General features: G+C 47.9%; 57 protein-coding genes and 2 tRNA genes (1 of these 59 cut by a window edge). 21 read left to right on the plus strand and 38 right to left on the minus strand.

Features of this window, described 5'->3' with window-relative positions; translation table 11 throughout:
- From nusA to scpB, 4 genes are all read right to left on the minus strand, one after another.
- Positions 1–567, minus strand: the 5' portion of a protein-coding gene (nusA, locus tag AOC06_RS06020) for a transcription termination factor NusA (protein ID WP_215335870.1). It extends 915 nt beyond the left edge of the window; only the first 567 of its 1,482 coding nucleotides appear in the window; it begins with the start codon at positions 565–567; its stop codon lies beyond the left edge, outside the window.
- Positions 564–1,055 (minus strand): ribosome maturation factor RimP, encoded by a 492-nt coding sequence (rimP, locus tag AOC06_RS06025; protein WP_215379450.1) that lies wholly within the window; start codon positions 1,053–1,055, stop codon positions 564–566. Before rimP ends, nusA begins: the two co-directional genes overlap by 4 nt.
- Before the next feature lie 190 nt (positions 1,056–1,245).
- Complete coding sequence (gene rluB, locus AOC06_RS06030; protein WP_215379453.1) at positions 1,246–2,967, minus strand: 23S rRNA pseudouridine(2605) synthase RluB; 1,722 nt, start codon at positions 2,965–2,967, stop codon at positions 1,246–1,248.
- A 6-nt stretch (positions 2,968–2,973) separates the two neighbouring features.
- Positions 2,974–3,654 (minus strand): SMC-Scp complex subunit ScpB, encoded by a 681-nt coding sequence (gene scpB / locus AOC06_RS06035; RefSeq protein ID WP_215379456.1) that lies wholly within the window; start codon positions 3,652–3,654, stop codon positions 2,974–2,976.
- A 197-nt stretch (positions 3,655–3,851) separates the two neighbouring features.
- Here scpB and AOC06_RS06040 point away from each other — a divergent pair, with 197 nt between their 5' ends.
- The gene (locus tag AOC06_RS06040; RefSeq protein WP_215379458.1) at positions 3,852–4,745 is read left to right on the plus strand and encodes a patatin-like phospholipase family protein; all 894 of its coding nucleotides are present in this window, start codon (positions 3,852–3,854) and stop codon (positions 4,743–4,745) included.
- Between the two features lie 15 nt (positions 4,746–4,760).
- On the opposite strand, the gene AOC06_RS06045 is transcribed toward AOC06_RS06040, so the two are convergent.
- From AOC06_RS06045 to AOC06_RS06065, 5 genes are all read right to left on the minus strand, one after another.
- Entirely contained in the window at positions 4,761–5,405 is a 645-nt protein-coding gene (locus tag AOC06_RS06045) for a C40 family peptidase (protein ID WP_215379460.1), read from the minus strand.
- Between the two features lie 127 nt (positions 5,406–5,532).
- Positions 5,533–7,191 (minus strand): ABC transporter ATP-binding protein, encoded by a 1,659-nt coding sequence (locus AOC06_RS06050; protein ID WP_215379462.1) that lies wholly within the window; start codon positions 7,189–7,191, stop codon positions 5,533–5,535.
- A complete protein-coding gene (locus AOC06_RS06055) occupies positions 7,188–8,213 on the minus strand; it encodes an ABC transporter permease (RefSeq protein WP_215379463.1) in 1,026 nt (341 codons plus the stop codon). The genes AOC06_RS06050 and AOC06_RS06055 overlap by 4 nt, the downstream gene beginning before the upstream one ends.
- Complete coding sequence (locus AOC06_RS06060; RefSeq protein WP_215381864.1) at positions 8,210–9,274, minus strand: microcin C ABC transporter permease YejB; 1,065 nt, start codon at positions 9,272–9,274, stop codon at positions 8,210–8,212. Before AOC06_RS06060 ends, AOC06_RS06055 begins: the two co-directional genes overlap by 4 nt.
- 11 nt (positions 9,275–9,285) lie before the next feature.
- Entirely contained in the window at positions 9,286–11,163 is a 1,878-nt protein-coding gene (locus AOC06_RS06065; protein ID WP_215379465.1) for an extracellular solute-binding protein, read from the minus strand.
- A gap of 50 nt (positions 11,164–11,213) precedes the next feature.
- Between AOC06_RS06065 and fabI the strand changes: the two genes are divergently transcribed.
- The 3 genes from fabI to AOC06_RS06080 all read left to right on the plus strand — a co-directional run bounded on the left by fabI (position 11,214) and on the right by AOC06_RS06080 (position 14,389).
- Positions 11,214–11,999: an enoyl-ACP reductase FabI gene (gene fabI / locus AOC06_RS06070; RefSeq protein WP_215379467.1), complete on the plus strand. Its 786-nt coding sequence runs from the start codon at positions 11,214–11,216 to the stop codon at positions 11,997–11,999.
- Complete coding sequence (gene chrA, locus AOC06_RS06075) at positions 11,996–13,315, plus strand: chromate efflux transporter (RefSeq protein ID WP_215379469.1); 1,320 nt, start codon at positions 11,996–11,998, stop codon at positions 13,313–13,315. The genes fabI and chrA overlap by 4 nt, the downstream gene beginning before the upstream one ends.
- Before the next feature lie 81 nt (positions 13,316–13,396).
- Positions 13,397–14,389: a tripartite tricarboxylate transporter substrate-binding protein gene (locus AOC06_RS06080; RefSeq protein ID WP_215379471.1), complete on the plus strand. Its 993-nt coding sequence runs from the start codon at positions 13,397–13,399 to the stop codon at positions 14,387–14,389.
- A 66-nt stretch (positions 14,390–14,455) separates the two neighbouring features.
- On the opposite strand, the gene AOC06_RS06085 is transcribed toward AOC06_RS06080, so the two are convergent.
- From AOC06_RS06085 to AOC06_RS06095, 3 genes are read right to left on the minus strand one after another with little or no spacing between them, the layout of a single operon-like run.
- Positions 14,456–15,100, minus strand: coding sequence for a hypothetical protein (locus tag AOC06_RS06085; RefSeq protein WP_215379473.1), 645 nt, complete (start codon positions 15,098–15,100; stop codon positions 14,456–14,458).
- Entirely contained in the window at positions 15,100–16,305 is a 1,206-nt protein-coding gene (locus tag AOC06_RS06090; RefSeq protein WP_215379474.1) for a sialidase family protein, read from the minus strand. The genes AOC06_RS06085 and AOC06_RS06090 overlap by 1 nt, the downstream gene beginning before the upstream one ends.
- A complete protein-coding gene (locus AOC06_RS06095) occupies positions 16,302–18,044 on the minus strand; it encodes an ArnT family glycosyltransferase (protein WP_215379476.1) in 1,743 nt (580 codons plus the stop codon). The genes AOC06_RS06090 and AOC06_RS06095 overlap by 4 nt, the downstream gene beginning before the upstream one ends.
- Positions 18,045–18,108: 64 nt before the next feature.
- Here AOC06_RS06095 and AOC06_RS06100 point away from each other — a divergent pair, with 64 nt between their 5' ends.
- From AOC06_RS06100 to AOC06_RS06115, 4 genes are all read left to right on the plus strand, one after another.
- Positions 18,109–18,423, plus strand: coding sequence for a c-type cytochrome (locus tag AOC06_RS06100; protein WP_215379478.1), 315 nt, complete (start codon positions 18,109–18,111; stop codon positions 18,421–18,423).
- 4 nt (positions 18,424–18,427) lie between these two features.
- Complete coding sequence (locus tag AOC06_RS06105; protein WP_215379481.1) at positions 18,428–19,708, plus strand: NAD(P)/FAD-dependent oxidoreductase; 1,281 nt, start codon at positions 18,428–18,430, stop codon at positions 19,706–19,708.
- Between the two features lie 67 nt (positions 19,709–19,775).
- Positions 19,776–20,753, plus strand: a complete 978-nt coding sequence (locus AOC06_RS06110) for a DnaJ C-terminal domain-containing protein (protein ID WP_215351228.1) — start codon at positions 19,776–19,778, stop codon at positions 20,751–20,753.
- 3 nt (positions 20,754–20,756) lie between these two features.
- Positions 20,757–21,077, plus strand: coding sequence for a chaperone modulator CbpM (locus AOC06_RS06115; RefSeq protein WP_215351231.1), 321 nt, complete (start codon positions 20,757–20,759; stop codon positions 21,075–21,077).
- On the opposite strand, the gene AOC06_RS06120 is transcribed toward AOC06_RS06115, so the two are convergent.
- The 7 genes from AOC06_RS06120 to AOC06_RS06150 are packed head-to-tail and all read right to left on the minus strand — an operon-like array spanning position 21,074 to position 29,024.
- On the minus strand, positions 21,074–22,981 hold the full coding sequence (locus tag AOC06_RS06120) for an ATP-binding cassette domain-containing protein (RefSeq protein ID WP_215379484.1): 1,908 nt from the start codon (positions 22,979–22,981) through the stop codon (positions 21,074–21,076). The two genes, AOC06_RS06115 and AOC06_RS06120, sit on opposite strands and share 4 nt — an antisense overlap.
- 47 nt (positions 22,982–23,028) lie before the next feature.
- A complete protein-coding gene (moaE, locus tag AOC06_RS06125; RefSeq protein ID WP_215379487.1) occupies positions 23,029–23,484 on the minus strand; it encodes a molybdopterin synthase catalytic subunit MoaE in 456 nt (151 codons plus the stop codon).
- Positions 23,485–23,742 (minus strand): molybdopterin converting factor subunit 1, encoded by a 258-nt coding sequence (moaD, locus tag AOC06_RS06130; protein ID WP_215335891.1) that lies wholly within the window; start codon positions 23,740–23,742, stop codon positions 23,485–23,487.
- Positions 23,743–23,745: 3 nt separating this feature from the next.
- Positions 23,746–24,987: a molybdopterin molybdotransferase MoeA gene (locus tag AOC06_RS06135; RefSeq protein ID WP_215379489.1), complete on the minus strand. Its 1,242-nt coding sequence runs from the start codon at positions 24,985–24,987 to the stop codon at positions 23,746–23,748.
- A gap of 18 nt (positions 24,988–25,005) precedes the next feature.
- Positions 25,006–26,448, minus strand: coding sequence for a threonine synthase (gene thrC, locus AOC06_RS06140; RefSeq protein WP_215379492.1), 1,443 nt, complete (start codon positions 26,446–26,448; stop codon positions 25,006–25,008).
- Between the two features lie 9 nt (positions 26,449–26,457).
- Positions 26,458–27,768, minus strand: a complete 1,311-nt coding sequence (locus AOC06_RS06145) for a homoserine dehydrogenase (protein WP_215379495.1) — start codon at positions 27,766–27,768, stop codon at positions 26,458–26,460.
- Positions 27,765–29,024 (minus strand): pyridoxal phosphate-dependent aminotransferase, encoded by a 1,260-nt coding sequence (locus tag AOC06_RS06150; protein WP_215379498.1) that lies wholly within the window; start codon positions 29,022–29,024, stop codon positions 27,765–27,767. The genes AOC06_RS06145 and AOC06_RS06150 overlap by 4 nt, the downstream gene beginning before the upstream one ends.
- Before the next feature lie 78 nt (positions 29,025–29,102).
- On the opposite strand from AOC06_RS06150, the gene AOC06_RS06155 reads away from it, so the two are divergent.
- From AOC06_RS06155 to AOC06_RS06200, 10 genes are all read left to right on the plus strand, one after another.
- On the plus strand, positions 29,103–29,483 hold the full coding sequence (locus AOC06_RS06155; protein ID WP_215379501.1) for an Mth938-like domain-containing protein: 381 nt from the start codon (positions 29,103–29,105) through the stop codon (positions 29,481–29,483).
- Positions 29,480–31,174: a glycosyltransferase family 39 protein gene (locus tag AOC06_RS06160; protein WP_215379504.1), complete on the plus strand. Its 1,695-nt coding sequence runs from the start codon at positions 29,480–29,482 to the stop codon at positions 31,172–31,174. Before AOC06_RS06155 ends, AOC06_RS06160 begins: the two co-directional genes overlap by 4 nt.
- 6 nt (positions 31,175–31,180) lie before the next feature.
- Positions 31,181–32,338: a DegT/DnrJ/EryC1/StrS family aminotransferase gene (locus AOC06_RS06165; RefSeq protein ID WP_215379507.1), complete on the plus strand. Its 1,158-nt coding sequence runs from the start codon at positions 31,181–31,183 to the stop codon at positions 32,336–32,338.
- Between the two features lie 63 nt (positions 32,339–32,401).
- Positions 32,402–33,373: a glycosyltransferase gene (locus tag AOC06_RS06170; RefSeq protein ID WP_215379510.1), complete on the plus strand. Its 972-nt coding sequence runs from the start codon at positions 32,402–32,404 to the stop codon at positions 33,371–33,373.
- Positions 33,374–34,249 (plus strand): formyltransferase, encoded by an 876-nt coding sequence (locus AOC06_RS06175; protein ID WP_215379512.1) that lies wholly within the window; start codon positions 33,374–33,376, stop codon positions 34,247–34,249.
- 18 nt (positions 34,250–34,267) lie between these two features.
- Positions 34,268–35,314, plus strand: coding sequence for a bifunctional UDP-4-keto-pentose/UDP-xylose synthase (locus AOC06_RS06180; protein ID WP_215379514.1), 1,047 nt, complete (start codon positions 34,268–34,270; stop codon positions 35,312–35,314).
- A 12-nt stretch (positions 35,315–35,326) separates the two neighbouring features.
- Positions 35,327–36,244 carry a polysaccharide deacetylase family protein gene (locus AOC06_RS06185; protein WP_215379516.1) on the plus strand — a complete coding sequence of 306 codons (918 nt, stop codon included), beginning with the start codon at positions 35,327–35,329 and terminating at the stop codon, positions 36,242–36,244.
- Positions 36,245–36,262: 18 nt separating this feature from the next.
- Entirely contained in the window at positions 36,263–36,730 is a 468-nt protein-coding gene (locus AOC06_RS06190) for a peroxiredoxin (RefSeq protein WP_215351403.1), read from the plus strand.
- Between the two features lie 208 nt (positions 36,731–36,938).
- On the plus strand, positions 36,939–38,603 hold the full coding sequence (locus tag AOC06_RS06195; RefSeq protein WP_215379519.1) for a PhoH family protein: 1,665 nt from the start codon (positions 36,939–36,941) through the stop codon (positions 38,601–38,603).
- Positions 38,584–39,147 (plus strand): C40 family peptidase, encoded by a 564-nt coding sequence (locus AOC06_RS06200; RefSeq protein ID WP_215379520.1) that lies wholly within the window; start codon positions 38,584–38,586, stop codon positions 39,145–39,147. The genes AOC06_RS06195 and AOC06_RS06200 overlap by 20 nt, the downstream gene beginning before the upstream one ends.
- On the opposite strand, the gene dnaB is transcribed toward AOC06_RS06200, so the two are convergent.
- From dnaB to AOC06_RS06230, 6 genes are all read right to left on the minus strand, one after another.
- Positions 39,144–41,648 carry a replicative DNA helicase gene (gene dnaB, locus AOC06_RS06205; protein ID WP_439650655.1) on the minus strand — a complete coding sequence of 835 codons (2,505 nt, stop codon included), beginning with the start codon at positions 41,646–41,648 and terminating at the stop codon, positions 39,144–39,146. The genes AOC06_RS06200 and dnaB overlap by 4 nt on opposite strands.
- Before the next feature lie 24 nt (positions 41,649–41,672).
- Positions 41,673–42,125, minus strand: a complete 453-nt coding sequence (gene rplI / locus AOC06_RS06210) for a 50S ribosomal protein L9 (RefSeq protein ID WP_215335906.1) — start codon at positions 42,123–42,125, stop codon at positions 41,673–41,675.
- A gap of 13 nt (positions 42,126–42,138) precedes the next feature.
- On the minus strand, positions 42,139–42,411 hold the full coding sequence (gene rpsR, locus AOC06_RS06215) for a 30S ribosomal protein S18 (protein ID WP_112204645.1): 273 nt from the start codon (positions 42,409–42,411) through the stop codon (positions 42,139–42,141).
- A 12-nt stretch (positions 42,412–42,423) separates the two neighbouring features.
- A complete protein-coding gene (gene priB / locus AOC06_RS06220; RefSeq protein ID WP_215379521.1) occupies positions 42,424–42,717 on the minus strand; it encodes a primosomal replication protein N in 294 nt (97 codons plus the stop codon).
- A gap of 59 nt (positions 42,718–42,776) precedes the next feature.
- Entirely contained in the window at positions 42,777–43,151 is a 375-nt protein-coding gene (rpsF, locus tag AOC06_RS06225) for a 30S ribosomal protein S6 (RefSeq protein ID WP_215335908.1), read from the minus strand.
- 113 nt (positions 43,152–43,264) lie between these two features.
- Positions 43,265–44,341 (minus strand): asparaginase, encoded by a 1,077-nt coding sequence (locus tag AOC06_RS06230; RefSeq protein ID WP_215379522.1) that lies wholly within the window; start codon positions 44,339–44,341, stop codon positions 43,265–43,267.
- Positions 44,342–44,404: 63 nt separating this feature from the next.
- Between AOC06_RS06230 and lexA the strand changes: the two genes are divergently transcribed.
- Entirely contained in the window at positions 44,405–45,124 is a 720-nt protein-coding gene (gene lexA / locus AOC06_RS06235) for a transcriptional repressor LexA (protein WP_215379524.1), read from the plus strand.
- A gap of 67 nt (positions 45,125–45,191) precedes the next feature.
- On the opposite strand, the gene AOC06_RS06240 is transcribed toward lexA, so the two are convergent.
- The 5 genes from AOC06_RS06240 to uvrC all read right to left on the minus strand — a co-directional run bounded on the left by AOC06_RS06240 (position 45,192) and on the right by uvrC (position 48,556).
- Positions 45,192–45,647: a hypothetical protein gene (locus tag AOC06_RS06240; RefSeq protein ID WP_215379526.1), complete on the minus strand. Its 456-nt coding sequence runs from the start codon at positions 45,645–45,647 to the stop codon at positions 45,192–45,194.
- A 95-nt stretch (positions 45,648–45,742) separates the two neighbouring features.
- Positions 45,743–45,816, minus strand: a tRNA-Cys gene (locus AOC06_RS06245).
- Positions 45,817–45,863: 47 nt separating this feature from the next.
- Positions 45,864–45,939, minus strand: a tRNA-Gly gene (locus AOC06_RS06250).
- Positions 45,940–46,012: 73 nt separating this feature from the next.
- Positions 46,013–46,588, minus strand: a complete 576-nt coding sequence (gene pgsA / locus AOC06_RS06255) for a CDP-diacylglycerol--glycerol-3-phosphate 3-phosphatidyltransferase (RefSeq protein WP_215379528.1) — start codon at positions 46,586–46,588, stop codon at positions 46,013–46,015.
- 48 nt (positions 46,589–46,636) lie between these two features.
- The gene (uvrC, locus tag AOC06_RS06260; protein ID WP_215379530.1) at positions 46,637–48,556 is read right to left on the minus strand and encodes an excinuclease ABC subunit UvrC; all 1,920 of its coding nucleotides are present in this window, start codon (positions 48,554–48,556) and stop codon (positions 46,637–46,639) included.
- Between uvrC and earP the strand changes: the two genes are divergently transcribed.
- Both earP and efp read left to right on the plus strand, forming a co-directional pair.
- Positions 48,555–49,625, plus strand: coding sequence for an elongation factor P maturation arginine rhamnosyltransferase EarP (gene earP, locus AOC06_RS06265; protein WP_215379531.1), 1,071 nt, complete (start codon positions 48,555–48,557; stop codon positions 49,623–49,625). The two genes, uvrC and earP, sit on opposite strands and share 2 nt — an antisense overlap.
- An 86-nt stretch (positions 49,626–49,711) precedes the next feature.
- Positions 49,712–50,272: an elongation factor P gene (gene efp, locus AOC06_RS06270; RefSeq protein WP_215379534.1), complete on the plus strand. Its 561-nt coding sequence runs from the start codon at positions 49,712–49,714 to the stop codon at positions 50,270–50,272.
- Positions 50,273–50,316: 44 nt separating this feature from the next.
- Here the strand turns inward: efp and nagZ are convergent, their stop codons facing one another.
- Genes nagZ through lepA form a run of 8 tightly spaced genes read right to left on the minus strand, consistent with a single transcriptional unit; the run spans position 50,317 to position 57,664 of the window.
- The gene (gene nagZ, locus AOC06_RS06275) at positions 50,317–51,399 is read right to left on the minus strand and encodes a beta-N-acetylhexosaminidase (protein WP_215379536.1); all 1,083 of its coding nucleotides are present in this window, start codon (positions 51,397–51,399) and stop codon (positions 50,317–50,319) included.
- 13 nt (positions 51,400–51,412) lie between these two features.
- Positions 51,413–51,808, minus strand: a complete 396-nt coding sequence (gene acpS / locus AOC06_RS06280) for a holo-ACP synthase (RefSeq protein WP_215379538.1) — start codon at positions 51,806–51,808, stop codon at positions 51,413–51,415.
- Positions 51,805–52,551, minus strand: coding sequence for a pyridoxine 5'-phosphate synthase (pdxJ, locus tag AOC06_RS06285; protein ID WP_215379540.1), 747 nt, complete (start codon positions 52,549–52,551; stop codon positions 51,805–51,807). Before pdxJ ends, acpS begins: the two co-directional genes overlap by 4 nt.
- Positions 52,552–52,581: 30 nt before the next feature.
- Positions 52,582–53,316 (minus strand): DNA repair protein RecO, encoded by a 735-nt coding sequence (gene recO, locus AOC06_RS06290; protein ID WP_215379541.1) that lies wholly within the window; start codon positions 53,314–53,316, stop codon positions 52,582–52,584.
- Positions 53,317–54,213: a GTPase Era gene (gene era / locus AOC06_RS06295; RefSeq protein ID WP_439650699.1), complete on the minus strand. Its 897-nt coding sequence runs from the start codon at positions 54,211–54,213 to the stop codon at positions 53,317–53,319.
- Between the two features lie 44 nt (positions 54,214–54,257).
- Entirely contained in the window at positions 54,258–55,049 is a 792-nt protein-coding gene (gene rnc / locus AOC06_RS06300; RefSeq protein ID WP_371818423.1) for a ribonuclease III, read from the minus strand.
- A gap of 3 nt (positions 55,050–55,052) precedes the next feature.
- On the minus strand, positions 55,053–55,859 hold the full coding sequence (gene lepB, locus AOC06_RS06305; protein ID WP_215379544.1) for a signal peptidase I: 807 nt from the start codon (positions 55,857–55,859) through the stop codon (positions 55,053–55,055).
- Positions 55,859–57,664, minus strand: coding sequence for a translation elongation factor 4 (lepA, locus tag AOC06_RS06310; protein WP_215351439.1), 1,806 nt, complete (start codon positions 57,662–57,664; stop codon positions 55,859–55,861). Before lepA ends, lepB begins: the two co-directional genes overlap by 1 nt.
- Between the last annotated feature and the right edge of the window lie 7 nt (positions 57,665–57,671).

Below are 57,671 nucleotides of genomic sequence, written 5' to 3' on the forward strand. Positions count from 1 at the left end.
TACTTTAAGGATGTAGGCGCGTACACGGTCGCCAGAGCGCAAGTTCTCTTTCGGAATCATTTGATCGCGACGCAGCAATGCTTCTACTCGACCAGATTCAATGATTAAGCCATTCTTATCAGCACGCTTAACGGTACCGGTCATGACTTTTTCGCCACGCTCAAGGTAGTCGTTCAGAATCTGCTCACGCTCAGCATCACGAATACGCTGCAGAATGACCTGCTTAGCGGCTTGCGCGCCAATACGACCGAAGGCCAAGGATTCAATTTGCTCTTCGATGTAATCGCCGACTTCCATGTCAGCTAGTTGTTCTTGAGCCTCAAATTGCAGAATCTCTTTATCTGGCTCTTGCAGGCCAGCTTCATTAGGTACGACCAACCAACGACGGAAGGTTTCGTATTCACCAGACTCACGGTCGATGGAAACACGAATATCCACATCCTCGTTTGGATAGCGCTTCTTAGTGGCCGATGCTAACGCCATTTCTAGCGCCTCGAACACAATAGCTTGATCAACATTCTTTTCACGCGCTAGGGCGTCTGCCAACATGAGAACTTCTCGGCTCATGACTTTCTTCCTTTGAAATCAATAACAGGGACCAACCGAGTCTTATCGACCTCGGCTAATGAAAACTCCAATTGAGACTCAGCACCATCGGTGCCTTCAAACAGCAAACCAAATTTAGCATCGGGCGCATGAATATCGCCACTCAGCAAACCTTGCAACACACCACGAAAATTCTTGCGACTACCTACTGCAACACGTAACTTCACATCCACTTCCATGCCAGCAAAGCGAACAAAATCTTCTGCCGATTTGACCGGGCGATCCAAGCCTGGAGAAGAAATCTCCAGACGCTCATAAGGAATATTCTCTACTGGCAATGCATAGCTCAGTTGATGGCTTACCTTCTCGCAATCCTCGACCGTAATCAAACGTTCGTAATCTGGGTTTTCAATTGTGACGCGTAGCAAACCACCGGCTTCACGCTCGATATCGACTAGCGCGTAACCCAAGTTTTCTAACTCCGCAGAAATAATCTGCTGATCTCTCACATCAACCCCTCATACCGAAACGGCAAAAAAAAATGGGCTTCAAAGCCCATATTCTCGAATTCAGAACAGGCCGGCTTACGTTGATCGCAACATCAGCCGGGAAATACGTACCCCATCGCTACTAACTAAAACAGCGGTAATCCGCTGTAAGAAGGAAATTATAGCCGAATTAACAGAAAATCGATAGAAATCAGAAGCTTTCGCTCGGATTACGGGGCTTTCTAGGGCCCTTATTGAAGGGCTTGCGGCCTTTGGGTGCGCCGCGTTTAGGGCCATTACCCGGACTCTGGGGATTACCAGTCACAAAAGCAGACTGACCGTGATGGACTTTTTTGGCTTTATTGCGATTTTGTCCCTGAGCACCTTGACCACCCTGCCCGCCTTGGCCTGGTCTGCCGCCTTGGGTTCGACCACGGAAAGGGCCACGACCTTCGCTGCCGCCACTCGGCTGACCACCTCTGCCTTGGTGAGTTAAACCATTGTGCCCGCTCGCCAGCGTCAGAGCGTCGCGCGAACCCCAATAAGATACTGAGGTTTGCATTGGATCGGGCTGGTGATCACCGCCCGCTTGAGGATTGCGGTGATGATGATTACCATTCCCGTTCATATTACGACTCTTATCTTGAGCTTGAGGAACTTTGAGTCCAGCGGAGCGCATGAGTGCAGCAACGCCTTCAGCAGGAACTTCCTCCCACTTACCGCGTCTTAATCTTGGGGGTAATAAGAACATGCCATAGCGGGTTCGAAGCAAGCGGGATACGGTATGGCCAACTGCCTCAAACATGCGACGCACTTCACGATTACGGCCTTCGGTTAAGGCAACGTGATACCAGCGATTAGCGCCATCACCACCACCCATGGTTAAGCGTAAGAAACGGGCTTGACCATCATCGAGCTGAATGCCACTCTTTAATTGCGCCATCGACTCTTGTCCTAGCTCACCCAAAATACGTACAGCGTACTCACGCTCAATCCCATAGCGTGGATGCATTAAACGATTGGCTAATTCACCAGAAGTCGTGAAGAGTAAAAGTCCTTCAGTATTGAAGTCTAAGCGTCCGACCGCAATCCAGCGGCCTTGACGTGGCTTTGGTAGGCGATCAAATACAGTTGGGCGCCCCTCTGGATCAGATTGACTGACGATTTCGCCAGAAGGCTTATGATACAAAATCACGCGTGGTGGCTTAGTTTGTATCTTGCGATGGACTTGTTTGCCGTTAATTCGAACCTGATCGGTTGGACCAATGCGCTGACCAATATGGGCAGGCAAACCATTTACCGAGACACGACCCTGAATAATCAAATCCTCCATGTCGCGGCGTGAGCCCATACCAACATCAGCCAACACTTTGTGTAACTTGACGGTATCTTCATCATCCGCTTCGTCGTCAAGACCATCGAGATCAGACCAGACCTCATCTCGCAAACTTAAAGGCAATTCATCCACGTTTGCAAACTGCAAACTGCTCATCTCTTCTTCAGAAGGCGCATCCGCATCTTCATCATGACGCACGCGCTGTGCACGGCGCTCTGCACCTGTCTGATGTGAGATGTCGTTCTCATTAAAACCTTCAGGATGTTTTACATCCTCCACTTCGGGGGCATCTAAGGCAGCATCAAATTCACCAGAAACTACTGCAGCGAATAAGGCTTCACTCTCAGCAGGATTGGGTGCTGATTTAGCTGGCAGCCCGCCACCCTCACGAGGCCCCCTTGATTCGCCGCCTTCTCTGCGCGGCTTCTCTTTATTGAAGGGTCGCTTCTTATTAAAGGGGTGCTTGCCAGGTCTACGCGGCCGACGCTCTGCGCCCTCATGGCCTTCGGTAGGAGCACCCTCCGCTGGGGATGGGGCTGCGCCAGACTGAGGTGAATGCACTACTGGTGGTGAATCGTTTTCGATGGAACTAGTCATTAATAATTATTTTTGCTCGTCAGGATTGTCTGACGCATCGCTTTCTTCGGTAATTTCGATAGTGATTTCTTCCACCGTTTCAATCGTGGCTTCTTCTGTCACGATCTCGGTGATCGTTTCGGTAGCTGTATCAACATCAAACTGAATGACAGCCTGTCCCACGTCTTCTGCAGCAGGCGCAACATCTTCTAACATCGGCAGACTTTGTAAATTCGTCAAACTCAGATCATCTAAGAACTGCTTGGTTGTGGCATACAAACCTGGGCGGCCAATGGTTTCTTTGTGGCCAATCACTTCTACCCAACCGCGGTCTTCTAGCTGCTTCATCACATTACTACTCACAGCAACGCCACGAATCTCTTCAATCTCACCGCGGGTTACAGGCTGACGATAAGCAATGATCGCCAAGGTTTCCATCACAGCGCGGGAATACTTAGGTGGCTTCTCAGGAGTGAGGCGATCCAAATACTCGCGCATTGCTAAGCGACTCTGAAAACGCCAACCGGTTGCGATGTGCACCAACTCCATGCCTTTGTCATGCCATTCGGTTTGAATGACATCCAAGACGTCTTTAATTTCTGTAGCGGATATCTCTTCTACAAACAAGCGAGTGAGGTCAGCAGCACTCAGCGGCTCCTGCGCGCACAAGAGTGCAGTTTCAATTACGCGTTTATTGTGATCGTCCATAAAGTCGGGCTACCAGGCATAACCTGAGTAGGCTTAAAAAAGTATTTCAGTAATGGGTTTGAGATATTTCTCGGTATAACAGGCAATCAATCTCTGGATTTCTCATTAGAAGCGACGCCGGAGCTACAACAAAGCAAATTTGAGTATCCTTCGTCAGCAGTCAGACCATTATAAGGTAGGCTCAATACAATAGCCATATGCCTAAATCTTTCCACCAATTTACCCTCTCCGCCCCCCGCCGCCAGTTTTTAGGCTGGGGACTGGGTCTGGCTGGCGGTCTAAGCCTAGGAGCCTGCAGCCTCAGTCCGCCACGAAAACCGGTCCTAGGCTTGGTCTTAGGTGCAGGCGCAGCAAGGGGGTTTGCCCACATCGGCGTCATTAAGGCCCTAGAGTCTCAGGGTATCCGCCCCGATTTGGTGGTTGGAAGCAGTGCCGGGAGTGTGATTGCCGCTCTGCTGGCATCTGGCGCCACTGGCAATGAGCTCAATCGATTGGCACTTAATTTGGATGAAGCCACGATTGCCGATTGGGGTCTTCCATTTGCCGGTCGCTTTGGAGGCCTTATCAAAGGGGAAGCCCTGCAAGCGATGGTGAATCGAGAAGTGCGCAACAAAACCATTGAGCAAATGAATCTGCCGCTCGGCATTGTCGCAACCGAATTACAAACCGGCAAAGGTGTGCTCTTTCGCTCTGGCAATACGGGCTTAGCAGTGAGAGCATCCTGTAGTGTGCCTGGCGTATTTCAACCAGCAAGCATTAATGGCAAGGAATATGTGGATGGTGGTTTAGTAGCCCCCGTACCGGTGAGCTATGCCAGACAGATGGGCGCAACTGTTGTGATCGCAGTCAACATTTCTTCTGAGCCCTTACATCAAGATGCCAGTGGTACCTTCGGTGTTCTACAACAAACCATTTCCATCATGCAGAACAGCATCAATCAATATGAACTGAAAAGTGCTGACATTGCAATCCAACCGCAACTCAAACAAATGAGTGGAAGTGATTTCAAGGCCAGAAATGCAGCCATCTTGGCTGGCGAGGTTGCCACTCAAGAACAAATGGCGCTCATTAAAGACAAGCTCAAACTGTAATCACTTGAGTTTGAACTAGAGGCTTTGGGGCTTACGCTTGATATTGTTGATTTGATCGAGCAGCTCGCGACGCTCAGCACCGCCCAATGCATCTCCACTATCTAAACGACGCGCACCGTCAAAACGACGATCCCAATACACGCTACTCAGATCATCGACTCGCACGCTGGCACCCTTAGAAGGTGAATGAATAAATTTGTTGTCGCCAACATAAATACCCACGTGTGAAAAAGTTAAACGCATGGTGTTAAAAAATACCAAGTCGCCAGGCTGCAGATCATCGCGAGTAATGGGTTTACCAACCTGACTCATTTGGGTTGACTTATTGGGAAGCAAAAATCCCAACTTGTCTTTAAAGACATAGGCAACAAAACTACTACCATCCAAGCCAGATTGAGGCAGCTCAGCATTCCAGCGATAACGCACCCCAATGACTGACATCGCTTGATTAATCAAAGACTCAGATTTTTCTGAGACAGAATCAACCAGACGATCCGATGCGCGAGAGAAATAGGATTTCCCGGCCTGGAACATGCTTTCTTTTGGAGCATCAACCACCTCCTCGGCATGGGCAAATCCAGCGCAGGCAAGAAATGCGGCAAGGCCCAAAGACATTAGGATGCCTTTGAGGGTCTGAGGGGCTGCTTTGTTAAATGACATCAGGCGAGTGTAACAAAGAAGCTTGACGTTACCAAGACTTGCGGATATCAATAAGTATCTGTTTATAAACAGTTTTTTTGATATTTATGGTAAAAATGCACCAATTTTGCCCATTCAATCAAGGGGCCTAGGTAATTTCGGCGGCCTCAAATAGCTCTTTGGTATAGCTTTGCTTGGGGTGCTTAATTAGGGTTTCGGTCTCACCAAACTCCACCATCTTGCCACCTTTGAGCACCATAATCTCATGCGACATGGCTCTAATTACTGCCAAGTCATGACTAATCATCAAATAAGCTAAATTGTATTTTTTCTGCAATTCGGTCAGTAAAGCCAGTATTTGCTTCTGAATCGAGACATCTAAGGCCGACGTTGGCTCATCCAGCACCAGAATCTGGGGTCGCAAAATCAGTGCCCGGGCGATTGCGATGCGCTGTCGCTGTCCGCCAGAAAATTCATGTGGATAACGCGTTAGTGCAGAGCGATCAATACCAACCTCTCGCAAAATATCTAGCACCCTCTGCTCTCTTTCGGCGCTACTCAATTTTGGGAAATGAATATCCAAACCTTCGGCAATGATTTGCATTACCGTCATCCGTGGCGAGAGAGAGCCAAAGGGATCCTGGAAAATGACCTGCAAGCTCGAGCGCAATGCTCTTCTTTGAGCAGACTTCAGAGTTTTCCAATCATTTCCGAGCACATCCACCTCACCAGTCACTTCAGCAGCTGAATCACTCAAGAGACCGAGCACCGCCATCCCTAATGTTGTTTTACCAGAGCCGGACTCTCCGATCACACCGATGGTTTGCCCTTGTTTCAGGCCGAAGCCAATCTTTTTTAATACCGAATGTCTTGGCGCCTTCTTAAGCCACGATCCTGAATCTAGACTGGGATAGGAGACTGACAAATGATTAGTTTGCAACAAGACTGGAGCAAGCGGCATCACAGGGGCTAAGTTTCGCAAGGGCTCGCTATTGACCAAAGTTTGGGTATATGGATTTTCTGGATGTTCAAAGACTTGCTTGGTCACGCCGAACTCAACTAAATTACCCTGGTTCAACACTGCCACACGATGGGCAAAGTGCTTCACGAGATTGAGGTCATGCGTAATCAACAGAATGCCCATGCCGCCGTGATCTTTAGATTCCTCTTGAAGCTCTTTTAGTAAATCCAGAATCTGTAAACGCAAACTCACATCGAGTGCAGTCGTGGGCTCATCCGCAATGAGCAAACGGGGTTTACACGCCAGAGCCATCGCAATCATCGCGCGCTGTCTTTGTCCGCCAGATAGCTGGTGCGGGTAAGAATGAAAGCGTTTTTCAGGCTCAGGGATTCCGGTCTTACGCAAGAGATCCACCGCTGCTGCAAAGGCATCTGCTTTAGAGATGAAGGGCTCATCAATCTGGACTGCTTCAATAATCTGATCACCAATAGTAAATAAGGGATTCAGAGCTGTCATCGGCTCCTGAAATACCATAGCGATTTCTCGTCCGCGGATCTGACGAATCTTTTCAATTGGCAGAGACAGTAAATCGACTGGCTTGGTAGCGGCTTGCCGTTGTGCATTCTCTTTGCCACTCCACCAAATCCGACCGGTCATCTTGGCGCCTTCGGGCTCAAGTCTCAAAGGAGCTAGCGCGCTTAAGGTTTTTCCAGAGCCGGACTCGCCAACCAAAGCAACTCGCTCACCAACCCCGATTTCTAAATCAAGATGGCTCAGTGCAAACTTCTCGCGACGCCCTGTTCCAAAAGAAATACTTACATCTTCGAAGCGCAATAAGGTATTCACGAGCGCACCCCGCTGACCGAGCCTGATTGACGAGAATCAAACGCGTTGCGCAGGGCCTCCCCCATAAAGGTCAGAAGAAGCAGTGTTGCTACTAGGACCACAAAGGTGGAGAGGGAGATCCACCACGCATCTAAATTCCCTTTGCCTTGTGAGAGCAGCTCACCAAGACTTGGCGTACCTGGTGGAACACCCAAACCCAAGAAGTCCAAACTGGTGAGGGACAAAATGGCAGCACTCATTCGGAATGGTAGAAAGGTAATCACTGGTGTCAAACTATTTGGCAGTATGTGGCGCAGCATGATCTGAAAATTGGTAAGCCCTAAAGCTTTAGCCGCACGAACATACTCAAGGGCACGATTACGATAAAACTCCGCACGGACATAATCAGACAAACCCATCCAACCAAAAGCCGCCAGCAACACAATTAATAGTAAGACGCTAGGATTAAAGATCGAGGCAAAGATAATCAGTAGATAGAGTTCAGGCATTGAGCCCCAGATTTCAATCAGGCGCTGAGAGATCAAGTCAAACTTACCACCAAAGAAACCCATCAAAGAGCCTGTGATGATGCCCACACCAACCCCCACAATGGTGAGTGCAAGGCCAAAAAGAATGGATAAACGAAAGCCGTAAATCAAACGCGATAAGACATCGCGCCCACGATCGTCAGTGCCAAACCAATTTTCCGCGGATGGTGGGGCGGGATTGGGGACCTGTGAAAAGTAATTGAGGGTTTCGTAGCTATAAGGAATCAGTGGGTAGATCGCCCAATTGCCATCATTGGTAATGTTGTGACGAATATCGGGATCCAGAAAATCTGTCGGCGTAGCAAAGTCTCCACCAAAAACCGTCTCGGCTTGATTGTGCACAATCGGAAAATAGAAGTGCCCGTTGTAACGAACAATCAGCGGCTTGTCATTGGCAATGAAATCGGCGCACATACTAAAGCCAAACAACAACAGAAAAATCCACAGACTCACATAGCCTGTGCGATTGCGCTTAAATCGTTGCCAGCGACTCACGAGCCCCCTCCTGCGCCAAACTGAATACGAGGATCAATGTAGACATAACAGAGATCCGAGATCAATTTGGTAAATAGACCAATCAGGGTGAACAAATACAAAGTACCAAACACTACCGGGTAATCGCGTCGCATGACAGACTCATACGAGAGGAGACCAAGGCCATCTAGAGAGAACAAGGTCTCAATCAAAAGAGAGCCTGTAAAGAAGGCGCCAATGAAAGCGGCAGGAAATCCTGTCACTAAGGGCAAAAGCGCATTACGAAAGACATGCTTCCATAGGACTTGTTGCTCGCTTAAGCCCTTGGCTCTTGCTGTCAACACATACTGCTTGCGAATTTCCTCTAAAAAAGAGTTCTTGGTCAGCATCGTGACCACTGCGAAACTGCCTAGCACCATTGCAGTAATGGGCAAGACCAAATGCCAGAGGTAATCCAGAATCTTGCCAATCAAACTGAGGTCTGACCAATTATCAGAAGTTAAACCACGCAAGGGGAATAGCTGTAAGAAGCTACCCCCTCCAAAGAGCACGAGCAACAAGACTCCCAACACAAACCCTGGAATGGCATAACCCACCAAGATAATGGTACTCGTCACCGTATCAAAGCGAGAACCTTCTCGCACTGCTTTAGCAATACCCAAGGGAATCGAAATTAAATAGGTGATAAAGAAAGTCCACAAACCAATGCTGATTGACACGGGTAATTTGGAAACCACCAAATGCCACACGCTTTGGTGTTGGTAATAGCTTTGACCTAAATCAAATCTAGCAAAGCGTCCCAACATCATGAAGTAGCGCTCTACTGGTGGCTTATCAAAACCATATAGAGCCTTGACCTCAGCTAGACGCTGCTCATCAATTCCTTGGCGCCCCCGATAAGTCGCACCAGCGCCAGAAGACTCAGAACCCCCTACCGAGCCATTACCCTTGCCCTTTAGCTCCAGCACCATTTGTTCTACTGGACCGCCAGGAACAAATTGCACTACTGCAAAAGTGAGGGTCAAGACACCCAATAGCGTCGGGATCATCAACAACAAACGCTTTGCAATGTAAGAACGCATCTGTACTTGCATCAGGGCGCCTCTGCTTTCCACCAGTTCTGCAGGATCCAAGTTTCAGCCATGTAATACGACGGGGGTTCTGGATAGCGCATTTCTTTTCTGAAGGCGATTCGATGTGTTGGGTTATACCATTGGGGTACGACAAGATAACTATTCCATAAGACTCGATCGAGTGCTCGACTCGCTGCTCGTAACTGCTCTCGGTTCTGGGCTTTAGTAATTTCTCCAACCAAGGCATCCACGACTGGCGACTGAATGCCGATGACATTATCCGAGCCCTTTTCTTTAGCGGCTTGGCTACCAAAGCGATCCCACAGCTCGTTACCTGGGCTTTGTGAGTCTGGAAAGCGAACCGTCGTCATATCAAAATCGTATTCGTTCATCCGCTTTTGATGGAGGGCGAAATCACTGGTTCTGACATCCACCTGAATTCCCAACTTCTCCAAATTACGGGTATAGGCAGAAATGACTCTCAGAAAGAAGCCGCCGTCTTCGACCATTTCAAAACGGAATGGCTCACCTTGAATATTTCTTAAAGCGCCATCACGATAAGTCCAGCCAGCATCTGCCAATAACTCACGCGCCTTTCGCAGGTTTTGACGCAAGCTGGCTGGTGCGGCAGTTGATGGCGCTGGCGGCATAGGACCAAATACAGCATCCGGTACCCAGCGGGGGTATTTTTCCTTCAGGGGTCTGAGTAACTTCAACTCCGCTTCGGTTGGTTTACGTGGCCCATCAAAATTGGCACTCAAATCACTGTTCGTGAAATAACTATTAATGCGACTGTATTGATCAAAAAAGAGTTGGCGGTTTAACCATTCAAAATCAAGCGCATAACCCAGAGCCTGACGGACGCGCACATCCTGAAAAATTGGCCGGCGCAAGTTCATCGCAAAGCCCTGCATGCCGGCACCATTGTGATTCAAGAAGGCTTTTTTCAATAAGCTGCCGTCATTAAATTTAGAGCCGACATAGCCTTTGGCCCAAATCTTAGCGCGGTACTCAACTAGGGCATCAAACTCACCCGCCTTGAATGCCTCGAGACGCACCGCATCATCACTGTATAACTTGTAAACAATCCGATCGAAGTTGTAAAAACCCACCCGCACATTCAGGGATTTATTTACATGATCCGCCCAGTAATCAGGATTGCGTTTGAAAGTAATCGACTTTCCTGCTTTATAAGATTCAATTAAATAAGGGCCGCTGCCAATCGGGGTCTCAAAGTCAAGTTGATCAAATGGAATGTAAGTACCATCCACCTTCTTGCCCCAGTTACGCGAAAAGATCGGCATGGTTCCGGCTAGAAGTGGCAGTTCGGGATTTTGGTTCCTGAAATCAAACCGCACTTCTCTTGGAGATAAGACCACTACCTGTTGAATATCCCCGAAAGTAGTCTTATAGCGAGGATGAGCCTGCCCACTCATCAACATATCAAAACTGTATTTAACATCTGCAGCCATGACTGGACTGCCATCTGAAAACTTTGCTTCAGGCCTCAGGCGAAATGTCACTGATTTACGATCGGCCGCAACAGCAATATCCTCTGCCAATAGGCCATAGATGCTGGCCACTTCATCTGCACTACCCTCAGCCAAAGATTCAAACATCAACTCGATACCAGGGGCGGTGACGCCTCTGAGGGTGAAAGGATTGAACTTATCAAAACTGCTTCTGGACCCCGGGTTGGGTAAGGTCAGCGTACCACCTCGAGGTGCATTGGGATTAACGTAATCAAAGTGGCTAAATCCATCGGCATACTTTGGTTTTCCATACTGCGCGATTCCCTGTGAGCCGTAACTTGGGATGCTAATGAGGCTGAGTAGCAGGACTAAACCCGCAATCAGGCGCTGAATGCAGAATGGGGGAAGGGATGAGTAAATCGGCATATATGTAACAATTGTAGATAGCAAACCACATTTGAAGCAAAGGACACTCTATGGGCTTTCTGACCGGCAAAAAAATCCTCATTACCGGCCTTCTTTCCAACCGCTCAATTGCCTATGGCATCGCTAAGGCGTGCCATCGCGAAGGGGCTGAATTAGCCTTCACCTACGTGGGTGAGCGTTTTAAAGACCGCATTGTCGATTTTGCTAAAGAATTCAATACCGATCTGATTTTTGACTGTGACGTCGGCAGCGATGAACAAATCACCGCACTCTTTAGGGATTTAGCCAAAACCTGGCCCCAATTTGATGGTTTTGTACATGCCATTGGTTTTGCTCCTCGCGAAGCCATTGCCGGTGATTTCTTGGACGGCTTGAGCCGCGAGGGCTTCAAAATTGCCCATGATATTTCTGCTTATAGTTTTCCAGCGATGGCTAAAGAAGCCATGCCCATGTTGCGTGACAAATCTGCTTTATTGACGCTGACTTATTTGGGCTCGATGCGCAATGTACCCAATTACAACACCATGGGCTTAGCCAAGGCATCTTTGGAGGCATCGGTTCGCTATCTGGCAGGTTCATTAGGCCCCAAAGGAATTCGTGTGAACGGTATTTCTGCAGGCCCAATCAAAACTTTGGCAGCCTCTGGCATCAAAGGCTTCGGCAAGATCTTAGAAGCAGTTGAGGCGACTGCACCCTTACGTCGTAATGTCACGATTGATGATGTTGGCAATAGCGCAGCCTTCCTCTTATCTGATTTAGCTAACGGCATTACTGCTGAAATCATTTACGTTGATAACGGCTTTAGCCAAGTGGTTGGCGGAATGGAAGACGCTTGAGTGTTCCGCTACGCGAAGCCCTGAAGTTTTGGGCTAAGCTAGGCTTCATTAGCTTTGGTGGTCCTGCAGGACAGATTGCAGTTTTGCATCAAGAGTTAGTTGAAAAGCGTCGTTGGATTTCTGAGCGGCGCTTTTTACATGCTTTGAACTACTGCATGCTTTTACCGGGACCTGAAGCACAACAATTGGTAACGTATATTGGTTGGCTGATGCATCGGGGCTGGGGCGGCTTATTAGCGGGTAGTTTATTTATTCTGCCCTCACTCGTGATTTTGATTGCTCTATCCTGGATCTACCTGACTTTTGGACAGATACCGTGGATAGCGGCTATCTTCTTTGGAATTAAGCCTGCAGTCACTGCAATTGTTATATTCTCCGCAGTTCGCATTGGCAAACGCACGATTCATAACCGCTTCTTGCAATTGATTGCACTGGGATCCTTTCTAGCGATCTTTCTTTTCAATATTTCTTTTCCCATCATCGTAGTGATTGCCGCCTTGATTGGTTGGTGGGCTAGCAAACGTTATCCAGAATATTTTCAAACGCAACAATCGCACGGGAGCAACTCAGAGCACTTTGGGCCAGCCATCATCGATGACAACACCCCAACTCCTGAGCATGCGAAATTTTCCTCCGGCAAGGCGATTCGACACAGCCTGCTCGCACTTTGTTTTTGGCTTTTACCCATCGGCTTACTTTGCGCTTTGGGTGGCTGGGAAAGCCTCTATCCTCAACTGGCTTATTTCTTTACCAAGGCTGCCTTTTTAACCTTTGGTGGGGCTTATGCTGTTTTGCCTTATGTTTATCAAGGTGCGGTTGAACATTATCAGTGGCTCAGCGCAGGACAAATGATCGACGGTCTCGCTTTGGGAGAAACAACTCCAGGTCCATTGATTATGGTCGTGGCATTTGTGGGTTATCTTGCGGGACATCTCACTCATCTGTCGAGTAATCTCAATCCCTTTTGGTTCGGCGCACTTGGTGCCGTGGTAGCCACTTGGTTTACTTTTCTGCCCTCCTTCTTTTTTATCGTAGTCGGCGGTCCACTTATTGAATCGACTCACGGTAAGCTGAGCTTGACCGCACCCTTGACTGCCATCACCGCAGCAGTTGTTGGTGTGATTGCTAATTTGGGAATATTTTTTGCCTACCATGTCTTTTTTCCTGCCGGCTTCAGCGGATCAATCTCTTGGGCTTCAATTGTGATTTGCGTGCTATCAGCCATTGCCTTATTCAAATACCAGCGCGGGGTAATTACCATCATTGCTGGAGCAGCTTTGGCGGGACTATTGAACTTCCTTGTTTCTTACTGGTAAACACCAATCTAGGAAACCCCTAAAGCTGGCACAATCACAGCTAGGTAAAAAAATAATTCAAGCTTGAAAACGGAGATCCCCATGAAGATTCACTCATCATTATTTAGCGGCTTGTTTGCACTAGTCGCAGCCACTTATGGCCTGATCGGAACGGCAATTGCCGCTGACGCTTACCCCAATAAACCCATTACTCTAGTAGTACCTTTCTCAGCAGGTGGACCAACTGATGCTGTTGCCCGCTTAATCGCAGTGCCTATGGGCAAAGAGCTTGGCCAAACGGTGATTGTTGAAAATACTGTGGGTGCTGGTGGCACGATTGCCTCTACTCGTGTGGCACGGGCGGCTCCAGATGGCTATATTCTGTATCTGCATCATATGGGTATGGCAACTGCACCAGCTTTGTACAAAAAGCTCCCCTTTGATCCCATGAAAGACTTTGAATATATTGGTCAAGTCGTTGATGTGCCAATGGTGCTCTTGGGTCGCAAAAACTTTCCAGCAAACAACTTTAAAGAGCTTGAGGCTTATATCAAGGTCAATAAAGAAAAGGTGACGATTGCTAACGCGGGACCCGGCTCAGTGTCTCAGTTATGTGGTCTTTTATTGATGTCTCGTGAAGGTGTGGAACTTACCACTGTGCCTTACAAGGGAACAGGCCCAGCCTTAACTGATCTGCTCGGTGGTCAAGTCGATTTATTGTGCGACCAGACCACTCAAACTGTTCCTTACATTAAAGACAATCTCGTCAAAGCCTATGGTGTTACAACCCTGAAACGCCTTCCAGGCCTGCCTAGCATTCCCACGCTTGACGAACAAGGTCTAAAAGGTTTTGAAGTCAAAGCATGGCATGGTCTCTATGCGCCAAAAGGCACTCCACCCGAAGTGCTTGCCAGAATTAATAAAGCACTCAAAGTGGCTCTCAATAATCCTGAGGTTAAGGCCCGCCTAGGCGAATCGAATATTGAAGTTGTCCCAATGAGCAAAGTGACTTCTGAGTCTCTCAAGACTCAACTAGACTCTGAAATTAATAAATGGGGTCCCGTCATTCGTAAAGCTGGAGCTTATGCAGATTAAATATCTGACTCGACTCCATTAGTGAAAAAGCCAGCGTGTTGCTGGCTTTTTTCTTGTGGCGAGATCTTATCCCGCTCTAAATAAGAATCCTGACTGCAAACGCTCGCGTCGCTTACGTCGGATAGCACTAATACAAGCAAATAAAGCCCAAATCATGAGGAAAGGATCCAATAAATAATCCCATAGGTTCGCAGACTCATGCCAATGAATCGACCACGCCAGAATCGCCAAGGCAATAATCAATGCGCCCTTAGTCCAGTTTGCGATTGCCAGGATGGCCGCAAATATCGACACGACCATCAAGAACCCAATACTCGCATAGCCCCACCCATAAGGATCAAACATTCCGACACCAAGCGCAAAGGGATAAAAACCGAATGCGATGACGACGATCGACACCTTAAACCCAATCGGCACAAAATGTGCTTCGGTATTTCTGGGATCAACGCGATCAAGCAACACACTCGACCAGAGCAAGAGCAAAGTGACCACACTGAGATCGCCAGTTATACCGCGGATATAGGCTGCTAGTGGCAATTGCATAAACATGCCGAGCGGCCAATAAAAAAGATTGGCAAATAGCAAGGCCAAGATCATTCGGGCTGCCACCGGTATTTGCGCCTCGAAGTTTCTTTGGATCGCCCAAACTATGAGCGCGGCACAAGTGATCGACATCTCGAGCAAGGCGATCGTCTGCATGATATTTTTCATTACTTAGCCTCCTCGCTGATTATGGACTTCGCTTGTGCGTTGCTATAAGCTTGCTGAATCCAGCCAGCATCAAAACGAATATGCCGAATCTTTTTTCGATCCCAGGTATAGACCAAGTCGACTTGAGAACCATTAGCAATGATGTAAGGATAAGAAAACTCTCGGCGCTGTTCTGGTGCCAAGGCTTCATCATCCTCGAGCACATCAATGATTTGCCATTGCGCAGCTGAATGATCTTGAGCCAGCATCACCAAACGATCGCGCCCCGATTCGAGGTCATTGGCTACGAGCACTCTTAAGCCACTGGGTAACAGCACTCCCGTAATGGCAGCATTAGGATTGACAATCGGAAGGTCGGCTTGAGCCTGCCAAGACTGGCCGGCATTTTGCGTTTCACTAACAGGGATTTGATGTGCTTGAGGGCCCCCTCGGGTCTGACGGAAGTAGGCATGGGCTTTTTCAGGACTATCGACCAACACGAGTGGTTGAATCGCGCTGCGACCCGAGCTCATCCGGCGCTTATCAATCACTTGATCACCATCGATTCGTAGTAACTCCCCAAACTTACCAATCCACTCGTGGTAAGCGGGTAAACCGAGGCGGTTATCTGTAAAAGAAATAGCGGGTGTTTTTACTAAGGTACTCAAGTTGGTAAACGGCGAAGTAATTAAGCGTTGTGGCTTACTCCACGTTAGCCCCTCATCAGCCGAACTCATGGTGGAGATTGAGCTACCCGCCCATCCCCCTATGGATACCGTAACAAAAAATAGTTGTAGCTGCCCGTCAGCCGCCCTAGCAGGAACAGGGTTACCCAATTTGGCAATATAGCGCGCCAAGGATTTTTCAGCAGTCATCCGATCGATCACTACCGTCGGCTCACCCCAAGTATTAGTGTGTGGGTCAAATACAGCACTGTTGATCACTACATCTGCTGCCCCCTCGCGGCTACCGGCAAACCAGAAGGCTCGCAATGCGCCATCTTTAAGGGTAATCAATGAAGCCGCATGAACTGAAGCTGCGCCAGTATCGGGCAGCCAATCTGATTTGGGCTGAACCACTACCGCTTTACTGTTGTGGCTAGATTCTGGGTCAACACTAACCAGCTCTTGTATCTGAAACGGCGCCCATGCAGGATGACTATCCAGATGCAAGAAACCGAGGACTGTTGCCAGCAATAAAAAACACAGTGCTACAACGCGCATCATCTACAAGCATCCTTAAGCAGTCCGCTGCTCAATTCATTACCAGGCTCAACACTTGGAACGATCGCCGGACCTGCGATTAAATATTCATTCACAAAAAGATACTCCCCAATATGACCCTTTAGTATCGCCTCAATCTCTTGCGGCGTTTGTCTTGCCCGCATTTCCATACGGCGGCCAATGATATTGCAAGAAGGGCAAGCTGCTAGCTTCTCTTCAATTGATGAGTTCAAAGGGGTTTGGACAGCCACCAATGGATATTGGCCTAGTAAGCCGGAGATGTCATTTGCCTGCTGAGATGGATAACCGTGCAACTGTGCCCCAGGTAATAGCAAGCGATACTCTTCGTCTTTGGCGCGATAGTCACAAGGAATCCAGACCGCTTTTTCCTGAACAGCTGCAATGGTCCGGGCGTCATAGCGACCCAATGCGCCTTCTAGTGGGGCAAGACTGCTATTGAGAGCGCAATAAGAGAGGAAGCAGACAGCCAATGTCAGTGACTTACACCATGGTGTTTTGATAAGGCCTAGCAATGCGCAAGTCACACTGATCGCCATCAAGATCCAATGCCAGAGGGAGTAATGCCAGATTGGATTTTCAGCTTGGAGATTAAAGCCTACCCACGTCAGAGCACCGAGGATGATCAACTGTAGAACCAAAGCAAACCGAAAGCCCCAAAAGGATAAGCGTTGCCAATGCAATGCAATCAATGCAGCAAAGGCTGGCATCACCGGCAATAGATAGCGTCCAGAGCGTTGGCTTGGTAGACTAAAGACAATCAAGAAGGCGGCAATCAAGAGTAGCAAGAGATTTTCTTCAATGGACAGAAAGCGCCGCTCACGCCAACATTGCCAGAGCGTGTTAACCAGGACGGCAATGAATAGACCAGCGTTGGCTAAAGTGGTCAGAATCAGCATCCAGACACTATCGCCACCTCGGAAGAGATCGAATAAGTAGTTAGAGCTTCTCGCCTGAAACTTGCCCGCGTTCTCACCCAAGACAAATTCTCTCCAAATTGCCTCAGGCGAAGGATCGAGCAAGAACCAAATAGCAAATACACCTAAGGCCACAATCACAATCAAGACCAACTTCAAGAGATCGCGGGTAGTGAATTTAGACAGACTCCACTCACGCCAGCGCCAGTAACAGAGAGTTAGGGCAAATGTGGCTGGTACGATATAGGCAAAAGATTTAGCGAGCAATGCCAGACCAAAACATAGGGCGGCAAATACCGGGAATAGCAAACGGGAGTCAAAGGCTGCCTTACCCCAATACAACAATCCCATAAAAGGAAGGGTTAAGAAAAAGACTTCTGCGGGATCGGTTAAGAAAGGTCGACCATAACGATAGCTTGAGAAAAAAGCTAGCCACACTAGAGCAGCCAATATTCCCGTCTTTGTTTGAGCGCTAAAACGTCGCACCGCTAAAAATAAACAGAAAGCGGTTAAGCCCGTATAAAGGAGATTGGGCCACCGAAGATTCCATAAAGTCCAATGACTTGCCCAAGAGGTACTAGCGATTCCCTGCCAAAACAGTAAGGGGGGTTTGGTATTTTTTAAGCCATCCATCTCGGACTGCAAAGGCAGCCAATGGCCAGAGTCCGCAGTCAGGCGCGCGATATGCATATAGGGATACTCGTCCCCATTCTTTGGAGCAAAGCGGCTATCTAATCCATAAAAATAGCTCACGACCGCTAATAACAGGATTAGAAGCGCGCTACGGATTGAGAAATTGCCTTGCATCCCGACAGTTTATCGGTTTTGATCGGGAGGGATAAAATGAATCCATGAATCAGAGAGACCTCAAGTGAAATCCCTCGCCTATAGCGTTTTACTATTTGTCAGCCTCAGCTCTTCTTGCTGGGCTCAAATCTCTACAGCCGATCAACTTGATCAACAGGGTTTGGCTGCTACTTGCGCCAATTGCCATGGTACGAATGGCAAGGGTGTACCCAATGCCAGCATTCCTTTAATTAGCCAATTGAGCAGCGAAGAATTACTGGCACAACTTTTAGCTTATAAATCAGGCACTAGGTCTGGCACGCTCATGCCTCAGTTAACCAAAGGCTATACCGATGCTCAACTAGAGAGCATTGCCAATCAACTTGGTCAGAAGCCATAAGAAGATGAATAATAGTCGCCGTCACTTTCTGGCTCATAGCGCCGCTGGCTTAAGCTTGCTGGGGGGATTCTCTTCTTTTGCCCAAGCCAGCTTAGGTAAAGCACAGATTTTAGTGATTGGTGGTGGCTTTGGTGGTGCAACGGCTGCTAAATATCTGCGCCTGTTTTCGAACAATACGGCCAATGTCATATTGATTGAACCTAATGCGAGCTTCTTGTCTTGCCCCATGTCGAATTTTGTTGTAGCAGGTATGCGTACGATGGCAGATATCACATCGCCCTATGAAGGCCTGACCAAGCATCATGGCATCAAACTTATTCGTGATAGCGTGAGTGCGATAGACCCTGATAAGAAGACCGTCAAACTGTCTTCAGGATCCGTTCTCAGCTATGACAAAGTCGTCCTTTCTCCCGGCATCAGTTTGATGATGAATTCTATTGAGGGTCTTGCCAAGGCCAATCAAGCAGGCGTGACATTACAAGCCTGGAAGGCCGGTCCTGAAACGCTGATGCTCTATAAACAATTAGCTGCTATGCGCGATGGTGGCGTGTTCGCTATCAGCATTCCTGAGGCGCCCTATCGCTGCCCTCCTGGACCATATGAACGAGCCAGCTTGGTTGCCAATTACTTAAAGCAACATAAACCGAAGTCTAAAGTACTGATTTTGGATGCCAATCAAGACATCACTTCAAAGGGAGCGCTCTTTAAAAAAGCTTGGGCAGAGCAATACTCTGGACTAATTGAATATTTTCCTTCACACAACGTTGCTGGCGTTGATGCTAAAACCAAAACACTCCGCTTCGAAGTGCAGGATGATGTGCGAGCCGATGTATTGAATGTTTTACCAGCCATGAGTGCTGGTGAAATTGCCATCAAGACGGGGCTAGCGAATGCGAATGGACGCTGGGTCAATGTTGACTTCCTCAATTTTGAAGCCACTGCAGCGAAGGACATTCATGTGCTGGGAGATGCTATCCAGACAGCGCCACTCATGCCAAAGTCAGGTCATATGGCCAATCAACATGCCAAAGTAGCCGCGGCAGCCATCATTGCACAACTGAACGATTGGCCAATCAATCCCGCGCCCGTTGTCAATAACACATGCTATAGCTTTGTGAATGAGCATGCCGCCGTTCATGTTGCCAGCGTTCATCAATACGATGCCCAAGCAAAAACCTTTAAATCAGTACCAGGCGCTGGCGGCCTCTCCTCAGAATCCTCTAATACAGAGGCAAGCTACGCTTGGGGCTGGGCTCACAATATCTGGGCAGACACCTTAGCGTAATTGAAATACGAAGGGCTGTAGAATCCCTTTATTGAGGTAAACATTCAATGGGGATCACGCTAGAACCATGAAATTTCGGGACTATTACGAAACACTCGGTGTTGCCCGTGGCGCAACTGAAGCAGAAATCAAGACTGCTTATCGCAAGCTTGCTCGCAAATATCACCCAGATGTCAATAAAGAGAAGGATGCTGAAGAGCGCTTCAAAGAGATTGGCGAGGCCTACTCCGTTCTCAAAGATACAGAAAAGCGGGCGGCCTACGATCAAATGGGTAGCAATTGGAAGCAAGGCCAAGACTTTAGTCCTCCCCCTAATTGGAATGCCGGTTTTGAATTTTCTGAGGATCCCAATGCTGGCTTCGGCGGATATGGCGGCGGCTACGACGGCGATCAAAGCGAATTCTTTGAATCTTTATTTGGTCGTGCAAGACACCGTCAAGGTGGTCGTGGTGGCAATGCTCGCCAAGGCATGCATTTCAAAGGGCAAGATCATCACGCAAAAATTCTGATTGATTTAGCTGATGCCTATAACGGGGCTAAGCGGACTATCTCTTTGCACATGCCAGTTCAAGATGCAGAAGGTCATGTCAGTACGCAAGAGCGTAAGCTAGACGTCAATATTCCGAAGGGGATTAAGGCTGGGCAGAATCTTCGTCTGGGTGGACAAGGTGGTGCTGGTATGGGCGAAGGTGGTGCCGGAGATCTCTATCTGGAAATTGAGTTTCACCCTAACCCACTTTACAAAGTAGATGGGAAAGATGTGTATCTCGATTTACCACTGGCTCCTTGGGAGGCAGCGTTAGGTACGAATGTGAACATTCCCACACCAGCTGGTAGCACTCTGGAATTAACCATACCCCCCAACACCAAGTCGGGCCGCAAGATGAGGCTGAAAGGAAAAGGAATCCCGAGCAAAGAGCCTGGTGACTTTTATGTAGTCCCGAATATTGTTTTACCCGAAGCACAAAGCGATATGCAAAAAGCAGCGTATCAAGAGCTTGAAAAAGCATTTGATTTCAAGCCCAGATCTCACTTGAAGGGATAAGCGATGAGCCAAACGAATATCACTTGGATTGAAAGCACTATCGTTGAGGATGAAGTCCATATGACGATCGTAGAACTGTCTCACGCAGCCAGCACGCCTGAGCAACTCATCATGGATTGGGTCTCGGAGGGCGTCCTCAGCCCAGCAGGTGCCAGCCCTCAAGACTGGCGCTTTAGTGGAGACTCTTTAAAGCGCGCCAAAACTGCTGCACGCCTCACACGGGATTTTGAAATCAATACTTCAGGTCTGGCACTGGCCTTAGACCTGATGGATCAAATTACTCAATTGCGTGCAGAGCTATTGCGCTTAGGCAAGCCTGCCTAAGATTCGGATTTAGCGAGTAGCAATTCCCAGCGTTGCATTTTTCGATCCAAGTCAGCATTAATCTCGCTCAAACGAGCTTGAAGGCTAGCTAATAACTCCGGCTCGTTCTGATATAACTCGGGCTTACTCATTGTGATGCCAATTTCTGCCTGGTCTTCCTCTAGTGCTTCAATTTGCAGGGGTAATTGCTCTAACTCTTGACGCTCTTTACCATTGAGTTTTTGAACTTTACTCTCGACTTTGATTGGCTTTACCTCCGTCTTGGGCTCTGGCTTAGCTTCTATTTTTGCAGGAGTCTTGCTGGCACGAATTTTGTCAGAGCGTGCCTTTTGAATCTTCCAGTCTTCATAACCACCCTCGTACTCACGCCAGAAGCCATCACCCTCATTGGCAATAATGCTCGTTACGACGTTATCCAGAAAATAACGGTCATGGCTTACTAAAAATACTGTACCTTTGTAATCTTGTAGGAGTTGCTCTAGCAAATCGAGTGTATCGATATCCAGGTCATTGGTTGGCTCATCGAGGACCAGGACATTGGCAGGTCTTGCAAATAAGCGGGCTAAGAGCAAACGATTACGTTCGCCACCCGATAAAGTACTCACAGGGGAATTGGTGCGTTCTGGTGCAAACAGAAAATCGCTCAAATAACTCTTGACGTGTTTTTTATTACCATTGATCTCAACCCACTCGCTGCCAGGACTAATGTAATCCTCTAAGGAGGCATTGAGATCAAGACCTTCACGCATTTGGTCAAAGTAGGCGATCTCAATACGGGTACCCATTGTGGCCGAACCCGAATCAGGCTGAATCGATCCTAAGATCAACTTGAGTAAAGTGGTCTTGCCAGCACCATTGGGGCCTAAGAGTCCCACCTTGTCACCACGCAAAATCGTCGCCGTGAAATCTTTCACGATTGGGCGATCGTAGGTTTTAGAAACATTCTGCAGATCAGCCACAATTTTGCCACTGCGATCACCTGCAGAGACAGCCAGCTTAACTTGACCAATGGCATCGCGACGCTCACTACGACTGGTGCGCAGTTGTTCTAGTCGAGCAATACGAGCGACGCTGCGGGTTCTTCTAGCCTCCACGCCCTTACGAATCCAGACCTCTTCTTGCGCTAGCAATTTATCAGCCCGAGCATTAGCGAGAGACTCTGCGCTTAACTCTTGATCCTTCAGTACTTCATAAGCAGAAAAATTACCGGGATAGGATCTGAGGATGCCCCGATCAAGCTCAACAATCTGAGTGCAAACGTTGTCCAAGAATGCGCGGTCATGGGTAATCAGAATCACTGAGCCCTGATACTCTTTCAGCAACTCTTCGAGCCAGGAAATCGAATCTAAATCCAAATGGTTAGTAGGCTCATCTAGCAACAAGACATCGGGCACTTCCACTAAAGCTCTGGCTAGAGCAACTCTTTTTTTGGTGCCACCAGACAGGGTATTGATTTTGGCTTCGGCATCGAGATGTAAGCGGTCTAGGGTTTCATGAACACGCTGTTCCCAATTCCAACCGCTAAGCGCTTCTAATTGAGACTGAACTTCGTCAAGGCGATGATGAGAAGCATCATCCCACTCACCTATGCTCAGTGCCTCATACTCTTCACGCAATGCTTTTGCTTGGGCTACTCCTTTAGAAACAGCTTCAAAGATGCTTTCATTTGCGTCAAAGAGTGGCTCTTGAGGAACATAAGCAATGCGAAGACCTTGCTGATATTGCAAAAGGCCATCATCAAGCTTTTCTATGCCAGCCAGAATCTTCAATAAAGAAGATTTGCCGGTACCATTGCGACCAATGAGGCCGACACGCTCACCAGATTCAAGAGAAAAAGCAGTATTTGCGAGTAGATCAACGTGGCCAAAAGCCAGTTTTGCATCAGTGAGTACGATTAGAGCCATGACAGCATTATCGCTACTTTGACAAATGCCTCTGAATTATTGCTGCTTTAGCTCTTCATCCAGCGCGCCATAGCAGCATCGTCAGTAACTCTGGCATCAACCCAACGCCCACCTTCGGCAGTCTCTTCCTTTTTCCAGAAGGGAGCAGCAGTTTTGAGGTAATCCATCATGAACTCGCAAGCAGCAAATGCTTCGGCTCGATGTGCGCTTGTGACTGCTACTAGAACGATTTGATCCTCTGGTTTGAGAGGTCCTACGCGGTGAATAATCAAGGTATTGCGAATATCCCAGCGAGTTTTGGCTTGAGCAACGATCGCCTCCAAGGCTTTCTCAGTCATACCAGGGTAATGCTCGAGAGTCATTGAATGCACCTCACTACCCTCGTTCATATCTCTTACAGTGCCCAGAAAAGAGACCACTGCACCGACTTGCAAATCACCTTTACGCAGATTAGCAATCTCCGTACTGAGGTCAAAGTCTGCTTCCTGAATCCGAATGATCATTTAGCCTCCAGTCACCGGCGGAAAGAAAGCGACTTCCGCATCTTCCATTAATGGTGTACTTGAATCAACCATCTCTTGATTTAAGGCACAACGAATAATCCTGTTACCAGTGAAGACCTCAGACCACAGTGCATCTCGTTTGCAAAGATAAGCCTTGAGATCATCGATCGTCTTTACTTCTGCCGGGACATCGATGCTTTCTTGCGAAACACCCAGTTTCTCGCGCAGAGCAGCAAAGAAGCGTAATTGAATCTGCATAGATTAAGCGAGTAACGCACTAAAAGGGATGTACTTCACCATACTACCCGCCTCAAAAGCTTGGCCTGGGGGGCAATCGATCAAACCATCACCCCATGAAGCACTGGTTAAGACTCCAGAGCTCTGATTAGGAAATAAATCTAGACCGCCTTTGCTATTGACTTTAACGCGCAAGAATTCATTACGCCGATCTGCTTTAGGCCAATTGAAATCGGCTCGCATTGGGTAGGCAGTCATCGACCCTGAATCACGCCCTTGTAATTTCAAAATGAAAGGACGAACAAAGAGCAAGAAAGTGACAAAGCTAGAAACCGGATTGCCAGGCAAGCCGATAAACCAAGCCTCCCCTGACTCTGCTTGTTCTGCTTTACGAACCGCACCGAATGCCAAAGGCTTTCCGGGCTTAATGGCGATCTGCCATAAATCTAGGCGGCCCTCTGCAGTCACTGCAGGCTTAATGTGATCCTCTTCACCCACCGATACTCCACCAGAGGTAATAATCAAATCATGATCTTTACTAGCTTTACGCAAAGCCTCGCGTGTGGCATCGAGCCGATCCGGAATAATTCCCAAATCCATCGCGTCACATCCTAATGAACGTAAGCAGGCTAACAAGGTATCGCGATTAGAGTTGTAGATACCGCCTGGCTTTAATGGCTCACCCGGCAGAGCTAACTCATCGCCAGTGAAGAATGTAGCAACGCGTACGCGACGCTTCACATTTAAATGGGTTAAACCGGCCGAAGCAGCAACCCCTAACTCTTGAGGGCGCAGAAACGTTCCAGCCTGAAGCGCCACTTTTCCAGCGCTGAGATCCTCACCGCGACGACGAATCCATTGACCTAATTTAGGGATGTAATTCACTTGTACTTGATCGGCTTGACCTTCAATAAGAGTGGTGTCTTCCTGAATAATGATCGCATCCGCATTAGGTGGGATAGGTGCCCCTGTAAAAATTCGTGCAGCACACCCTACCTCTAAAGGCTTCCCTACCGAACCCGCCGGAATCCGCTGGTTCACTTTTAGTACTGCACCCTCTTTGGTGATGTCAGCAGTTCGCACTGCATAGCCATCCATTGAGGTGTTATCCAGTGGCGGCACATCTACTAAGCTATTAACATCTTCAGCAAGCACTCTCCCAAGGGCAGCTTGCATGGCAACGCGCTCAGTTTCTGAAACTGCTCTTGCATGACTGAGTAAATGCTCAAGTGCCTGCTCAGCAGTCAGCATCGGTGGCTTATTCATAGCAGCTTAAAAATAGAATTAATTAACGTGGTCAGTAATGAAAGACTTCACTTGACCGACATCAGCATCGATATTAACGACGCGTTGAGGAAGAGACTTAATACCCTCCAAAGCTTTGGGACAGTCCGCCGGACGACCAAGAGCCTCCAAAATAGTCTCTTCGAACTTGATAGGCAAAGCAGTCTCTAATACAAGCATCGGCACTCCTGCTTGCAGATGCTCACGAGCCACCTTCACACCATCTGCGGTATGCGTATCAATCACCACACCATAGCGTTGGTCGATATCTTGAATGGTTGCAATTCGGTTTTCATGGGTGCTGCGACCTGACTGAAAACCATACTTAGCCATTGTCTGATAAACCGATGCTTTGGAGAGATCAAAACCACCTTGGCTTTCTACTTGCTGAAAGAGTTTGGCAGTAGCTTGACCATCTTGTGACATCAAATCAAATACAAAGCGCTCAAAGTTGCTAGCTTTGGAGATATCCATCGATGGGCTTGAAGTGTGCAAAGTTTCAGCAGACTTGCGAGCGCGATAGACGCCTGTTTTGTAGAACTCGTCGAGTACATCGTTCTCGTTCGTTGCTACCACTAGATGCTCAATTGGCAAACCCATCATGCGAGCAATATGGCCGGCGCAGACATTACCAAAGTTGCCGGAAGGAACTGTAAAGGATACTTTCTCTGCACTGGATTTAGTAGCCAACAGATAGCCCTGGAAGTAGTAGATCACCTGTGCCACTACCCTGCCCCAATTGATTGAGTTGACTGTTCCAATCTGGTTCTTCGCTTTAAAAGGAAGATCGTTACTTACTGCCTTCACAATATCTTGACAGTCATCAAACACGCCACCTACGGCTAAGTTAAAAATATTCGGGTCTTGCAAGGAATACATTTGGGCCGACTGAAAGGCGCTCATCTTGCCCCTTGGGGAGAGCATAAATACAGTCACACCTTCTTTGCCACGCATTGCATACTCAGCGGCGCTACCGGTATCTCCAGAAGTCGCCCCGAGAATATTCAGCTTCTGACCAGCGCGCTTGAGTGCGTATTCAAACAAGTTACCCAGCAATTGCATGGCCATGTCTTTGAAGGCCAAGGTCGGACCATTGGAAAGACTGAGCAATCCAATCTGTGCGCCCTGCTCTTCACCCAACCAATGAATGGGGGTGATATCTTGAGCAGAGTCTGCTGCACGCCCATTGCAATACACCTGAGCGGTATAGGTCTTGCGCAACAAAGCACGCAGGTCCGCCTCAGGAATGTCATCACAATACAAACTCAGAATCTCATAAGCCAGATCGGCATAGGAGAGGCCACGCCAGCTATCGAGTTGCGCTGTACTAATTTGTGGATAGTGCATTGGCAGATATAAACCACCATCTGGCGCTAATCCACCCAGGAGAATTTCTAGAAAAGATTGTTGCGGACTATTGCCGCGAGTCGATTGATAACGCATCTTTGAATACTAGGATAAGTTCTCTAAACGAATCTTGGTGACTTCACCCGCGACTGTTTTCAAGCCCTGAATCTCTTGAATGGCAGCCAGCATATTTTTCTCTTTAGTTTCATGAGTCAGAATCACGAGATCCGTTTGACTCTCACCTTCATTGGCTTCTTTTTGAAGAAGCGCGTCGATTGAGACACTATGTGAAGCCAAGATTTTAGTTATTTCTGCCAAGACGCCAGCTTGATCCGCCACTCTCAGACGCAAGTAGTAGCTCGTAGTTACTTCACCGATCGGTAAGACAGGAATATCTTGAACAGCATCGGACTGGAAGGCCAAATGGGGGACGCGATTTTGCGGATCAGCCGTAAGCAAGCGAGTAACGTCTACTAAATCAGCAATCACAGCAGAGGCAGTTGGTTCAGACCCTGCACCCTTACCGTAATACAAAGTCGTTCCGACTGCATCACCAAAAACCTGAACGGCATTCATCGCACCTTCAACATTAGCAATCAAACGCTTGCTTGGGATTAAGGTGGGATGTACACGCAACTCGATACCAGCAGGTGTTTTCTTGGCAATACCCAATAATTTGATGCGATAACCTAACTGCTCTGCATAACGAATATCAATCGCGGAGAGTTTTGTAATGCCCTCCACATGCGCTTTATCAAACTGCATTGGAATACCAAATGCAATCGCACTCATGATGGTGGCTTTATGAGCGGCGTCGATACCCTCAATATCAAAGGTGGGGTCTGCTTCTGCATACCCTAAACGCTGCGCCTCTTTCAAGACGGTCGCAAAGTCCAAACCTTTGTCACGCATCTCAGAAAGAATGAAATTGGTAGTGCCGTTGATGATGCCAGCAAGCCACTCAATACGATTGGCAGTTAAACCTTCGCGCAGTGCCTTGATGATAGGAATGCCGCCTGCAACCGCAGCTTCAAACGCCACCATCACGCCTTTATCATGGGCCGCCTTAAAAATCTCATTGCCATGCACTGCAATCAAAGCCTTGTTGGCTGTCACGACATGCTTGCCTGCAGCAATAGCCTCTAAGACCAAGTCTTTAGCAATCCCGTAGCCACCAATCAACTCCACCACAATATCAATTTCGGGATTGTTGATGACAGCACGGGCATCGTTCACGATCTGCGCATGATTCCCAACCACTTCTTTTGCGCGCTCGACATTTAAATCCGCAACGGTATGAATCCGAATCCCGCGACCCGCACGACGCTGAATCTCATCCTGATTACGCTCGAGAACAGTGAATACGCCGCCACCTACAGTGCCAATACCTAACAGACCTACTTGAATCGGTTTCATGATGCCTTTGTTACGGTTGAAGAAGCCACTTTGCGGCCATGTTTATTTCGATAACGCTCTAAGAAACTCGCCAAACGTGTAATTGCTTCTTTCAGAACATCTTCATGCGGCAAGAACACCAAGCGGAAATGATCTGGCGTTGCCCAGTTAAATCCAGAACCCTGCACCAATAAAACTTTTTCTTCTTTTAACAAATCGGCAATAAATTGCTGATCATCTTTGATTGGATACATTTCAGGATCCAACTTAGGGAAAAGATACAGGGCAGATTTGGGTTTGACACAAGTCACGCCTGGGATCGCGGTAATGAGTTTCCAAGCGATATCACGCTGTCTTGCAAGACGACCGCCTTCACCTACCAAATCATTGATGCTTTGATAACCACCTAAGGCTGTCTGAATTGCATATTGGCCTGGAACGTTGGCACACAGCCGCATTGAGGACAACATATTGAGTCCCTCAACATAATCCCGCACCATCGACTTATCACCTGAGACTACCATCCAACCAGCGCGGTAACCGCATGAGCGATAGTTCTTAGATAAGCCATTAAAAGTAATCGTAACAACATCTTTTGAGAGCGAGGCCAAAGACACATGCTTCTCTTGATCGTAAAGCATCTTGTCGTAAATCTCATCCGCAAATAGGATCAAACCATGCTCACGAGCAATCTGAGTCAGCTCAGTTAATACTGCAGTGGAATAAATAGCACCCGTTGGATTATTGGGATTAATCACCACAATCGCTTTGGTACGTGGCGTAATTTTTTTACGGAGATCCGCTAAGTCAGGAGCCCACTCTTTTGACTCATCACACAAGTAATGTATCGGCGTGCCACCAGACAAACTCACCGCAGCCGTCCACAAAGGATAGTCAGGCGCAGGTACTAGCACTTCATCACCGTTATTGAGCAATGCATTCATAGCCAAAACAATGAGCTCAGAAACGCCATTGCCGGTATAGATGTCATCTAATGTGACGCCTTGGATCCCTTTTTCTTGGCAATACTGCATGATGGCTTTGCGGGCTGCAAAGATGCCTTTTGAGTCGGAATAGGCTGATGCATTACTCAGATTTCGGACCATGTCCAGCTGAATTTCTTCGGGGGGATCAAAGCCAAAGATGCCCACATTACCAATATTGAGCTTAATGATCTTTTGACCCTCTTCTTCCATGCGCTGAGCGAGCTCGAGCACGGGGCCACGAATGTCGTAACAAACGTCTTTGAGTTTTTCTGACTTAAGGATCGGCTTCACGGTAAATTAGGGGTAAGTTCTTGAAATCTTGGAAAAAATGCCTAGCTATAATCCCTACAATTATGACAGAGAGTCCATGTGAAGCTTGAATCTGACCCCCATTCTGGAGCTAATACCGTTACCGGTTATGGCGAAGGCTATGTTGAAATCAACAAAGTTCCCTATCAGCACGCCGTACTTCTAAGCTCCAACGGTGAGATTAAGCCATGGCCAGTAGCCAGTTTCGGCGAACTCCAAGGTGAGCATTTTTCCCAAATAGCCAGCCTAAAGCCTGAACTCATCATCATCGGTACCGGTAAGCGCCAGCAATTTCCTAAACCGGAGCTACTCAAGCCTTTAATTGCGGCCAAGGTGGGTTTTGAGATCATGGACTCCCAAGCCGCCTGCAGAACCTACAACATTTTGGTTGGGGAAGGACGCCATGTTTTGCTAGCGCTGATCGTTGAAGGCGATGCATGAGCTTTAGCTCCAGAAAACCAGAGACTTTATTAAGCCCAGCTCAAGTGCTTTTGCTCTTGGCCATTTATGCATTGATTTGGTTTGGCACACTAAACTATCGCCACCTCATCCCTTCTGATGAAGGTCGTTACGCAGAGATGGCTCGTGAAATGCTGGTCAGTGGTGATTGGCTTACCCCACGCTATAACGGCTACCAATACTTTGAGAAACCTCCTCTACAAATTTGGGCTACTGCAGTTGCATTCAAACTTTTTGGTATTGGCGACTGGCAAGCGCGTCTGTGGACAGCCTTAACAGGCTTCATCACCATTCTCTTCGTTGGCTTTACTAGTGCACGCATTTATGGTGCGCGCGCAGGCTGGCTTGCAGCAGTGGTTCTGGCATCCAGCCCGATGTGGGTTATTGGGGGCCACTTTAATTCTCTGGACATGGGCCTCTCAGCATTTTTGGTAGCCGCACTTTGCAGTCTTTTGCTTTCGCAAACATCGAATAATCAAAACGCTACCCGACAATGGATGTGGGTCTGCTGGATCATGATGGGCTTGGCAACGCTTTCTAAAGGTTTAATTGGTGCTGCCTTACCACTCATGGTTTTAATCGTGTATTCCATCAGCAGCTGGAACTGGAAAATCTGGAGACAGTTGTCTTTGCTTAGTGGCCTCATTCTTTTCCTAGCAATCACTGCCCCATGGTTTATTTTGGTTTCGATTCGCAATCCCAATTTTGCAGAATTTTTCTTTATTCATGAGCATCTACAGCGCTTCACCCAAGACGCTCATAGCAGAACGGGGCCGATTTACTACTTTGTTCCCCTGCTCTTGATTGGCTTTTTGCCTTGGCTCTTCCAGATGCCTAGCGCTATTGCGCAAGCTTGGGCAGAATCCAAAAGGGGCTTCTCGAGCGCTTGGCTATTGGTTTGTTGGTTTGTGGTGATATTTGGATTCTTTAGCATCTCGCATTCAAAACTCCCGGGCTACATCATGCCAATCTTTCCGGCACTCGCCATGCTGGTTGGCTTTCGCCTAAATCACAACTTAGGCCAGACAAATTCTCTTCGGCTCACCTGGCAATTGCAGACCCTTACCTTTGCCATTCTGGGAGGAATTGGATTCGCATTCCTCGACAAAGTCGGTGCTCAAGCGCGCCCCGATGAAATCGCCGCTTATGCGATCTATACCCATTGGATCATTGCAGCGTTAATTGCTTTAATTATTTTTTCACTTCTCGCAACCTGGCAAGCTAAGCGCAACGGGCTTACTAGTATTGCTAGCTTTGCTATCGGATTTTTTCTCTGCGCCATTGTTGCAGGGACTGGCCATGAAACTTTGGGACGCGCTGTCTCTGGCGTTGATCTAGCTGAGCGAGTGAAGTCCAGCATTCCGCAAAAGGTCAATTTCTATTCCGTGCGCATACTAGATCACACGATGCCCTTCTATTTAGGTAGAACGATGATCATGGTGGAAGATCCAGACGAGCTGGAGTACGGCGTCAGTCAGGAACCCAATCTTTGGCTACCCACTCTAGATGCCTTCATCGAACGCTGGAAAGAAGACCCTAGCAGCTATGCTTTGATGGTGCCTGAGCAATACTTGCAATTACAGCAGCAAGGACTGGCAATGCAAGAGGTAGACCGAGACTCTCGCCGAGTGGTAGTCAAACATCCTGATAGCCCACAATCTCTGCAACAATAAGACCCCATGGCTGATACTCCTTTTATTCCCTTTACGCGCCCCAGCTTTGATGAGGCGACGATTGATGCCGTAGGTGAAGTATTGCGCTCGGGTTGGGTGACTTCAGGTCCTAAGTTGGCCGAATTCGAGGCAGCCCTCAGCGACTATTTTGGAGGTAGTCCTGTACGTTGTTTTGCCAACGGCACGGCAACCATGAAGATTGCTCTTCAAGTGGCTGGCATTGGCGAAGGCGATGAAGTCATCACCACCCCCATCTCTTGGGTTGCCACTTCTAATGTGATTTTGGGTGTTGGTGCCAAACCGGTGTTTGTGGATATTGATTCAATTACTCGTAATCTCGATCTATCCAAAGTAGCTGCTGCAATAACCTCCAAGACCCGTGCCATCATGCCGGTCTATTTAGCAGGCTTACCTGTCGATATGGATGAGTTGTACGACTTAGCTCAGCAACACCAATTGCGCGTAATTGAAGATGCTGCACAAGCGTTTGGCTCTACTTGGAAAGGTCGAAAGATCGGCAGCATTGGTGATCTCGTGAGCTTTAGTTTTCAAGCGAATAAGAATCTGTCTACTGTAGAAGGTGGTTGCTTGGTTTTTAACAATCTGGATGAGGCAAAACTGGCTGAGAAATTGCGCTTACAAGGCGTGACTCGGCAAGGCATGGATGTCATGGATGTCGATGTATTGGGCGGAAAAGATAACCTCACCGATGTCAATGCCGTGATCGGCCTTCATCAACTCAAACAACTACCCCAATTTCAGACTAAGCGAACCGAGTTAGCGCGTCACTACTTTGCAAGTCTTCGTCAAGAAATCCAATCAGCCGGCCTAGAAAATTTGCACTTGGAGCTGCCTCCAGAAAATTTCACAGATAGTAATTGGCATATGTTCCAAGTGGTTTTGCCTTTAAACCAACTCCAGGTCGATCGCGCACAAGTCATGACAGAACTAAAAGAGCTGGGCATTGGTACTGGCTTACATTACCCAGCAATCACCGGCTTTAGCCTTTACAAAAAACTGGGTTATCAGGTCAGCGATACGCCGATCGCCGAGCGTATTGGCCGATCCATTCTGACTCTGCCATTATTTCCGGGCCTCAATCAACCCGATGTGGGGCGTATCTGCAAAAGCCTGGTTGCCATCCTCAAAAAGCACGCTAAATAGTCCTTTGACGACCCCCATTCGCCATAACTGGGGCCACATGCCAAGATCAGGCAAAATTGCGGGATGACTGCGAATATAGCCACCCCAGCCAATCAGCCTCAGCTGAGCATCGTTATCCCCGTTTATAACGAGGAAGATGGCCTGCAAGCCCTCTTTGATCGCCTCTACCCCGAAATGGATCGTGTGGCGGCCAAGCACCAACTTGCCTATGAAATCATTTTCGTGAACGATGGCAGTAAAGATCGCTCTGCTGGCATGCTGAGCAAGCAATTTGAGCTCCGCCCTGACCAAACCCGTGTTCTCTTATTTCACAGTAACTTTGGTCAGCATATGGCCATCATGGCTGGCTTTGAGTATGCCCGGGGGGATTACGTCATTACTTTGGATGCCGACCTGCAAAATCCTCCTGAGGAGATTGATGCCTTAGTTGTCGAGTTACTCAAAGGGCATGACTATGTTGGCACGATTCGCGCTGATCGTCGCGATAGTTTCTTCCGAAAATTCGCTTCACGCATGATGAATCGTCTGCGCCACAGCATTACCCACATCACCATGACAGATCAAGGCTGCATGTTACGTGGCTATAGCCGTCGAATTGTGGACTTAGTTCGTCAATGCGATGAGAGTAATACTTTCATTCCTGCTCTTGCTTATACCTTCGCTGCTGATCCAGTAGAGATTGTCGTCAAGCATGAAGAGCGCTTTGCTGGCGAATCTAAATACAGTCTCTATCAATTGATTCGCTTGAACTTTGATTTAGTGACTGGTTTTTCTGTGATGCCACTGCAAATCTTTTCAATCCTGGGTATGCTCTTGGCCCTGGCTTCCGGTATTTTATTTATCTATCTTCTAGTACGCCGCTTCTTACTAGGAGCTGAAGTTGAGGGTGTATTTACCCTCTTTGCACTCACCTTCTGCTTGATTGGTGTAATGCTCTTTGGCCTTGGCTTAGTTGGTGAATACATCGGGCGTATCTACCAACAGGTTAGACAACGTCCTCGTTATGTTGTTAAAACTGTTCTCGAGAAAAAATAATTGCGTGCAGTCGTCTTTGCCTATCACGATGTAGGCGTCAATTGCTTACAGGCATTGCTGGATGCAGGCATTCAAGTGGATCTAGTGCTCACTCATCATGATGATCCACATGAAAATATTTGGTTTGGCAGTGTGGCTAGATTCTGTGAAGAAAAGCAGATACCTTACATTCAGCCTAGCGCTAGCGAATTGTTAAGCCTTACTCCAAAACTCCAAGCGCTTGCACCAGACTACCTCTTTTCTTTTTACTATCGCTACATGATTCCGGCAGATATTCTGAGTTGCACCAGAGTCGCGGCTCTGAATATGCATGGCTCGTTACTACCAAAGTACCGCGGTAGAGCACCGGTGAATTGGGCGATTCTGCATGGCGAATCTGAAACGGGTGCGAGCTTACACATCATGGAAGCCAAACCCGATGCGGGCGATATTGTTGGTCAAGTAGCAGTCACAATTGGTCCCGATGAAACCGCAACAGAGGTATTTGCCAAAGTGAGCAAGGCCGCTGTAGCGGTTCTCAAAAGCGTACTGCCCCAACTGATTCAAGGCCAAGTTCCTCGCAAACCCAATCTTTTGAGTGAGGGTAGTTATTTTGGTGGACGCAAGCCTGAAGATGGGCGCATTCATTGGGCCCAAACGGCTCAGCGGGTCCATAACTTAGTCCGTGCGGTGGCACCCCCTTATCCTGGAGCCTTTACCGACTTTCAAGGACAAACACGGATTGTGGCAAAAACCCATTTGGGCGGGCCATTTCCTCAGGGGCTGAATCTTCAGACTCCGGGAGTCCAAGTGGTTGATAATCGGGTATTTGGTATCTGCGGAGACCAACGGGCTCTGGAAATTCTAGAGTGGTATCCCGCAAACAAAACTTCATGAAAACGGGGCAGTAGAAAGATGAAAAAAGTACTCATTCTGGGTGTTAATGGCTTTATCGGCCACCACCTCTCCAAGCGGATACTGGAGACAACTGATTGGGATGTCTATGGCATGGACATGCAAAACGATCGCTTAGGTGATTTGATCAATCATCCACGGATGCATTTCTTTGAGGGTGATATCACCATCAATAAAGAATGGGTTGAATACCATATTCGTAAATGCGATGCGATCCTCCCGCTCGTGGCGATTGCTACTCCAGCGACTTACGTTCAACAGCCGTTGAAAGTTTTTGAGCTCGACTTTGAGGCTAATTTGCCCATCGTGCGCTCTGCCATGAAATACAAAAAGCATTTGGTCTTCCCCTCAACCTCTGAAGTCTATGGCATGTGCGAAGACAGCGAGTTTGATCCCAGCACATCCAATCTAGTCTATGGCCCAATCAATAAACCCCGTTGGATTTATGCCTGCTCAAAGCAACTGATGGATCGCGTGATCTGGGGTTACGGCATGGAAGGCTTGCGCTTTACCCTGTTCCGTCCATTCAACTGGATTGGCCCTGGTCTAGACAGCATCTACACCCCAAAAGAGGGATCCTCACGGGTGGTAACTCAGTTCTTAGGCCATATTGTGCGCGGTGAGCCCATCAATTTAGTTGATGGTGGTGCTCAAAAAAGAGCCTTCACATATATTGACGACGGCATCGATGCCTTAATGCACATCATCGCCAACCAGAACGATATTGCCAATGGCAAGATTTATAACATCGGCAATCCAAAAAACAATCACTCTGTACGCGACCTCGCTAATCAGATGCTTGAGATTGCCAGAAGTATTCCTGAATACGCGAAGACCGCCAAAGAAGTAAAGATTGTCGAAACTACCTCAGGCGCTTATTACGGTGAGGGCTACCAAGATGTGCAGAACCGAGTTCCCGCAATCGATAACACCATGGCTGAATTGGGCTGGAAGCCCACCACCACCATGACTGATGCGCTCAAGAATATTTTTGAAGCCTATCGTCAGGATGTGGATAAAGCCCGTCAACTCGTCGACTCAGACTAATTCTCGAGGTCCATGGCAAAAATTGCTCTCAAGGTTGATGTTGATACCTTACGCGGTACGAAAGAAGGCGCCCCAAATCTAGCGCGTCTTTTTCAACACTACGATCTGAAGGCTACCTTTTTGTTTAGCTTAGGACCTGACCATACCGGCTGGGCCTTGAAGCGCGTTTTTCGTCCAGGCTTTCTGAAAAAAGTCAGCCGCACCTCAGTCTTAGAGCACTACGGTCTCAAAACATTGCTGTACGGGGTATTGCTTCCGGGCCCTGATATTGGCAAGCAAGCAGCCAATCAAATGCGTGCAATTGATCAGGCGGGTCATGAGACTGGGATCCATACTTGGGACCACGTTGCTTGGCAGGACGCCGTTCGTAATCGCGACCCCCAGTGGACTCATGTACAAATGCAAAAGAGTTGGGATCGTTTTGTGGAGATCTTCGGCCATCCTCCAGTCACTTACGGTGCAGCTGGCTGGCAAATGAATGAAGCTGCGTTTGAGCAACTCGACCAATGGGGCATCCGCTACTCTTCCGATGGCCGATCTGAACCCAACCTCATGCCTTACCGCTTAGCACTTCCATCCGGCAAAGCAAAACACGTTCAATATCCAACTACGCTTCCGACTTTTGATGAACTGATCGGAGTAGATGATGCCTCCGAATTGGATGCCGTTAAACAAATCTTGGCCATTACCCAAAGCAATCCCAACGATCAAGTCTTTACCTTGCACGCTGAGCTCGAGGGTCAAAAACTGCTCCCCGCTTTTGAAACCCTCATTCGGGGCTGGCTAGAGCAGGGTCACGATTTAGTCACCATGGGAGAGTTACATCAATCATGGGTAGCGACAAAACAGCTTGATAAGATAGCGGTAATGCCCCTGGTTTGGAGTGAGATCCCCAATCGGAGTGGTGAACTCATCGTACAAACCCATTGATAATTAAGAGAGACTAATATGACTGTAAGCATCGGCCAAACTATTCCTAACTGTGCGATTCCTGCTACATCAGGACTGACCTTTACCCCAGAATCTGCCCAAGGCAAAAAATTGGTGCTCTACTTCTATCCTAAAGATATGACTCCAGGTTGCACCGCTGAGTCTGGTGAGTTTAGAGATCATATTGAGGCCTTTAGCAAAGCCAATACCTTGGTTGTTGGCGTCTCCCGCGATAGCCTCAAATCACACGATAATTTCCGCAGTAAATTAGGCTTACCGTTTGAATTGGTTGCCGATACTGAAGAGCAACTTTGCCAGATCTTTGGGGTCATGAAGATGAAAAACATGTACGGCAAACAAGTCCGTGGCGTAGAGCGCAGCACCTTTCTTTTTGACGCTTCAGGCAAGCTCGTTAAAGAGTGGCGTGGCCTCAAAGTTCCAGGTCATGTGACAGAAGTATTACAGGCTGCTCAGGCAATTAAATAAATTTGCTGCAGGCGCTTGCAAAGCTCTGAATTTGGGGTAAAGTATTTACATGCACCGTAAACGACGGGAAAGTCTGACAATCCGTTTGAATCATCAGCCTGAAGACTCTAGAGCAGGCACGGTAAGCAACCCCCTCTTTTTTGTATCCAGTTTCATCACAAACCGTCAATGCAAATCGCTTGGCGGTTTTTTCTTTTAGGAGAGCTGCATGCCATTGCCACCCATCCCAACTCAAATTGCTGGTCAAGTGAAGTTGAGCGCTAAAGACACACCAGATTTAAAGAAACGCCCTGCTCCAGCAAAACCAGTTGTGATGGAAAATCATGCCCCCGATTGGGCTCATGATGATGAGGTCGATTTATCTGCTGCTGAAGAAGCCTTAGAGAAGATTAAAAGCGATCATCGCCCAGCGCAAATTCAACGCGCTGAAGCTAAAGCGCCAGCTCCCGAAAAGCCAAAGCGGATTATCCGCACTGGCCCTCCTAGCTTATTCGTGCTCGATACCAATGTTTTGATGCATGATCCAAGCTCGCTGTTCCGCTTCGATGAGCACGATCTGTTTTTACCAATGACTACCTTAGAGGAATTGGATAATCACAAAAAGGGTATGACTGAAGTAGCACGCAATGCCCGTACCGTCAGTCGCTCACTCGATCAACTGGTTGCTGGCACCAATGGATCACTGGATGAAGGTATTCCGCTGAACAAGCTAGGCAACCAAGATGTTTCTGGTCGCCTCTACTTCCAAACCAAGTTATCGACCCAAGCTTTGCCTGAAGGTTTGCCTGAAGGTAAAGGTGACAACATGATTCTGGCGGTCGTGAGTGAGTTGCAAAAAACTCGCCAGGGCCAAGAGGTGGTGTTGGTTTCTAAAGATATCAATATGCGCATCAAGGCTCGCGCCTTGGGATTACCAGCAGAAGATTATTTCAATGACCAAGTCTTAGAAGACCGTGACCTGATGTACTCCGGCGTGATGACATTGGCTGCCGATTTTTGGCCCAAGCATGGCAAGTCGATGGAGAGCTGGGCAGACTCCAAGTCAGGCACGATGTTCTATCGCGTGACTGGCCCAGCTGTTCCAAGCATGCTGGTGAATCAGTTTGTCTATCAAGAAAATCCTGACGGCTCCACACCGTTCTACGCCCAAGTCCGTGAAATCAACGGCAAGACCGCCCTACTACAAACATTGAGAGATTTTTCTCATCAGAAAAATAATGTTTGGAGCGTGACCGCCCGCAATCGTGAGCAAAACTTTGCAATGAACCTACTCATGAATCCTGAGATCGATTTTGTAACGCTCTTAGGTCAAGCGGGTACAGGTAAAACCTTGTTGGCCTTGGCTGCTGGACTGGAGCAAGTGCTAGATAGCAAGCGTTATAACGAAATCATCATCACCCGCGCTACCGTTCCAGTAGGTGAGGATATCGGCTTTTTACCAGGCACCGAAGAGGAGAAAATGCAGCCATGGATGGGTGCCTTTGACGATAACCTTGAAGTGTTGCATCGCAATGATGACAATGCCGGTGAATGGGGTCGCGCTGCCACTCAAGAGCTCATTCGCTCACGCATCAAAGTCAAGAGTATGAACTTCATGCGGGGCAGAACCTTTGTGAGTAAGTTTGTCATCATTGATGAAGCGCAAAACTTAACTCCAAAACAAATGAAAACCTTGGTTACCCGTGCAGGCCCAGGGACCAAGATTATTTGCTTGGGCAATATTGCCCAAATTGATACACCTTACTTGACTGAGGGATCTTCGGGTCTGACCTATGTTGTTGATCGCTTTAAGGGTTGGCGTCATGGTGGCCACATTACCTTGGCTCGGGGCGAGCGCTCCCGTCTTGCGGATCATGCTGCAGACGCACTCTAAGTCAAATCAATCATGCCGCACCCTTGTGGGGTGCGGCATTTTTATTTGCACCTTACTAACACTATCGGGCTGCAGCACTTTCTCAGGCTCGAGCACAGGAGGCAAATACTCCAATCCTAAGCTCGCTCAATTCAAAAATGATACGAGCGTAGGTACAGAAGATATCTCGATTGCCGCCGTCGGTTTAGTGGGTGTTCCTTATCGCTGGGGCGGAAACAATCCCAATGGTGGCTTTGATTGCAGTGGCTTAATCAACTATGTTTATCTTAAAGCTGCTAGCATTAAGTTGCCGCGCACTATTCAAGAGATGAGTAATAAGGGTCGCAGTGTTGAAAATCAACCCCCTGCTCCAGGCGACTTAGTGTTCTTTAATACCACTGGTGAAAAATATTCTCATGCAGGCATTTATGTTGGTCAAGGGCGTTTTGTTCATGCCCCTAGCGCAGGTGGCACAGTGCGGTTAGAACAAATTGAGAGTCCTTACTGGGCAGCGCGATTTACAGAGGCAAGAAGGTTCAGCTTCTCGGTACAGCACACGAATTAAAACGGCTCGTAGCCACCAGAGGAATAACCAATGGATCCTAATGCCAAGTTATCGAACTTGGTATACGGACCTTGCCAGCTCAGGCGGATTGTCCCAATTGGACCATTACGCTGTTTGCCGATAATGATCTCTGCCATACCTTTATCTGTGGTGGTATCCGGGTGATAAACCTCATCACGATAAATAAACATGATCAAGTCAGCATCTTGCTCGATCGCTCCAGACTCTCGCAAGTCAGACATGATGGGGCGTTTATTAGGGCGTTGCTCAAGACCACGATTTAACTGTGACAGAGCAACTACAGGGCATTGCAATTCTTTTGCAAGCGACTTTAGTGAGCGGGAGATCTCAGAAATTTCAGTAGCTCGGTTTTCAGAACTGGAGCCACCACTACCACTCATCAGTTGCAAATAGTCAATCACAACTAAACCCAGGGTGCCACCAAAGTTTCGGGCAATCCGTCTAGCGCGTGCACGAAGCTCGAGACTTGATAACGAGCCCGTTTCATCAATCAGAATTTGGGTATTACTGAGACGGGCAATGGCATCTGTCACACGTGGCCACTCATCATCTTGCAACTTGCCGGTACGCATCCGGCTTTGGTCTACCTTACCTACTGAGCCAAGTAAACGAGAGGCCAATTGCTCACCCGACATCTCCATTGAGAAGACTACGACTGGTAAACCTTCAGAGAGGGCTACGTTCTCGGCGATATTAAGAGCAAACGCGGTGTTATGGGTAACGACATAATCATTCGTTACATAGGTTCTTTGAGGATGACTCACTGAAATACATTGCGCCTCAGACATTCTGGAGGGAACAATGCTTGTAAATGAAAGTCTGCGCTGACGATCCCAGCTTGCTCTTAATCTTTCCTTCTTTTCGGGCAAAGTGAAAGCTTCAAAGCCAGGGCCAAAGCTCATATTTAAAACATAACTTAGACGACCTTGCTTCTTTTCACCCTTGTAGGTATAGCTTGTCTGCTTATGGGCTATTGTGCAAAAGCCACCTAGAGATCTAGCTAAAGTTGCAACATCCTCAGATAGTTGTTTGCTTGCTGTACAGAAGCGAATAGAACCCCACTTCTCAATCCAGCCATCGGTATCCATCAAACCCTGGAACAATGCAAGACGAGAATTTTTATTCGCCTCTAGATAAGTTGCTGGAATGTATTTATCAAAACTTCTGCTGCCAAGAACACCGATATCCTGCAATGCAGGCCTGAAATAATTAGTTGGAACTGCTTGACGTGCGCCATTGGCTGCGATTCTGGCTTTAGAGACTATTCTCCAGTCGTATGCATTAGCGTGCACCAACTCCATCTCATAGTTCGCAAGTAAATTCATACGCTCTACCATCTCTGGAGATTTGGTAGAGAATGAAATGCTGCTATGAGATAGAGCCAAAGTTCCATCGCCAAGCAATGCACCCAATACCCATGGATGAATTGGCAATGCATTCGAATGGCCAAAATCACCTGATACAGGGTCAATCCATAGTCTGTTCTTATATCGAACACACTGCAGCATTTCCATTAAACGAGCTGTATTGATAACGCGCGGCTCAGACCAATCGCGGTACATCACACGCCATAGGTGCTCATCGCAACACTCTGCTTGACGACCATCTGAAAAAGTGACTTTGTATATCTGCTTGAGGCCTTGTGGGTAAATGCCAGTCACCATTGAATGCTGACCATCCACCGAAGCGAGGCGATCGCCAAAACGCAAATCACCCATCAACTTCCAACCATCAACCGTTTTGATCTTTGCGTCTAAAGGTTGCGCCTTGCCCATAGAGGGTCTACCGGCCACAATCACCAAGTCACCTTTTTGTAAGCCACTCGTTTGTTTGTCTAGATCAATAAAGCCTGTAGCAATACCAGTGATATCGCTACCACCTTGACGGTTATATAACTCGTCGATGCGTGCAACAACAGATTTCAGCAAGGGCTCAATCTCGAGCCAATCGTTTTTACGATTGCCTTCTTCGCCGATCTGCAAAATGCGTGACTCTGCTTCATCCAGCAAAGTTCTCACCGATCGTCCTTCAGGCACAAAAGCCGAATTCACAATCGCATCGGAGACTTCGATTAAGCGTCGCAGAATACTGCGATCACGTACGATATCAGCGTAACCCTTGATATTGGCCGAGCTTGGAGTGTTCTGCGCCAGAGAATTCAGGTAATCAATACCCACCAGATCGCCGCCCTGTTCCGCCTTCACAGCATCGTGCACAGTAATTACATCAGCCGGTTGATTCTCACCAATAAGTCGTGCCAGCACCTTGAATACCAAGGCATGCTCACGACGGTAGAAATCTTTATCTGTTAATACGCCACCTAAGCGGTCCCAGGCGGTGTTATCGAGCAGTAGACCGCCGAGCAATGATTGCTCGGCTTCTACAGAGTGAGGCGGGACTTTTAAAGCCTGCAGGACTGAGTCCCCAGAACCCGTCATGCCAGGATTCAGCGTAACGGAACGTGAGCGGGATTCAGCCATGAGGCTAGTTTACAGACTGAAGACTTAAGCTTGCTCGCCAATGACACGAATGGTGATATCAGCCACTACATCGGTATGAACTGCAACCGCTACAGGGTGATCACCAACCATTTTCAATGGGCCAGTAGGCATACGAATAGATGATTTTTCGATCTCAAAACCTTTAGTCTTCAAAGCATCGGCGATGTCATGGTTAGTGACTGAGCCAAACAAACGTCCATCCACACCTGCTTTTTGACCGATTTCCAAAACAAGATCTTTCATCTTGACGCCAACTGCTTCAGCAGCAGCCAATTTCTCAGCGGCTAACTTTTCCAATTCAGCGCGACGCACTGCAAAATCAGCAATTGCTGCTTCAGTTGCACGACGGGCTTTACGTTGTGGGATCAAGAAATTGCGAGCGTAGCCATCTTTAACACGAACGACGTCGCCAAGATTGCCCAAATTGGTTACTTTTTCTAAAAGAATAATTTGCATAATGGGCTCCTAATTATTTCTTGTGTTGATCTGAGAAAGGTAACAGAGCCAAGAAACGAGCACGCTTGATAGCGGTGTCCAATTGACGCTGATACTTTGCTTTTGTGCCTGTCAAACGTGCAGGGGTAATCTTTGCGTTTTCAGCAATGAAGTCCTTCAAGGTATCGACATCTTTGTAGTCGATCTGCTCTACACCAGCAACTGTGAAACGGCAATAACGCTTACGCTTGAACAATGGGTTCTGAGCGGGCTTCTTTTTGAAATCGGGTTTCTTTCCAAACGCCATGATGATTCCTCTTTAATCTTTCAATTGAATATGGGTAATGTGGAAAACGAGTCTTTGATTACGTAGGTTCTTGGGGGCTAAAAATCCTTCAAACACTGCCTCGGCTCCTAAATCCATTTGCTCTATACCCTTTTGAATTGGGCCAATTGCAATGGCTTCGACACTCATCTGAATTTTCCGCGCTACTCCTACTTCGTTAGCTTCACCAGCATGTTCTAGCTGGCAATGCATCACTGGTATTCCAGCGGGGGTAAATCGAATTGCGTCTTTAGCAACCAAGCGTGCAGTAAGGGTGAAATGATTCAACGCCGTTCCGCCACTCTATTTCGTTTCGTAGTCTCTGCTTTCCTCTTCAAATTGCTTACTTAGACAGCCACTTCTGGCACATCGGTATGAGCTTGTTTGCGCGCTTCTTCACGCTGCACTTCTTTCATCATGATGGAAGGCTCTGTTTCAGCTTTCTTAGTCTTGATGATGAGGTGACGCAAAACAGCATCATTAAATTTGAACGCATGCTCAAGCTCTTCCAGAGTTTTCTGGTCGCACTCAATGTTCATGCAAACGTAATGGGCTTTAGCAAGTTTGTCGATCATGTAAGCCATCTGACGACGACCCCAATCTTCGATACGATGAACTTTGCCGCCGCTGGCAGCTAAGGTTGCCTTATAGCGATCAATCATCGCTGGCACTTGCTCGCTTTGGTCCGGATGGACGATAAAGACGATTTCATAATGACGCATCTAACACTCCTTTAGGATAAAGCCACCTGGGCGTCTTGCTAAGTTCGGATGGTTGTAGAACTTAGCGACCAGTGTGGCAAGGTAGTAACAAATTGTAGGTAAACCTAAAACTCTCACCTGATTTCAGGCAAGACCGCTATTCTAGCAAAAAAATCCTGCCAAGTCAGAGATTTAGCGCTCCCGCCCTGTAAATGGGCAGCATTTAAAGCCAACTGCAGTACGATCCTAGCTTTAGGGCTTGAAAGCTTGCCTGCTGCCGCAAAGCCTGGGCCGTCCTTTTCAGGAATATTTGGATAAACCAATCCCGCACCTGTTCGAGTAGTTCGCACAATAGCAATGCCCCGCTGGGCTACTACCTCTAAAGCGGTCCTCCAAGCATCATGAAAGCCGCCCAAGCCCGAACCTGCAATGACTAAGCCCTTGACATCTGTTTTGAGCCAATGGGCAATAGATACCTCTCTGGCACCTGCATGACTGGTCAAAATTTCTACCCAGGGCCAAGCATCAGCAGCTGGAATCGGTAAATCCTCCGGAAAAGTCGCAAGGACTTCCCGAACCATCGATAGCCAGGAGGGATTCACCAGGTGCATGGGGCTTGAGGGTGAATCCTGAATGGGCGCATGAAGAGCACTACTGTGACGCTTTGCGAGATCAGCAGCTAAACAAACCTGACCTGCAAACACGCCATAAACCCCGCCTGGGGCATTATCTAAGGGGGTAGCAGCCCAGAGAATCGCAGCCATCAGATTCTTAGGGCCATCCGCACCAGGAGCATTTGCAGGCAACATCGCACCAGTCAGAACAACCCGCTTACCCAAGGTTGATGCAAGCTTGCTGCAGGTGGCCTGGAGAAAGACTCCCGTCTCCTCAAGAGTGTCGGTACCATGGGTAATGACGATTCCTGAAACTTGGGTATTGGTAAGGGACTCCCTTACTGCATTACCCAACTGGGTTAGCAGATCCTCACTCAGATTCCGACTATTGATGTTGGCAAGCTGACGGGAGATCAGCTGGATTCCCTCCGGAAGACCCGGCTTGAGGTGGCTCAGCAGGGTGTCTACCCCCAATTGCCCAGCCTCATACTGAAGGGGATTTTCAGAGGGACTAGGAGCTAGTCCGGCAATCGTACCTCCCACTCCAAGAATCAGAATATGAGGAGAATTTGCGGTATCTGTGGTTTTTGTGCTCATGGTTCATTATCCCGCTTCCCAAATTCTCTTGAATTGTCCAAAACTGCTGTATACAATCACAGCATGGACATAAATACAGTCGACTTCCCCGAGGAGCTAGCTGCCCTCCCCAAACTCACTCCCCGCCAAAGTGAGATCTTGGATCTCATTACCAGTGCCATTGAAGAAAGTGGCCTGCCACCGACTCGCGCGGAAATTGCTACCCGCCTGGGCTTTGCCTCTGCCAATGCAGCGGAAGAACACTTACGCGCTTTAGCTCGCAAAGGTTATGTTGAGTTGAGTCCTGGCACATCACGCGGCATCCGCATTCCGCAACGCTTTAATCAGTCGCATAGTCAATCACGTCCACGTCAAATGTCTTTACCTTCGGGCGCACTACAACAACTGACCCTGCCACTCATTGGTCGCGTTGCTGCTGGCTCCCCCATCATGGCGGTTGAGCATATCGAGAAGCACGTACCCATTGATCCAAGCCTATTTAGCAAAGGTGCTGATTACTTACTCAAAGTAAAAGGCATGAGCATGCGTGATGCAGGTATTTTGGATGGAGACTACCTAGCAGTTCGTAAAACGTCCGAAGTGCGCAATGGCGATATTGTGATTGCGCGCCTTGACGATGAAGTGACCGTTAAACGTTGGCAGCAAAAGAAAACTGCGAATGGTATGGTTATTGAACTCCAGGCAGAGAACCCAGACTTCAAAAATATTCTGGTGGACTCTCGGCAAGCGAACTTTGCCGTTGAAGGTCAGGCAGTAGGATTGATCAGAGCTGGCGGCCTGTAAGACAAGCGCCCCTTAGCAAACAAAAAGGCCTCGTAAGAGGCCTTTTTTTACTACTTCCTAACTTGAATTAACGCTTAGTAGGAGAAATCACATTTGCATTTTTAGGAGATGAAGTAATCACTATGATTGTCTTAGGTCCACTAAATGAGCCTTCAGAGACTTCGACCGTTGCCGTTCTATCGCCTTTAGTGAACACCAAAATACTGGTCTTTGCTTTGACTGCGCTCACAGTGTTCCAGCCAGCTTTAGGGTATTCAGACTGAAAGAAAGCATAGACGTCTATTGCCCCTTGCAAAGCGCTAATGACGGCTCGCCCAACCCATTGATCACCGCCACCAATGATGATGGACTCAGCACCAACAATTTTGGCGCCTTGTGGCAAAGGCATATCACCCAGAAGCTGAGTCTGCACTTCCTGAACTTCGGCTTGCGTGCCGCTTGGCGAGTCGCCCGATGCGCAGCCAAATAATACGGAAGCGAATAGAACCGAGGATCCGACTTTGATCATTCTAAGTGCAGTCATATTTTTTGCTCTTTTCTCTTGTTTTGCTAGAGTGTCTAACTTACAGCAACTATAAGTATTTTAGGTGAAGCCACTATTTCGTCAAGGGAAATAGATGGAGGCGCGTGAGGGAATCGAACCCCCGTACGAAGCTTTGCAGGCTCCTGCCTAACCACTCGGCCAACGCGCCAAACTTGAATCAAAAATGGGAAGCTTTTCAGGGCTTCCCATCAAAATTGGAGCGGGAAAGGAGGTTCGAACTCCCGACCTATACCTTGGCAAGGTATCGCTCTACCAGCTGAGCTATTCCCGCATAACAGGGCAGTAGTTTAACAAACAATCGCCAAGAGAGCACTATTTCATTTCAAAGCAGATAGTCCAGAGCTTTAATCAGCCCTGCCACTCAATTGCGGTAAGGCTTTCTGCAGATAATAGAACATAGACCATAAGGTTAAAAAGGCGGCGATCCAAATCAGCCAAGTTCCAAGCCGAGCGCAATTGAGCCAACCAAAAAGCGTGTCATTGAGGAGTAAAAACGGAATTGCGATCAACTGTGCAGTAGTTTTGAGCTTCCCGACCATATGCACCGCCACGCTTCTGCCAGCACCTAAGAGTGCCATCCATTCACGTAGTGCTGAAATCGTAATCTCTCGTCCAATAATGACTAGGGCCACCCAGACTTGAACGCGATCCATATTCAGCAAAACCAGTAAGGCCGCAGCTACGATCAGCTTATCCGCGACGGGATCCAAGAATTGCCCGAAGGCCGACTCTTGTTTCATCTTTCTGGCTAAATAACCATCCAACCAATCGGTTACTGCCGCCGCAACAAAAATAATCGTTGCAAAAAGATTTTGGTCGAATGGAGATAACCAAGAATTCGGTAAATAGAAAATGGCTACCAACAATGGGATAGCGGCAACGCGCAACCAGGTTAAAGCGATTGGTAGATTGAAGGGCATCGTGTAAGCATAAACCAATGCGAACTAGTAGCAGCAGGACTCCAGAAATTAATGCAATTGCCGATAGATTTGCTCGGCTAGGGTCATCGAGATTCCATCAACTCCGGCAATTTCTTCAACGGTAGCGCCCGCCACACCTCGCAAGCCTCCAAAGCGAGCCAAGAGTTTTTGACGACGCTTGGCTCCAATCCCTTCGATCTCCTCTAAGCGAGAGACCGTTCTGGCCTTGGCACGCTTAGCGCGCATACCGGTAATGGCAAAGCGATGCGCTTCATCCCGAATTTGTGCCACCAGTAAGAGGGCTGCGCTATCAATACCTAACTCGAGCGGCTTACGATCATCCGCAAAGATGAGTGTTTCCAGCCCCACCTTACGGCCCTCACCTTTGGCAACACCCACAATCAAACTGATGTCCATACCAAACTCTGTGAGAACTTGTCTTGCCATCTCCACTTGCCCTTTACCACCATCAATCAAAATCACTTGCGGTAATTTATCGACTGGTAATTCTTGAAAATTAGCATAACGTCTTTGCAATACTTGTCGCATCGCCGCGTAATCATCTCCGGGGGTAATACCATCAATATTGAAGCGACGGTATTCGCTCGATTGCATATCATTCTTGGCGTACACCACACAAGAAGCTTGAGTAGCCTCACCAGAGGTGTGACTGATATCAAAACACTCGATACGCAACTGCTCCAGATTTTCCAGATCTAGACTCAATACATCAGCTAAGGCTCGGGCCCGTGCAAGCTGTCCACCAGTCTCGACTAGGCGTTTAGTGAGAGCCAGCTTAGCATTGCCCTCTGCCATTGCTAACCAATGACGACGCTGCCCTTGAGGTTGATGCAAGAAGGTAATTTTCTTGCCCGCTTGAGTGCTTAATAGACTTTGCAAGCTCTCAACGGATTTATCTTCTACAGATCCGCCATCCTCAGTGCTGGGCTGTAAGGAGTGATTGAGAATAAAAACTGGGGGAATTAAATTCGTAGTGCTAGTTCCACTTTCACTTGGCTCATCCTCTAAGTAGTGTTGCTGAATAAAAGTTTCCAATATTTCAGCTGGGCTAGCCTGCTCACCCGAAGACATGCGCAAGCCTTTCGGGAAATATGGTCTGTCACCCAAATGACGGCCACCGCGCACCATTGCTAGATTGACGCAAATCATGCCCTCCATTTGCGCCACTGCAATGATGTCAACATCTCCCTCACCATCGGCGACGGTATCCATCGACTGTTGTTGCAGAACACTAGATAAGTCAGCGATACGATCCCGCATCACAGCGGCCATTTCAAACTCCATTGCTTCACTGTATGCCGCCATCTCTTTTTCTAGTTCAGACAGCACGCGACTATGGTCACCCTCTAAAAAACGGGTAGCTTGTGTTACATCTTGTCCGTATTGCTCCACGCTCAGCCGCCCAACACAAGGAGCACTGCAGCGGTGAATTTGATGAAGTAAACAAGGACGACTCCGATTCTTAAACACAGAGTCTTCACAGGTTCGTAAGCGAAAGACTTTTTGCAAGATCTGTACACTATTTCGCACCGCCCATGAATTCGGGAAAGGGCCAAAGTAGCGATTGCGTTTATCTACCTTGCCACGATATGAGGCCAGACGAGGGAATGTATGTCCCGTTAGCATGACATAGGGATAGGATTTATCATCTCGAAACAAAATATTGAATGGCGGAGACAACTCCTTAATCAGATTGTTTTCTAAAATTAAGGCTTCAGTTTCGGTTCGTGTTACCGTCGTTTCATAGCGAGCAATTTTGCGCACCATGTTTTCAATTCGCGGAGATAACTGGGTGCGCTGAAAATAACTCGATACACGCTTTTTGAGGTTGCGGGCCTTACCTACATACAGAATGTGTCCCGCTTCATCAAAAAAGCGATACACCCCCGGCAATCCGGGAAGCCGTTTAACGTCCTGCTGAAGGGTTTCAAAAAGCGAATTACTCATGCGTTGGGATATTTTCTGCCAAATCGTCGATAACTATGGTGATGCCGGTATTTGCTGGCGTCTAGCCCGAAGCTTAACAAGCCTTCATGGCCAAGAGGTCCGCATTTTCTGCGATGACCTACCAACCCTCAATTTACTCTCCCAAGGCTGTCCCGCTGAGAATCGTGACAAAATTAAAACCGAAACTTGGGCAGCCAGCTTTGAAAATGCTCGCCACCCTGTTGAAACCCCTGATGTTGTGATCGAGGCCTTTGGCTGCCATTTACCCGAACGCTATCTAGCGGGCTTAATGATTGCACCAAAAAAACCCACAATCATCAACTTAGAGTACCTCAGCGCTGAACCGTGGGTACTGGACTTTCATGCTAAAGCCTCACCCCAAGCTCACGGCATGCCGAAGTACTTTTTCTTTCCAGGATTTCAAGAGACTGCTGGTGGCATCCTCCTTGATCCTATTCCAACTGAACAAAAAAGCGCTGCAAGCAATCTTCCTAAAAGCTTAATCAACACTTGGGCAAAGCTGCGACCTGGAGCAAAACGGATCAGCGTCTTCTGCTACCCCGGCTTTCCGCTCCGCAAATGGATTGAAGATCTGAGTACGATAGATGAGCCAATCGATGTGATCCTGACGCATGGCCATGCAGAGCTATTAAAGATGGGCTCTACAGAATCTCTTGAGCTAGCTCCCAGTATTCAGCTACTTTCTATACCGTTTGTTTCTCAAGATGAATATGACTGGCTGCTCGCTCATTGTGACCTGAATATTGTGCGAGGAGAAGATTCATTCATCCGCGCTCAATTGGTTGGCAAGCCATTGATTTGGCACATTTACCCACAGGATGATCAAGCGCATCAAGTCAAATTGGCAGCCTTTCTGGATCTTTACCTCGCCAATGCAAATCCACCCTTCCAGAGCGCTTGCCGAAATGCCATGAATTGGGCTCTGCCCCATACCTGGTTTTCAGAACTCGATACATGGACCCTCCATGCCACGGCCTGGCAAACAGATTTACTACAAAAACAAGGCGACGGAGGCCTAGCAGCGCGTTTAGTCCGGTTCGTAAGCTAGACCCCTGCAGAGTTGGTCTGCGGGCGGTTACAATGCTGTCTTTGATAAAAATCGCAGATTATTGATCTGCCCTCAGGAATAGCAAGATGAAAACAGCACAAGAACTCCGCGTTGGTAACGTAGTAATGCTCGGCACTGATCCTATGGTCGTATTGAAGGCTGAATACAGCCGCTCTGGTCGCAACTCTTCCGTTGTGAAAATGAAGTTCAAGAACCTCATTTCTGGCGCACCCAACGAGGGCGTTTACAAAGCCGACGACAAATTTGATGTTGTCATTCTTGATAAAAAAGATTGCACCTACTCCTATTTTGCCGATCCAATGTATGTATTTATGGATACTGAATACAACCAATATGAAGTTGAAGCAGAGTTCATGGGCGATGCCCTTCATTACCTCGAAGAAGGTATGCCTTGTGAAGTAGTGTTCTACGAAGGTAAAGCACTTTCAGTTGCGATGCCTAACTCCTTGGTTCGTGAAATTATTTATACCGAGCCAGCAGTAAAAGGTGATACAAGCTCAGGCAAAGTATTGAAGAACGCAAAGCTAGCTACCGGTTATGAATTACAGGTTCCTTTATTCTGCAACACCGGTGACAAGATTGAAATTGATACCCGCACTGGTGAATACCGCAGTCGCGCTAATTAATTAGCAAGCTGCAATGTTAAAAAGCCCGCTAGTAGCGGGCTTTTTTATTGGATCAAGTCAAACTCACTGAGTAAACCCTTTGCATGCTGATATTCAGCTTGTTTTTGTAACTCATCCCAGCTGGCTGCACTGGCTATTGGCATCAAGCGACTGAGTCGTAATCTGGATTCAACTTGCTTGGCTGATGAAACTCTGAGTTTAGCTAGCAACTCATCAGCCAGATCTGGACGATTACAAATTAAGACTGCATCACAACCAGCCTCCAGGGCCAACTCGGCACCTTTCACCACCGATCCTGCCACGCTAGCACCTTCCATGGAGAGGTCATCACTAAAAATCACCCCCTGAAAGCCCAACTCTTGTCGCAGAACAGAGTGAAGCCAGATTCTTGAGAAGCCGGCTGGGAGCTTATCAACCTGAGGATAGATGACATGGGCAGGCATCACTGCAGCCAAACTCAGGTCAAGCCATTCATAAGGCTTGGCATCGTCATTGAGGATGTCATCTAGAGAGCGCTCGTCGACCGGAATGGCGATATGTGAATCGGCCTCTGCCCATCCATGACCTGGAAAGTGTTTACCGCAATTGGCCATACCAGCCATTCGTAAGCCTTCATTCAGACTCTTTGCTAGAGCGAAAACAATTTGGGGATCACGACCAAATGATCTATCACCAATCACGGCGCTGCGCCCGAAATCTAAATCTAGTACTGGCGTGAAGCTGAAATCTACCCCGCAAGCCCTAAGCTCGGCTGCTAATACATAGCCACAGGCAGTCGCCGCTGCCATCGCTAATGCTGCAGACTCAGCAGCATGCTTTGATTGGTGCTTACCCATCCAAAGCTCACCCAATTTTCTCATCGCGGGCAAATGGGTGAAGCCATCAGACTTACAACGCTGCACACGACCACCTTCATGATCAATCGAGATCAAGACATCAGGGCGTAGCTTCTTAATCTCTGCAGTCAGTTTGCTGAGTTGCTTGCGATTAGAAAAGTTTCTACCAAATAAGATTACTCCGCCTGTCAGTGGGTGCAAAATGCGGCGGCGATCTTCTGCATTGAGCTCTTGACCAATAACATCTAAGGTCACCGGTCCCGGTGAAGATGGATTAAGCGCTTGAGCCATTTCTGTTCCTAATTTATTGTTGTTTAGTCACAATCACAAAAGCAATCGCCATGTCTACCTCATCGCTTACGGTAACCTGAGCCTGCCACTGCTTTTCTGCCATAAATATAGCCAAGGCACCTGAATAACTTGTAACTGGCTTGCCACTAGCTTCATTCAAGGTCTGCAATGAGCGCCAGGTCATTGGCATTCTCATCCCTAGACCAATTGCCTTGGAGAAGGCTTCTTTAGCAGCAAAACGAGTTGCCAAGAAAGCCATACCCCGCTTGGGGTTACGGGCTAAACGGGCTTTGAAAATCAGCATCTCATCTGGGCCCAGAATTCTCTCCGCTAAACGTCCTTGCGTACGATCATAAGCCGCTTGTAAGCGCTCGATCTTCAAAATATCGGTACCAATACCAACAATCATGATGCGTGCTGTCTGCCCTGCTTCATCAGGGCTTTCATATCGATAATAGCTTTTTGCCAACCCTTGAAGAGGGCTTCAGCCACAATCGCATGACCGATATTCAATTCAGATAACTCGGCAATAGCTGCGATCGGCAGAACATTGCTTTCGTTCAGGCCATGACCAGCATTAACTCTGAGACCCAAACTTTTACCAAACTGAGCAGCTTTTTGAATACGCTCTATCTCAGCAGCCTGCTCTACTCCAGCAAGATCTGCATAACGTCCAGTATGCAGTTCAATTACTGTTGCGCCCACATCTTTAGCCGCCTGAATTTGATTTACTGCAGGATCAATAAAAAGCGAGACCCGAATACCTGCGGCTTGTAATTGCTGAGTAGCGGCTTTGACAGCAGCAAAATGGCTCACTACATCTAAACCGCCCTCAGTTGTTACCTCTTCCCGTTTTTCTGGCACTAGACATACATCATGTGGCTTTACTTGACAGGCAATTGCCAGCATCTCAGGCGTAACCGCACACTCTAAATTCATGCGGGTTTTGATTAATGGGCGTAAAGCCAAGAGGTCAGCATCTTTGATGTGGCGACGATCTTCACGCAAGTGCAAGGTAATTAAATCTGCACCAGCTTCTTCTGCCAACTGGGCTGCCCGAATGGGATCAGGATAGCGAGTACCTCGTGCATTACGCAAGGTAGCGACATGATCAATATTGACACCAAGCTCAAGAATTGGAGAAGGGCTCATAGCAATAGATTACTGGAATTTATGAGGAGGCTAGATTTTCTTGAGATCAATCAAGATCTGACGGGTCGTCAGGACTTGATCCTGAAGATGCAATCCCAACAGAAAGCGCATCAGCTGTTTACTTTGGGCAAGAGTTACCGGATCAGAAAAATGACCAACTGCAATATTGAGCAGAGATTGACCACTCAAAACTGGCCAGTGACCAGGGTCATCCGCCTGCACTGGTCTTACGCCTCTTTCAGGCTGGTAAACATACTGCAGAGATGGCTCGGGTTTATCTTGGGTTTCTACACAATGGTCTAAGGCTGCGGCATAACCCGTTTCTTGTAATAGCGCTAACTCAAAAGGACGCAATATTTCTTCTAGGCCCTTAGATTCAAACTCGAGATTAGAAAGCGCTGTAATGGTTTCTGTATAGCGATCGTAGAGTCTTTCATAGTCATCTTCACGAGCCAGGAATTTCACTAGCAGCTCGTTCAAATAAAAACCACATAGCAGTGCATCACCAACCAAGGCAGGAGTACCACCAACCCACTCCGATTTAGTTAAGGTACGCAGCTCTGACTTACCGCTCCACGAAACTAGGAGCGGCTGAAAACGCTGTAATACGGGGCGCAGAACAGAGTGTGGGCGCTTGGCACCTTTAGCAATCAGAGCCATACGACCATGTTGCCTAGTAAAGACATCCAAGATGAGACTGGTCTCTTTATAGGGAATACTGTGCAATACGAAAGCGGGCTCGTCAACGATCCGGATCGAAGCCATTTATTCCAAACCTTGCGCCCGGAGTTCAGCGCGATCATCTGCCCAGCCACGCTTGACTTTGACCCAAGTCTCTAAGAAGACTTTGCCATCAAATAGTTTTTCCATATCGATACGCGCATCAGTCGATATTTTCTTAAGGCGCTCACCCTTCTCACCAATGATCATAGCCTTGTGACTATCGCGATCTACCAGAATTGTGGCCGCGATCCGGCGCATCCGACCATCCATTTTAAATTGATCAATCACTACCGTACTGGTATAGGGCAACTCATCACCAGTAAAGCGAAATACTTTTTCACGCAGAATCTCTGCCGCTAAAAAACGCTCATTGCGATCAGTTAATGTATCTGGGTCATAGACTGCTTCGGCCTCAGGTAGGTAGCCCTCCAATGTATCAAGCAAGCGAGTAATGTCAGGTGGACTTTTGGCACTCATCGGGACGATCTCAGCAAACTCGCATTGATTTTGGTCCTCGTGGCCCCCTAATTCACTCCAAGGGCGGCTCATTTCTTTCATGAAATTCAGCAGCGCTTGATCTCGCTCAGACGGGGTCTGGAAACGGCTATTGAATAAATCCAGTTTATTCAGCACTAGCACTACTGGCAAATCAGCCGGTAGAAGCTTTAACACCTTCTTATCATCCTCACCCCAGTAACCTGCTTCAATAATGAAACAAGCGACATTCACATCTTGAAGCGCAGTGGTTACCGTGCGGTTAAGTGCTTTATTGAGAGTATTCAGTAAGCGAGTCTGAAAGCCAGGTGTATCAATAAAGATGAATTGGGCATTCTCGCGCGTCTGAATACCCAAAATACGATGGCGAGTAGTCTGCGCTTTGCGAGAAGTAATGCTGATCTTTTGTCCGACCAAAGCATTCAGCAAAGTCGACTTGCCCATATTGGGTCGACCAACAATAGCGATAGTGCCGCATCTAAACACAGTTAGCCCTTCAGCTTTAGATTCAATTGCTCTTCACCAGCATCTTGCTTGGCCGCTTTCTTCTTGGCTGCCCTGGTCTTTTTGGGTTTACGCGATTCTTGTGGCAATGCTTTGAGTATGGCAGCAAGCGCCAATTTAGCCGCACCCTGCTCTGCCGCTCGGCGTGAGGCGCCTTCGCCCTTGACTGCAATCTTGAGATTCGGAATTAAACATTCCACTTCAAACTGTTGATTGTGAGCAGCGCCCGTAGTGCCGGTCACATTGTAGGTTGGTAATGGCAGCTGGTAGCTTTGTAGACATTCCTGTAAAAGCGTTTTATCGTCTTTACCTAATGTTTTAGGATCAACATGCTGCAAGATCAAGGAATACAGTTTACGCAGACAGGATTTCGCAGAATCAAATCCACCATCCAAAAAAATAGCTCCTGTAACAGCTTCTAAGGTATCGGCCAAGATTGAAGGACGTCTAAAGCCGCCACTCTTAAGCTCGCCCTCTCCTAAACGGAGGTAGTCTGACAAAGCAAGTGATTGTGCGATTTCATAAAGTGCTTGTTGCTTAACCAGATTGGCGCGCACCCGAGAGAGGTCGCCCTCATCTAAATCAGAGTACCGTTCGTACAACATCTCAGCGACCACGCAATTGAGAACGGAGTCCCCCAAGAACTCAAGGCGCTCATTATTCTTTTTACTATGACTACGATGTGTCAATGCCTGCGTCAGCAGCTCAGGTTTCTTGAAGGTATACCCCAAGCGCTCTTGCAGCGGACCGATATCGATGACAGCGCGTGCGTTCATGATTTAGTTAAAGCCACCAATACGACCTAGTGAACCTAAATTCAGCCAAACAAAGAAGGCTTTACCAACAATATTTTGATCAGGGACAAAGCCCCAATAACGTGAGTCCGCACTGTTATCGCGGTTATCACCCATTGCAAAGTAGCTTCCAGGCGGGACAGTACAAACTAAACCAGCATTGACGTAGTGGCATGCCTCAAAGCCAGGAAAACGTTCAGCTGGGAACATGCCTACTGGACGATCAGGATCATTAATAATCTCGTGATGATTACCACCAAGATCAGTAGGGAATGATTCGGTAAAACGCTTGGCATAGTGCATGCTCTCTGGATCAAGATAAGGCTCACCATTGCTATAACCTAACGCTTGGCCATTAATTTTTAAGCGTTTGTCTTGATACTCAATCACATCGCCAGGCAAAGCAACGATGCGTTTAATGTAATCAACTGACTCATCACGAGGATAGCGGAACACCACTACATCACCGCGTTGAGGGGAGCCCAATTCAATCACTTTTTGATTGATGACTGGCAAACGAATGCCGTAAGTGAATTTATTCACCAAGATGAAATCGCCAATTTGCAAAGTCGGAATCATCGAGCCCGATGGAATCTTGAAAGGTTCAACAATAAAAGAACGCAGAATGAATACAGCGCAAATCACAGGAAAGAAACTAGCGGAGTACTCAAGCCAGAGCGGCATACGCTCAATTCCAGCAGCACGACGTTGTGGTGCGAAATGTAATTTATCAGCGACCCAGGCAATCCCAGAGATGATGACGAGGACAAAAAGAATCAGTGCGAAGTTCATTAATCATCCACCTGTAATATGGCAAGAAATGCCTCTTGAGGGATCTCTACGTTACCAACCTGTTTCATGCGCTTCTTACCCTCTTTCTGTTTCTCTAATAATTTACGCTTTCGAGAAATATCACCGCCGTAACATTTTGCTAAGACGTTCTTCCGCAGAGCCTTCACGTTTTCGCGGGCCACAATATTGCTTCCAATCGCTGCCTGAATCGCAACATCAAACATTTGACGTGGAATAATGCCGCGCATTTTGGCAACTACTTCACGGCCCCGATGTTGGCTGTTACTGCGGTGAACGATGACGGATAAGGCATCAACTCGCTCACCATTAATCAAGATATCAACCTTCACCACATCGGCAGGGCGGTATTCTTTGAACTCATAATCCATTGAGGCATAACCTCTTGAGATCGACTTCAGACGATCAAAGAAATCCATCACAATCTCGGCCATCGGTAACTCATAGGTCAACTGCACTTGTCGGCCGAGATAGTTCATCCCAGTCTGAATGCCCCGCTTACCTACGCACAAAGTAATGATGGAACCCACATACTCTTGTGGCATATACAGGTTGACGGTGACAATCGGCTCAAAAATCGTATCGGTCTTGCTAGGCTCTGGCATCTTGGATGGGTTATCCACCATCACGATTTCGCCATCAGATTGCTTCACCTGATAGACCACTGTTGGCGCAGTCGTAATCAGATTCATTCCATACTGACGCTCTAAACGCTCTTGCACAATCTCCATGTGGAGCAAACCTAGGAAACCACAGCGGAAGCCAAAACCCAGCGCTTGAGAAACTTCTGGCTCATAGAGGAGTGAAGCATCGTTCAGCTTGAGTTTCTCTAAAGACTCCCGCAACTGATCGTATTCACTAGCCTCGACTGGATATAGTCCAGCAAAGACCTGTGACTTCACTTCCTTGAAGCCTGGTAAGGGGTCTGGCGAAGGAGTGCGGCCCTGCTGACCGGGCGCATGAGTAACAGTGTCACCGACCTTAGCAGCCTTCAGCTCCTTAATGCCGGCGATGATGAAACCCACCTGTCCTGCGGAGAGTTCCGGGCGATCGATCGATTTAGGGCTAAATACTCCAACATGCTCAACTAAGTGCGTTGAGCCATTGGCCATCAATGTAATTTTGTCTTTAGGCTTAAGGGTGCCATTCACGACCCGCACCAACATCACGACGCCGACATAGTTATCAAACCACGAGTCGATGATTAAAGCCTGCAAGGGAGCAGATGCATCCCCTTTCGGGGGCGGCACACGGCGGATCATTTCTTCGATCACATCAGCTACACCTAAGCCAGTTTTTGCAGAACAGGTGACCGCATCAGTTGCATCAATTCCAATGACATCTTCAATTTCTTGTTTGGCACGTTCAGGATCTGCCTGGGGCAAATCAATCTTGTTGAGAACTGGTACCACCTCAACACCCAGCTCAATTGCGGTGTAACAGTTAGCCACGGTTTGTGCTTCAACACCTTGACTCGCATCCACCACTAAGAGCGCACCCTCACATGCCGAAAGTGATCGACTTACTTCATAAGAAAAGTCAACGTGTCCTGGGGTATCAATAAGATTAAGGTTGTATACCTTGCCATCTTTGGCTTTGTAGTTCAGTGCGGCTGTTTGCGCTTTGATGGTGATGCCGCGCTCTCGCTCGATATCCATCGAGTCCAGAACCTGCGCCTCCATCTCACGATCTGAAAGTCCACCGCACAACTGAATAATGCGATCAGCCAAGGTCGACTTGCCGTGATCAATATGGGCGATGATAGAAAAATTGCGGATTAAATCCATGGCGTCT

The organism is Polynucleobacter paludilacus, from assembly GCF_018687595.1.
GTDB lineage: Bacteria > Pseudomonadota > Gammaproteobacteria > Burkholderiales > Burkholderiaceae > Polynucleobacter > Polynucleobacter paludilacus.

Bases quoted from the DNA above. Each gene is read 5' to 3' on its own strand.
- AOC06_RS06195 (WP_215379519.1), top strand. From the start codon at position 36,939: ATGCCATTGCCACCCATCCCAACTCAAATTGCTGGTCAAGTGAAGTTG.
- efp (WP_215379534.1), top strand. From the start codon at position 49,712: ATGAAAACAGCACAAGAACTCCGCGTTGGTAACGTAGTAATGCTCGGC.
- AOC06_RS06045 (WP_215379460.1), bottom strand. From the start codon at position 5,405: ATGTCATTTAACAAAGCAGCCCCTCAGACCCTCAAAGGCATCCTAATG.
- lepB (WP_215379544.1), bottom strand. From the start codon at position 55,859: ATGAACTTCGCACTGATTCTTTTTGTCCTCGTCATCATCTCTGGGATT.
- AOC06_RS06240 (WP_215379526.1), bottom strand. From the start codon at position 45,647: ATGACTGCACTTAGAATGATCAAAGTCGGATCCTCGGTTCTATTCGCT.
- acpS (WP_215379538.1), bottom strand. From the start codon at position 51,808: ATGATTGTTGGTATTGGTACCGATATTTTGAAGATCGAGCGCTTACAA.
- AOC06_RS06095 (WP_215379476.1), bottom strand. From the start codon at position 18,044: ATGCAAGGCAATTTCTCAATCCGTAGCGCGCTTCTAATCCTGTTATTA.
- AOC06_RS06230 (WP_215379522.1), bottom strand. From the start codon at position 44,341: ATGAGCACAAAAACCACAGATACCGCAAATTCTCCTCATATTCTGATT.
- AOC06_RS06110 (WP_215351228.1), top strand. From the start codon at position 19,776: ATGAAATTTCGGGACTATTACGAAACACTCGGTGTTGCCCGTGGCGCA.
- AOC06_RS06200 (WP_215379520.1), top strand. From the start codon at position 38,584: ATGCTGCAGACGCACTCTAAGTCAAATCAATCATGCCGCACCCTTGTG.
- lepA (WP_215351439.1), bottom strand. From the start codon at position 57,664: ATGGATTTAATCCGCAATTTTTCTATCATCGCCCATATTGATCACGGC.
- era (WP_439650699.1), bottom strand. From the start codon at position 54,213: ATGGGCAAGTCGACTTTGCTGAATGCTTTGGTCGGACAAAAGATCAGC.
- rnc (WP_371818423.1), bottom strand. From the start codon at position 55,049: ATGAACGCACGCGCTGTCATCGATATCGGTCCGCTGCAAGAGCGCTTG.
- AOC06_RS06160 (WP_215379504.1), top strand. From the start codon at position 29,480: ATGAGCTTTAGCTCCAGAAAACCAGAGACTTTATTAAGCCCAGCTCAA.
- lexA (WP_215379524.1), top strand. From the start codon at position 44,405: ATGGACATAAATACAGTCGACTTCCCCGAGGAGCTAGCTGCCCTCCCC.
- thrC (WP_215379492.1), bottom strand. From the start codon at position 26,448: ATGCGTTATCAATCGACTCGCGGCAATAGTCCGCAACAATCTTTTCTA.
- rpsF (WP_215335908.1), bottom strand. From the start codon at position 43,151: ATGCGTCATTATGAAATCGTCTTTATCGTCCATCCGGACCAAAGCGAG.
- AOC06_RS06085 (WP_215379473.1), bottom strand. From the start codon at position 15,100: ATGAAAAATATCATGCAGACGATCGCCTTGCTCGAGATGTCGATCACT.
- AOC06_RS06040 (WP_215379458.1), top strand. From the start codon at position 3,852: ATGCCTAAATCTTTCCACCAATTTACCCTCTCCGCCCCCCGCCGCCAG.
- moaE (WP_215379487.1), bottom strand. From the start codon at position 23,484: ATGATCATTCGGATTCAGGAAGCAGACTTTGACCTCAGTACGGAGATT.
- AOC06_RS06080 (WP_215379471.1), top strand. From the start codon at position 13,397: ATGAAGATTCACTCATCATTATTTAGCGGCTTGTTTGCACTAGTCGCA.
- AOC06_RS06135 (WP_215379489.1), bottom strand. From the start codon at position 24,987: ATGAATAAGCCACCGATGCTGACTGCTGAGCAGGCACTTGAGCATTTA.
- pdxJ (WP_215379540.1), bottom strand. From the start codon at position 52,551: ATGAGCCCTTCTCCAATTCTTGAGCTTGGTGTCAATATTGATCATGTC.
- AOC06_RS06165 (WP_215379507.1), top strand. From the start codon at position 31,181: ATGGCTGATACTCCTTTTATTCCCTTTACGCGCCCCAGCTTTGATGAG.
- nagZ (WP_215379536.1), bottom strand. From the start codon at position 51,399: ATGGCTCAAGCGCTTAATCCATCTTCACCGGGACCGGTGACCTTAGAT.
- AOC06_RS06190 (WP_215351403.1), top strand. From the start codon at position 36,263: ATGACTGTAAGCATCGGCCAAACTATTCCTAACTGTGCGATTCCTGCT.
- AOC06_RS06120 (WP_215379484.1), bottom strand. From the start codon at position 22,981: ATGGCTCTAATCGTACTCACTGATGCAAAACTGGCTTTTGGCCACGTT.
- AOC06_RS06090 (WP_215379474.1), bottom strand. From the start codon at position 16,305: ATGATGCGCGTTGTAGCACTGTGTTTTTTATTGCTGGCAACAGTCCTC.
- dnaB (WP_439650655.1), bottom strand. From the start codon at position 41,648: ATGGCTGAATCCCGCTCACGTTCCGTTACGCTGAATCCTGGCATGACG.
- uvrC (WP_215379530.1), bottom strand. From the start codon at position 48,556: ATGAGTAATTCGCTTTTTGAAACCCTTCAGCAGGACGTTAAACGGCTT.
- earP (WP_215379531.1), top strand. From the start codon at position 48,555: ATGCGTTGGGATATTTTCTGCCAAATCGTCGATAACTATGGTGATGCC.
- AOC06_RS06115 (WP_215351231.1), top strand. From the start codon at position 20,757: ATGAGCCAAACGAATATCACTTGGATTGAAAGCACTATCGTTGAGGAT.
- AOC06_RS06185 (WP_215379516.1), top strand. From the start codon at position 35,327: ATGGCAAAAATTGCTCTCAAGGTTGATGTTGATACCTTACGCGGTACG.
- AOC06_RS06145 (WP_215379495.1), bottom strand. From the start codon at position 27,768: ATGAAACCGATTCAAGTAGGTCTGTTAGGTATTGGCACTGTAGGTGGC.
- AOC06_RS06105 (WP_215379481.1), top strand. From the start codon at position 18,428: ATGAATAATAGTCGCCGTCACTTTCTGGCTCATAGCGCCGCTGGCTTA.
- recO (WP_215379541.1), bottom strand. From the start codon at position 53,316: ATGGCTTCGATCCGGATCGTTGACGAGCCCGCTTTCGTATTGCACAGT.
- pgsA (WP_215379528.1), bottom strand. From the start codon at position 46,588: ATGCCCTTCAATCTACCAATCGCTTTAACCTGGTTGCGCGTTGCCGCT.
- moaD (WP_215335891.1), bottom strand. From the start codon at position 23,742: ATGCAGATTCAATTACGCTTCTTTGCTGCTCTGCGCGAGAAACTGGGT.
- AOC06_RS06170 (WP_215379510.1), top strand. From the start codon at position 32,402: ATGACTGCGAATATAGCCACCCCAGCCAATCAGCCTCAGCTGAGCATC.
- fabI (WP_215379467.1), top strand. From the start codon at position 11,214: ATGGGCTTTCTGACCGGCAAAAAAATCCTCATTACCGGCCTTCTTTCC.
- AOC06_RS06180 (WP_215379514.1), top strand. From the start codon at position 34,268: ATGAAAAAAGTACTCATTCTGGGTGTTAATGGCTTTATCGGCCACCAC.
- rpsR (WP_112204645.1), bottom strand. From the start codon at position 42,411: ATGGCGTTTGGAAAGAAACCCGATTTCAAAAAGAAGCCCGCTCAGAAC.
- AOC06_RS06065 (WP_215379465.1), bottom strand. From the start codon at position 11,163: ATGCCGATTTACTCATCCCTTCCCCCATTCTGCATTCAGCGCCTGATT.
- rluB (WP_215379453.1), bottom strand. From the start codon at position 2,967: ATGACTAGTTCCATCGAAAACGATTCACCACCAGTAGTGCATTCACCT.
- scpB (WP_215379456.1), bottom strand. From the start codon at position 3,654: ATGGACGATCACAATAAACGCGTAATTGAAACTGCACTCTTGTGCGCG.
- rplI (WP_215335906.1), bottom strand. From the start codon at position 42,125: ATGCAAATTATTCTTTTAGAAAAAGTAACCAATTTGGGCAATCTTGGC.
- AOC06_RS06060 (WP_215381864.1), bottom strand. From the start codon at position 9,274: ATGCGTTCTTACATTGCAAAGCGTTTGTTGTTGATGATCCCGACGCTA.